Source organism: Mariniflexile ostreae (genome assembly GCF_042427585.1).
Taxonomy (GTDB): Bacteria; Bacteroidota; Bacteroidia; order Flavobacteriales; family Flavobacteriaceae; genus Pseudalgibacter; species Pseudalgibacter ostreae.
In genome coordinates, this window is record NZ_JBHMFC010000009.1 from 1 (window position 1) to 57,671 (window position 57,671).

Sequence of the window (57,671 nt, forward strand, 5' to 3'; positions counted from 1 at the left end):
CAAAAAAATTAGAGGAAAACCACAAGCTAAATTAGCTTTTAAAACAGACTTATTTTCTTGATAGAGTCAAAATAAATCCCTGTTAATAGGGCTTAACAAGTAGTCTTAGCTAATATTTAAAAACTTTCGGATGGGAGTGATATTATTTAAAAACACACCACTTATTCAAAGTATGATTTTAATCATGCTTATTGACGCTTAACTCCCTTAATTTTACAAAACATCTTTAAAGCTATTCTGGAATATTAAAATTTGAAAACTATGACATCCTATGATCCATTTAATGTTTCTCATTTTAACAACAACCGTTAGATATTGGTTTGCATAAAAAACACACCTGTATTTAATCCGATACAGAATAATTTAGCCGTTTTTAAATAAAAGACTATCAATACGAACTTTTAAATAAAAAAAAATGAAAGATTCAACAACAACACTTCACAATCCGGATTTCACAATCTACGGATTAAAAAACGAACATGTACATTGGAATTTATCGCCGGAGTCACTTCAAAAAATAACGGTAGATAAAAAAATGGGGAAAGAAACTGTTAATGGGACCCTTGCTGTAAACACTGGTAAATTTACAGGACGCTCACCTCAAGACCGCTTTATTGTAAAAGATGATTACACCAGCGATAAAGTTTGGTGGGGACAAGTAAATAAACCGATTTCATCCGATAACTTTAAAAAATTACATAAAAACGTGTTAGCATATCTTTCGGATAAAGACACGTATGCTAGAGACGCTTATGCGTGTGCAGAACCAAGGTACAGAACCAAGATAAGAGCCATTGTAGAGTTCCCTTGGTCGAGTTTATTTGTTTATAATATGTTTTTAAGACCAACGGAAAAAGAACTGAACGGTTTTAAAGAGGATTGGTTGGTTTTATGTGCTCCAGGGTATGTTTGTCCAAACCCAGAGGCTTATGGCATTAGACAGGGTAACTTTTCAATTATAGATTTTACAGAAAAAACGGTTTTAATTGGTGGCTCGGCTTATACTGGTGAAATAAAAAAGGGTATTTTTTCTGCACTCAATTTAATTTTACCTGTGGAAAAAGAAGTGCTACCCATGCACTGTTCGTCAAATGTTGGAAAAGATGGTGATACTGCTATTTTCTTTGGATTATCGGGAACAGGAAAAACCACTTTATCAGCAGACCCAAAACGAAAATTAATTGGTGATGACGAACACGGTTGGACCAAAGACAATACAGTTTTTAATTTTGAAGGGGGCTGTTATGCTAAGGTGATAGATTTATCTGAAGAGAAAGAGCCGGATATTTTTAGAGCCATAAGACCCGGTGCTTTACTTGAAAATGTTATTTTTAATACGCATAACGAAGTCGATTACATGGATAGCAGCATTACACAAAATACTCGCGTAAGTTACCCTATTTATCATATCGACAACATCCAAGAATCACTTTATGCAAATAACCCAAAAAACATCTTTTTTCTAACCTGTGATGCGTTTGGCGTATTGCCTCCTGTATCAAAACTAACGCCTGGCCAAGCGGCTTACCATTTTATTTCAGGATATACTGCTAAGGTTGCTGGCACAGAAGCAGGCATAACAGAACCCGTACCTTCTTTCTCTGCTTGCTTTGGAGCGCCATTTATGCCACTACATCCTACAGTTTATGGAGAAATGCTAAGCAAAAAAATGTCTGATGCCCATGTAAATGTGTGGTTAATCAATACAGGCTGGAGTGCAGGACCTTACGGTGTGGGGTCGCGTATAAAATTAAAATACACCAGGTCTATGATTACGGCCATCTTAAATGGCGAATTGGACAAAGTAGATTATGAGCAAAACCCAATCTTTGGCTTATTTATGCCTAAATATTGTCCAGGAGTACCGTCAGAAATTTTAGACCCTATGAATACGTGGTTGCAAAAAGGCGCCTATATTGGTAAAGCCATACAACTGGCACATTCCTTTCATTTAAACTTTGAAAAATTTGCAGAGCAGGCTTCTAATCAAATTATGCAGGGCGGCCCTTTAATCGATCAACACCATCACCTGTCGGAAAACATTTAAAGTTCTTATCGCGAATAAAAGGAGCTCAAAAAAAAGGGCTCCTTTTATATTACTTATTTTTTTAAAAAAATCAAACCTTAAAAAATGAATGTCAAGATTTCATTAAATAAAACTAAAATCATGAAGTATTTACTAACAACGCTACTGCTTGTTATTTCTGTATCACACTGCTATTCACAATCACCAGAAGATAAATTGGGCTCTTGGTATATGCTCGATGCCAATCATAGAATTTCAGATAAATTCGGTATTAAAACAGGTGGAGAATTCCGAACCTATGAAGTTTTTGATAACATCAATCTCTTGTTTTATTATGCAGGTGTAAATTATCACTTAAATACAAAAGCTTCTTTTTCGTTAGTTTATGGTTACTTGGATATTGACAAAAGTTATGCTACCTCTGGACAAAGCCATCTTTATGAAAACAGAATATACGAACAGTTCAGCTACAATCATAAAACATCCTTCTTACCCCTAAACCATAGACTAAGGTTGGAGCATCGCTTTATGCATTTTCACCATAACCATACCACCCAGCACAGACTAAGGTATCGTTTAGGCACCAAAATAAAGTTGGATAATTTGTTTTTTATTAACATTAGAAATGAAGTGTTTGCCAATCTTGAAGGGGAGGTTTTTACGGAAAATAGATTCTACACCGCCCTTGGCCTCAATGTATCAAAATCTAGTAATATCCAATTGGGTTACTTAAATCATGAGATAAGCAAATCAAATTTACACCGCTTACAAGTTGGCTTATTCATCAAAACAGATTTTAGAAAAGAAAAGTAAGGCCTTAATTAACTTTAAACATCATATTCATATCCCGAGGTCAGTATTAACTAAAATGACTGACCTTCTAATTTATAAATCTGTTTAAGTTTGCGTTTTTTGGAGCAGCAATCGTTGCTATTTTCAGCGTAAGCTTATTTTAAATCGGCATCTAGGCCCTGCATTTTTATCAAAACAAGAAAAACACCTTTTTTATATTATTATCCAAAAGTTTGAAATGTCCATGCTATAATACGCGACTTTTTATTCCCTTGTTCCATATCTATGGTTTTTATTTTTGTAGCCCCAAGTTTTTCTAAAGAAGCGTAAATTCCTTTTATCAAATCTTTTTTAGAAATCAACGTTGTAAACCAAACGCAGTGGTTTTTATATAGCGAACTTTCAAAAATGTAATTGTGGACAAAAGCTTTTTCACCTCCTTTATACCAGAGTTCATGATGGGTTCCTGAAAAATTCCGAACCACGCTATCGTCTTGCTTATGTAATCCTTTAGTTTTTTTTATGGTTGTTTCCAAAGCTTCGTTTTCAGATTTATAAAATGGCGGATTACAAATGGAAACCGCAAACTTATCCTCTTCCTTTATAATATCTTTGAGTATATGGGAGGAATTTTTTTGATATCTTAAGGTAATAACGTCTTGCAGTAAGTTTTTATTAATAATGTTTTGGGCCTGTTTTAAAGACCCATTATTAATATCTGTTCCCACAAAACTCCAATGATACACGGCATGTCCCAAAAGTGGATAAATACAGCTAGCACCTGTGCCAATATCTAAAACGCTTATGTTCTCCTCTATTTTGGATGATTTAAGCAAATCTGCGATATAGTGGATATATTCCACGCGACCGGGAATAGGAGGACACAGGTTTACATCTGAAAAATCCCAATACTTAATATTATACTCTTTTTTTATCAAGGCCGTATTAAGTGCTTTTACCGCTTTTGGGTCTGCAAAATCAATAGTTTTTTTAAGATAATTATTCTCAAATACATATGCGGACAAACTGGGATGGGCGATGCATAGCACATCTAAATCGTAGCCAGATCTATGTTTATTGTTGGGATGAACATTTGGACTTTTTTTTAAAGTGTTTTTTTTAGCCATCAACTATTTTTTATTTATAACGGTTATTATAATACATTAACATTGAAGTGTTCTACGTATTGTTTTTCTTTTTTCTATTTATCGAAACAAGCTTATTTAAAGCAATGTAACACAAAATAAAATTTGATTCCATAAATATTTAGATTATAAACAGAAACCTAGCTCATAAAGAGATTCTCGGTTTACTTAAAATAGAAATAGACGCCTTTATAAAAGCATAAAAACCAAAAACCTAATCCTAAAAAAACCTAGGTTATTTCGCTTCTAAAACATTTAGGTCTCCTAAATTTTACCATATATAAACGCTTACCATGAGTTAATATGGTTTTTGGAGATTAACCTACACATTGTATATAACGATAAGATAAGGCTAGGAGTTTCATATTATACAAAATCATAACCTTCTAAAACAAACCCATAAAAAAGCCCGAAAACAAATATTCTCGGGCTTACACTTTACTATTTCACTTGTTTATTTCAATCTAAACTCTGCTGTTGCAACCAAATCCTTTTCATTAAAAACATTTACAATATACCGACCTTCAATAAAATCAGCATCATTTTTATTGGACACAAACTCACAAATATTCAAGTTTTTGTTTTCGTAATTAAACTTACTTATAATACTATAATTAAGCGTCATATCATCAAACTGTACTTGAGCATTAGCACCTACAATATTATTCTGAGGATTTATAACCTGAACATACAGTTCTTGATCACCTGCCTGAACCAGTCTGTTTTTGGGCACTGTAAAACATACTCTAATCTTGTCTACGCGTCTGCCTCGTTCGGTAGGGATCAGTTTTCCAGACGTTCTTTCTATAACGCCAAATCCTTTTAGATCAACAGCACCTAAAACGGCGGCATTTTTAACCACTTCTGCCAAAGCTGTATTTTGCACCAATAAAGAATCTGTAAAGATGGAGCGCTCTTCCAAACGAATACGGGTGCTATCTAAAGAAGTGGACAAGTATGTGTTCTCTACCCTTAATGAATCGTTAAGCTTTAGCAACGCATCCATTTCCAGTTTTAAGGAATTATATCTTTGTTTATATTTCCATAAGCTTTTAACATTGGTATCTGATATTTTTAAAGAGTCTATTAGTTGTTGAATACGGGCTCTAGATTCTATTAAATCTGTATTTGCTACCTTATTTTCGCTAATAGCTACATCATATTGCTTTGCCATTGCGTTTAAATCATTCATAACCAATTGTTTCTCTTCACTTAAATCTTTTTCTACTTTCTGAGAGTTAGTGTACAAATTCATGGTATAGAAACCGGTTGCTAAAAAAAGAACCAAAGCGATGCCCAAAGCCACTTTTAATCCTGTGTTACTTTTATTATTATCCATAATTGTTGTTTTTTTATTGGTTTAAGTGAGTTATTAATATTTTAAGGCCATAAAGATATACTATTCTGGCAATTGATATATATACGATTCATTTATTAAATTAGATCTTCATTTATTTGAAATAGATTAAAAAAATCTATTCAAATAAAACAAAATCTTAAATACATTAAAAAGCACGTTTACAGCATAATTACAAACCTCATATTTATAAGAACACGTGTGTTTTATAGATGTCATTAAAAGTCTAATCAGTATGGTTCCTGACTGCTAATTTACAAAACTTCTTTATTTTAGTAAATTATGGAGCTGTGCATATTGCAACAATATAATGGTTCTCACATCATTTATTTTTCCAGAATCTAACAGCGTTACCGCCTCTGTAAAGGGAAGCTCCAACACTTCAATGTCTTCGTGTTCGGTAGCTACTCCACCCCCATCGTTCACTTTCATATCATCTGTGTATTCTCCAATAAAAAAATACATTTTTTCCGTCATAACTCCTGGTGAGGTATAGGCTTCAAACACTTTTTTCACTTCTTTTAATCGATACCCCACTTCTTCTTCAGTTTCTCTAATAATACACGCTTCTGGGTTATCCTTATCAAGCATTCCTGCACAGATTTCAATTAAAAAGCCATCCCCATTACCATTCATAAAAGTGGGCATTCTAAACTGTTTTGTCAAAATAACGGTTTGTTTTCTTTTGTTATACAACAATATCCCTGCACCATCGCCCCTATCATAAACCTCTCTCATTTGACGAACCCATTCCTCATTATGCATTTGATAATCAAACGTCATTTTTTTTAGCACATAATAATGGTCTGAAAGGATTTTCTCTTCAATGTTTTTAATATGTTTATATACCATACATAATGTTTTTTTTGTGATATTATTTTATCAAGTCGGGCCTTGTTTAATGCTTTGTTCTAAAAGACTTATATTTCTAAAAAGGGGGACTTCTTTTATAGGCGCTGAAAGTAATATCTTTATCTTACTTCATTATCTTTTAAATGTAATAAAAAGCAGCACAGGCACAATATTACCAAATAATAGCCTCTTTATGAAAGATAAAGAATACAAAATCGATACTTTTTTGTTATTTAATATTATTTTTTAATTCAATTAAAGTATCTTTGATAGGCTACACCTCTGATTATAACTATTTTAAATGCGACATAGCCACTTTATAACAAGCGATACATACTTAGTTACACAATACCAACTGGTAACAGGATTGTTTATCGTGGTATGTCTATGTTTCATTCTTTTAATTTTAGGAATCCGGAAACATTATTTACTAAAAAAAGAAAATCGCCGCTTAAACGAACTCCACAAACCTCATAATGAAGACGCTATATCAACCTATAAAAAACAGCTTAAACAAATAGAGAAATAAAAAAATCCCAAACAAAAGCTCGGGATTTTATATTTTTTAATGACTTGCTTGCTGGACAACTAGCCCTCTGGATGCATAAAGCGCTGTTTTGCAAGAAGCTCCTCTTCTGTTTCTACAACATCGTCATCTGGAACACAACAGTCTACGGGGCATACTGCAGCACACTGCGGTTCATCATGAAAACCTTTACATTCGGTACATTTATCTGGAACAATATAGTAAATCTCGTCACTTATTGGTTCTTGGGCTTCGTCTGCATCCACTTCGTCACCGTTGGTCAACACCACTTTCCCACTCAGGCTCGTACCATCTTTATAGCGCCAATCATCTGCGCCTTCATAAATTGCGGTATTTGGACATTCAGGTTCGCAGGCCCCACAATTTATACATTCGTCTGTTATTATAATTGCCATCGCGTATTTTTAGTTTTAATTTATAAGTTTTTTAAACTTTTAATAAAAACAAGTTAATAAAAACTGCATTCATTACATTTTTATAACTTTGCTTTCGCAAAAATAACGCCAAAACCTTTCATAACCAAATTCCGAATGGATTTACAACAAAGAATTACCGCATTCTCAAATTTAGGAACTTTTTTAGGGCAATTTTCCAACCAAATTATTGAGAAAAAAGAAAATATTCTTCATAATGATTTTTTCTTTGATGGATTTAAACATCAACTAAAGCTCGCTCAAGAAAACAATAATTGGTTTACACAGGAAAATATATTGTTTGCTATTGAAGGCTGGCACAAACTGCTTACATATGAAAACATTTCGACTTGGCTGGCTCGGTACCAAATGCCTGAGCCCAACCCTAAAAAAATCGCCATTATTATGGCAGGGAACATTCCTTTAGTAGGATTTCACGATTTTTTATCGGTATTGATCAGTGGACATTATGTTATTGTAAAACAAGCTTCCAGCGACAAACACTTATTGCCTTTTTTAGCAAAATATCTAGAGTATGTTGCTCCAGAACTTAAAGGGCGTATCACCTTTACCGAAGACAAACTAGAGACTTTTGATGCGGTTATAGCTACGGGAAGCAATAATACAGCAAGGTATTTTGAGTACTATTTTAAAAATAAACCATCCATTATCAGACATAACAGAAACTCTGTTGCTGTTTTAACAGGACATGAAACCCATGAGGAACTTCAGGGCTTAGCTGAAGATGTTTTTAGATATTACGGTTTAGGATGCCGAAATGTATCTAAGCTTTATGTTCCTAGAGACTATAATTTCAATGCTTTTTTCGAGGCCATGTACCACTGGCACCCTATTATTGATACTGCTAAATATGCTAATAATTATGACTATAATAAAGCCGTATACTTAATGAGCGAATATGATATGCTGGAAAACGGATTTTTAATGATAAAAGAGGACCGAAGTTTTTCCTCGCCTATTGCAACCGTGTTTTATGAATATTATAATTCTGAAAACGAATTAAAAGAAGTCCTTGCCGCAGAAAAACATAACATCCAATGCGTAGTGGCTAAAGGTTTTGACGATAACGAAATCACTTTTGGAAACACTCAAAAACCAGAACTATGGGATTATGCTGATGGAATAGATTCTATTTCTTTTTTAATAAAACTTTAGTAAAAAAAATATGGATTTTATACCCATAATTATACAATAAATTAGCAACTTTGCATCCTTAATTAACAAATTTGCGTATTTTTTAGCAATTTTGAACCTTATTAATTCTATAATAAAACATGAAAAAACATAACTTTAGTGCAGGACCTAGTATTTTACCACAAGAGGTATTAAATAAAGCTTCAGAAGCTGTTCTTGATTATAACGGTAGCGGCTTATCTTTAATCGAAATATCACACAGAAGTAAAGATTTTGTTGATATTATGGATAGAGCGAGAGCTTTAGTTTTAGAATTATTGGGCTTAGAAGGCAAAGGATACCAAGCATTATTTTTACAAGGTGGTGCAAGCACACAGTTTCTAATGGTTGCCATGAACCTTTTAGAAAAAAAAGCAGGTTATTTAAATACAGGTGCTTGGAGTGAAAAAGCGATAAAAGAAGCAAAGGTTATCGGTGATATTTATGAGGTTGCTTCTTCAAAAGATGCTAATTTCAATTATATTCCTAAAGGCTTTGAAATCCCTTCAGGATTAGATTACCTTCATTGTACCTCCAATAATACTATTTTTGGAACGCAAATGAAATCTTTTCCAAAAACAGACAGCCCTTTAGTGTGCGATATGAGTAGTGATATTTTTTCTCGCCAATTAGATTTTAGCCAATTTGGTTTAATTTATGCTGGTGCTCAAAAAAACATGGGACCTGCTGGTACAACCCTTGTAGTAGTAAGAGAAGATATTTTAGGAAAAGTATCTCGTACCATCCCTTCTATTTTAGATTACAAAAAACATATTGCTAGTGACAGTATGCTAAATACTCCTCCTGTTTTTCCTGTTTACACATCTTTATTGACATTAGAATGGCTAAAAAGCGTTGGTGGTATCGCGGGCATCGAACAAGAGAATGAGAAAAAAGCGCGATTGATGTATTCTGAAATTGATTTGAACCCTTTATTTAAAGGATTCGCAACTAAAGAGGATCGTTCTTTTATGAATGCAACATTCACTTTAGAAAAAGAAAGCTTAAAAGAAACTTTTGCAAGCATGCTTAAAGAGGCTGGTATTAGCGGTGTTAATGGCCATAGAAGTGTTGGAGGTTATAGAGCATCTATGTACAATGCTTTACCTATAGAGAGCGTAAAAGCACTTGTAGAGGTTATGAGCGAGTTAGAAAGCAAAGCTTAAAATAATATAAAAAAAATTTCCTCCTTTGAGGAAATAACTAAATTTTTTTTCAATGAAAGTATTAGCAAACGATGGTATTTCAAATAGCGGTATTGAAGCTCTTGAAAAAGGCGGATATGAAGTATTCACAGTAACCGTAGCACAAGAACAACTTAAGGACTATATCAATAAAAACAACATTGATGTTTTATTGGTGCGCAGTGCCACACAGGTACGCAAAGATATTATTGATGGTTGTCCAGATTTAAAAATTATAGGACGTGGTGGCGTTGGTATGGATAATATCGATGTCGAGTACGCCAAGGAAAAAGGACTTCACGTTATAAATACACCAGCATCCTCTTCCCATTCTGTTGCAGAATTAGTTTTTGGCCATTTTTATGGTTTAGCTCGTTTTTTACATAATTCCAATAGAGATATGCCTTTAGAAGGTGATGCCAATTTTGGAAAGTTAAAGAAAGCCTATGCTAAAGGTACAGAGCTTAAAGGAAAAACTTTGGGGGTTTTAGGTTTTGGACGTATTGGTCAAGCCACCGCAAAAGTAGCTTTAGGCGCCGGAATGAAGGTTATCGCTTTTGATCCATTTTTAGAAAATGCAAATTTAGAATTAGATTTCTTTGATGGGCAAAAAGTAAGCTTCAACATTAAAACCATTTCTAAAGAAGAGGTTTTAAAACAGTCTGATTTTATCACGTTACACGTTCCTGCACAAAAAGATTACGTTATTGGTGAAGCCGAATTCAATATGATGAAAGATGGTGTTATTATAGCGAATGCTGCAAGAGGTGGTGTTATTGATGAAATGGCTCTTGTTAAAGCAATCGAAAATGGTAAAGTTGCCCGTGCTGCTTTAGATGTTTTTGAAAAAGAACCAAAACCAGAAATCCAATTATTAATGAATCCTGCTTTATCTTTAACACCTCATACAGGTGCTGCAACTAACGAAGCTCAAGATAGAATTGGTACAGAACTAGCAGAACAGATTATCAGTATTTTAGGATAAAAAAACTTAAGCGCAATAAGAAAGCCCCTCCCCAAATGGAGGGGCTTTCTTATTTTCAGAAAATTAGAGTTTTCAATAAAATACAGTTAAAATAATATATTTAAGCTTCTAAATATATAAAAAGAAAGGTTTTTTTTGTAAATTGAACGGATGTTCCATTTTTAAACAAATTATTAAAAACATAAAAGCATGTCAGGAATTTTAGATTTATTAAATAGTGATATGGGCAAAGCTCTCATCAGCGGTGTGTCCAATCAAACCAATCAGCCTCAGAATAAAACACAAGATGTTTTAACCATGGCCTTACCCGTATTAATGCAAGCCATGAAACGCAACGCTTCAACCCCTCAAGGCGCAGAGGGTTTATTAAATGCTATAAACAGTAGCAAACATGATGGTGGCATTTTAAATAGTCTTGGTGGTTTGTTCTCCGGAGGTGTAGACGCTAAGGTTATGGACGACGGCAGTAAAATATTAGGACATGTTTTGGGCGGAAAACAACAGCATGTAGAAAATGCTTTAAGTCAAAAATCAGGAATAGACGCTAGTTCTATTTCCCAAATACTAAAAGTTGCTGCACCTATTTTAATGGGCGTTTTAGGCAACCAGGCCAAGCAACAAAAGGTAGATAGCCCAAGCGGATTAGAAGGTTTACTAGGAGGCTTACTACAAGGCAACTCTGCCGGACAGGAGCAAAGTTTCTTAGAATCTATTTTGGATGCAGATGGCGACGGAAGCGTTATTGATGATGTGGCGGGTATGGTACTTGGTGGCGATAAAAAGAAAGGCGGACTTGGTGGTATGCTAGGCGGTCTTTTTGGAAAGTAAAATGTTTTTTAAAAACCAAAAACATATAGCATCAAGCAAAAAAGTTTGATGCTATTTTTGTTAAAAACATTAGTATTCTATCCCCTTTAAAATCATTTTTGTAACTTTAAATAACAATATGATGATGCGCTTATAGGCTTTGTTCTTTTTCCACAACCATCGAAGCAATTAGCAAATTGATAGTATTAGTTTTAACACAACACCCTACATTCTGTTTTTTTATCAGCTACACCCTTTAAAACTAAAAATGCTTATGAAAACATTTCTTTATATCGTATTGGTTTTTAGCGTTGTGATGGGCTGTCATACTTCAAAAAAAACAAGTACAGATGAACGTTTAGGAAACACAAAACAGAAAGACACTGTTAAAATTGTAAATGAAGATTTAGAGTATGAAATCATTATTATTGATCCTGGTTTTAGTACTTGGTTATTAAGTCAGGCAAAGCCGGAAGGCTTTTATTCGCAATCCTATTTAGAAAACAGAAATAAAGTTTATGTAACCGAATGGAATCAACGTGTACAACAACCACAGCGCTACGACCCTAATTTATATGAATTAAGCATTGATTACAAGTCAAGCATAGATTATGGCTACGAAGTTAATTATAAGCTTTATAATTACTTTATTTACTTTCAAATAAGCCACAACCAAAGATTAGGGCCATTTGATCCAAGAATTTGAAACACTTTAACTATTTTTGCATCCAAATTAGAATTTTGAAGACATTTAAAGATAATTGGGACATTAAAAAGAACTGGCAACTAGTCTTTCCTTTTCTAGGCATAGTGGCTTTAGGATATTCTGCTTACAGATTGTCCTATGTGTTCTTAAGAGACTCCCCTATTGCTTATACGTTACTTTTAACAACCGTTCTGTTTTTCGTATTCCTAAAATTAGTGCTTTTTATTTTCAAAAAGTTAGAAAAAAAATGGCCTGTTACATACCGATGGGAACTGATTAGCATATTCTTGGTTTTTGCCATAACAGGCTCTTCTTCCGTTTTTATAGGAAAACCATTAATAAAATTAGCGGGTATTAATAAAGAAAATCTTCATATTGTAGCCTACTGGGTTCTTTATACCCTTATCGGTTTTATTTTTTATCAGGTTTTATTGGTTTTAATTGGTTGGCTTTTTGGGCAATACAGGTTTTTCTGGGATTTTGAAAAGAAAATGCTCCGTAGAATCGGTTTAAAACGATTTATAGATTAGTGGAAAACCTCAAAACCCATAGCATTTTTAGAGCCATAGCCTTCTGCCTAGCGATAGCTATTTTGATACCTGTTGTTGTTAAATCTGCTCATATTTTTACACATCAAGACCATAAAGTCTGTCTTGATAACTCCACCACACATTTTCATGAATTTGATATCGATTGTGACTTTTATAAATTCAAAATAAGCAACAATGCTACCTTTACTTTTATAAGTTATAACTTTTTTAGTCCACAACTGGTAAGCTCAAAGATCATATCACATTACATCTTTTTAAGCAAATACCAACGCTTACACTTCTCTTTACGGGGTCCTCCTACACAAGTTTAATTTTTTCAAAATACGCCGAATATTCATATCGGCTTTTCTTAAATCATTAAACTAAAGTCTGCTTTACAAGAAGGTATTTTAAGCCTATCTATATAAGTGGAAACACAAACACATATACAATGAAATTATTATTTAAAATTTTGCTTTTATTAGCAATCACTCCTATATATTCGCAAAATTCAATACACGGTGTCATTACAGATAGTAATACAAAAGCACCTATTGTTTATGCAAACATCTATATCCCAGCTGTTGAAAAAGGAACAATGTCTCATGAAAAAGGAGATTTTACAATCGACAACCTTCCTCCTGGCAAATATGAAGTTCTTTTTTCTATTATAGGCTATCAAACCAAATCCATTACTATTAAAATTCCTTTTGAAGAGCATCTACATCTTAGCTTATCGCCATCATTTATTGAAATGAAAGACATTATCATTTCTACACCCTTTCATAAATTACAACGCGATAATGTTATGAAGGTCGAACAGGAAAATATTAAAAATTTAAAAGCCGGCGGCGCAGTTACTTTAGCAGAAGGTATTGCCAATATTCCTGGAGTAGAAAGCCTTACTACAGGCCTAGGTATTGGAAAACCCGTTATTAGAGGCCTAAGTTCCAATCGTGTTTTGGTATATGCTCAAGGTGTCCGATTGGAAAATCAACAATTTGGTGCCGAACATGGCTTGGGGATCAATGATGCTGGAGTAGAAAGTATTGAAGTTATTAAAGGTCCTGCCTCCCTACTTTACGGAAGTGATGCTCTTGGCGGCGTGCTATACGTTAATCCAGAGCGTTTTTCGCAAAGCAATAGTACCACTGGAGATGTTGCCGCCAATTACTTTAGTAACACGGAGGGGGTTACTACAAGTGCAGGGGTTAAATCATCTACAGAAACGTTTAAATTTTTATTTAGAGGAAGTACAGCGTCCCATTCAGATTATAAAACCGATGCCTACCGCGTTACAAATACCCGTTTTAATGAACAGGATTTTAAAGCAGGAATAGGGTATCAAAATAAAGGCTTCACTACAGAATTTCGATATAATGTAAATGTTTCTGACTTAGGAATACCTATAACTACAGGAATCGGGCAAGGTGGTGAACAATCTAAAAATAGAACACCATTATTACCCTTTCAAAATATTACAAATCATGTACTAAGTTCAAAATCGACCATATTTTTTAACAAATCCCGGTTGGATATTAACTTAGGGTATATTTACAATGACCGCAAAGAATTTGAAACCCCTCACGACCATGATGACCACGACCATGATGACCACCATGATCATGAAGAACATGAAGAGGAGCATGAACATGAGGCATATGGCACCTTAGACCCTGCCTTACACATGAAGCTAAAAACAGCCAATTACGATATTAAATATAATTTGCCAAAGTTAGGAAAATTAGAAACTATTTTTGGTGTTCAAGGCATGAACCAAATAAACACCAATTATGGTGACGAACAATTAATTCCTAATGCCAGAACGAATGATATTGGCATTTTAGCGACCTCCCATATTCATTTTGAAAAAGCCGATATGCAATTGGGTATCCGTTTTGATAATAGAACCATTGATGTAAATTCAGACTTCAACAAAAGCTTCAACAGCTTTAATGCCGCAGCTGGTGTAAAAACCAATATTGCAAAATATATTACCGCACGAGTAAATTTAGCCAGTGGTTTTCGAGCACCAAATTTAGCCGAACTCAAATCCTATGGAACGCACGAAGGCACCAACCGCTTTGAAATAGGAAATGAAACATTAAAAAGTGAACAAAATTTACAAGCTGATGTCGCATTAGAATACACGAACGAGCATCTGGAAGTTTTCGCAAACGTATTTTACAACACGATTAAAAACTACATTTACCTATCTCCAAATGGCGAGATTATAAAAAATGTTCCTGTTTATGAGTATTTTCAAAACAATGCTCACTTATACGGAGGAGAATTTGGTATTCATGTTCACCCCCACCCTATGGATTGGCTTCATGTCGAGTCAAACTTTGAAATGGTTACAGGAAAACAAAACAACGATGATTATCTGCCGCTAATTCCTGCACACACTTTAAGCAATATGATTCGTGTAGAATTTAATAAAAAATGGTTAGAAAAAAGCTATGCTTTTGTAAAGCTAAAAACCACTTTCCAACAAAATAAACTAGGTGCATTTGAGACCAGCACAAAAGATTATAGTTTATTAAGCGCGGGTTTTGGTAGTACTCTCAGGCTTTTTAAAAAGGATTTATTACTTAGTATCTCAGGAAACAATTTAACGAACAAAACATATGTTAATCATTTATCGAGGTTAAAATCTGATGGCATTTTTAATATAGGACGGAATATTAGTATAGGATTTACATATACGCTATGATAAACAAGCGCCTTACTTTTTATGAGTAAGCTAGAATACGCTTATTTAATGGGTTATTTAACAAACATAAACACGTTGTTGAGTAACCCATTTTTAGATGCCTAACTTAGAATTATACTCCGTTTTAAACATGGTTAGATTTGAAGTTTTAAAAAACAATAAAAAAAGGATAGCACCTGAAGCTAGAGAAGCATAACACAATACAATTTCAATAATGTTATCTAAATACCGAAGTAAATTAGCCTATAAAACCTCTATTGCTTCTTAAAGACATAGGTGTAAAGCCACATCAGCGTAAAAGAAGGAATCACATCAAAACCAGGAAGCGCTTCTTCAACAAACGCGATAACACCTGCTATTTTTCCCGCTTTCCCTTTGTAAAGCCTTGTCATTAACCAACCCGAAATGGGTGCCCAAACGATATCGGTAAATTCGCCAATACCCGGTATAATATAAGAGAGATATCCAATGGCATCAAATAAAATCCCGAATCCTAATTTTGTGTATTTATTCATTCGTTACAAAACCATTCGTTAAAACATGTCATCTTATTTAGATTTTTAAAATATTCTATTTTTTCAGAATCCGTATTAACAGACCAAGCCTTTTTAATATTCTGGATTTGAAGACTATCCGTTTTATCAACTATCGCAATGAAACTTTCATCCAAACTATTTTTAACGCTACAATAACCAATAGTGACAAACTCGTTTTTATTCCTTTTAGGTAGTATTAAGGTGTCCAAAATTTTATAAATCCTATTTAAAAGACCATCGTAAGAAATACGATTAAATAGTATTAGGTTATTTATAGTATCCCTTAAATGTAAAATACCATATTTTGCTTCGGTATCAGCTTCGTCAATAACGGTATCACTGACTTTAAAGTAATTAGAAAATTTATCAATCTGATCTATATCCACAAACTCCATTCCAATCATAGAGTTATAATCGTATGTTGTTTTATTGGCGCAATTAACTAAAAAAACAGATGTTAAAGCAAAAATAAAATTTCTCATATAAAAAGTTTCTAATTATTAGAATAACAAGAAATGTACCAAAATCATTTTCCAATAAGTTTCAAAAACTCATTTCTGGTCTCGATTTTTTCAAATTGTCCTCTAAAACCAGAAGTAGTCGTTAACGAATTTTGTTTCTGTACCCCACGCATCATCATGCACATATGCGATGCTTCAATAACCACCGCAACGCCTTGTGGCTGTAAGGTATCGTTAATACAGTCTAAAATTTGTTCTGTTAAACGCTCTTGTACTTGCAAGCGTCTGGCAAAAACATCAACAATTCGAGCTAATTTACTCAAGCCCACAATCTGTCCGTTAGGGATATAGGCCATATGGGCTTTACCAAAAAAAGGTAAAACATGGTGTTCGCAAAGGGAATATAATTCAATATCCTTTACAATTACCATTTCGTTATAAGACTCCTTAAACATAGCACTTTTAAGAATTTCTACAGGATCTTGATCATAGCCTTGCGTTAAGAATTGCATGGCCTTGGCGGCACGTTCAGGTGTTTTTATAAGGCCATCCCGCTCTGTATCTTCACCCAAATCCTCAATAATACTTTTATAGCTATTTTTAATATCCTCAGTCACCTGTAAATCGTACTCTTCAAACTGTTTATATAACATGCTGTATGGTGTTTTTTAAAAGAATTAAAGCTTATTAGTAACAGAAAACAGTTAACCCTTATGTTTTATGCAAAGTTATTTTAAAACATATTAATTAGGCTATATTTTAACTAAAAAACAAATAGCATAAGCACTTTAATCCACTAAAATAAAGTTACTTATAAAACACAAGCAAAAAAATATAATGCTAAAGAAATTACAAAGATAAAACAGGTCTAAATACTATGCATTTTTAAGTAAATAGAGAAAGTCAAGATCAGTTGCTTGTATAGTAATTTACAAAGTATTAATTTCAGCCTTTCTAGCACATTTAATCCTTATTAAATTGATGATAAAAGCACAAAACATACATAAATATTACAGCGAACTTCACGTTTTAAAAGGTGTGGAACTTCAAATTAACAAAGGAGAGGTGGTCTCTATTGTTGGAGCTTCGGGCGCAGGAAAAACCACTTTGCTACAGATATTAGGCACTTTAGATCGTGCTTCTGCAAAAGACCGTTATAACTTAACTATTAACGGTGTAAATGTGGGCACATTAAATGATAAGGCATTGGCAAAATTCAGAAATGAAAACATTGGTTTTATTTTTCAGTTCCACCAATTGTTACCAGAATTTACGGCCATTGAAAACGTATGCTTACCCGCTTTTATTAAAGGAACAAAAAAAGCAGATGCCGAAAAGCGCGCCAAAGAACTTCTTGATTTTCTAGGACTCTCCCACCGTTACCAGCACAAGCCCAGTGAGCTATCGGGAGGGGAACAGCAGCGCGTCGCCGTAGCGAGGGCCCTTATTAACAATCCCGATTTAATTTTTGCTGATGAACCCTCTGGCAATTTAGATACCGCGTCTGCCGAGAATCTACATAGTCTGTTTTTTAAATTACGTGATGAATTTGGCCAGACTTTTGTAATCGTAACCCATAATGAAGAATTAGCCAATTTAGCGGATAGAAAGCTGGTTATGGTTGATGGGAAAATTGTTAATCAATAATTTTGAAAACATCAGAGCTTAAAGAATTTTTAGAGGCCAAAACCTATCAATATAACAATCCAGATTTTATTGAGAGCGACCCTATTCAAATTCCCCATCAATTCCATATAAAAGAAGACATTGAAATATCGGGGTTTCTTTCGGCTACCATCGCTTGGGGCAATAGAAAAAGCATCATCAACAATGCCAAACGCATGATGGATCTACTTGATAATGCCCCTTATGATTTTATAAAAAACCATACAGAAACCGATTTAGAAAAACTGCATCCCTTTGTTCATCGCACATTTAATGGAGATGATTTTATTCAGTTTATAAAATCATTACACCATATTTATAAAAACCACAATGGTTTAGAGGCTGTTTTTCTAAAGCATGCTGAAAAGGATTCGCTCCAGAAGTCTATTTCAAACTTTAAAAGCACTTTTTTTGAAATAGAGCATTTGCCCAGAACACAAAAACACGTTAGCGATCCTTTAAAAAATTCTGCCGCAAAACGTATTAACATGTTTTTACGCTGGATGGTTCGACATGACAATGCAGGCGTAGACTTTGGCATTTGGACTCGTTTAGATCCTAAACAATTGTCTTGCCCTTTAGATGTACACTCTGGAAATGTAGCCCGTAAATTAGGTTTGCTTAATCGTAAACAAAATGATGGTAAAGCCCTTTTAGAATTAGATACGGCTTTAAGAAAATTAGATGCCAAAGATCCAGTAAAATACGATTTTGCCTTATTTGGTTTAGGTGTGTTTGAAGGGTTTTGAAAAAACAAGGCACAAAAAAACCTGATAATTAATATCAGGTTTTTTATTTTACTTTATGAATTAGCATTAACTTGCTTGTGCAATAACCTCAAATTCTAAATCAACCACTACATCTCTGTGTAAACGTATTACGGCGTTGTATTTGCCTAAACGTTTAACAACAGTAACTGTAATGTATTTCTTATCAATTGATTGCCCTTCTTTAGCTAAAGCTTCAGCAACATCGCTATTGTTTATAGATCCAAATAATTTGTCTCCAGAACCTACTTTAGCAGGTATCTTAATATCTAAAGCTTTTATGGCTTCAGCCACTTTATTAGCATCGTCAACTACTTTCTTTTCTTTAAAAGCTCTTTGCTTTAAGTTTTCGGCCAATACTTTTTTAGCAGATACTGTTGCTAAAATAGCACTTCCTTGAGGAATTAAAAAATTTCTACCATAACCGTTCTTAACTGTTACAACATCGTCTTTAAATCCTAAGTTTTCAACGTCTTGTTTTAATATAAGTTCCATTGTTATCGGTATTTTATTTTAATAAATCTGCCACATAAGGCATTAATGCTAAGTGACGTGCTCTTTTTACAGCAACAGATACTTTTCTTTGGTACTTTAAAGAAGTTCCTGTTAAGCGTCTTGGTAAAATTTTACCTTGTTCGTTTACAAAACCTAATAACCAGTCTGCATCTTTATAATCTACATACTTAATTCCAGATTTTTTGAAACGACAATATTTCTTTTGCTTATTGGTATCGATATTTAACGGTGTTAAATATCTGATTTCGCCGTCTTTTTTACTTTTCGATTGTTGTTCTATAGATGACATAATTACGCTTTTGCTTTAAGTTTAACTCTTCTTCTCTCTGCCCAAGACACAGCATGCTTGTCTAAAGCGACCGTTAGGTAACGCATAAAACGCTCATCACGTCTAAATTCTACTTCTAAAAGATCGATGACCTCTCCTGTAACTTGATACTCAAACAAGTGATAAAAACCACTTTTTTTGTTTTGGATTGGATAAGCTAATTTTTTTAGCCCCCAATCTTCTTTGGATACCATCTTTGCTCCTTTAGAAACAAGAAAATCTTCGTATTTCTGTACTGTTTCCTTTATCTGTTCTTCAGATAAAACGGGATTCAAGATGAAAACAGTTTCATAATGATTCATAAAAATCTATTTTAATGTTAAAATGGGTGCAAAACTAGCGAATTAAACCATATAAAACAACTATAAGATATTCAATATTTTAAAGTATATTTGTAGGGCTATGTCAAAACATTAAAAAAAAGCTAAAAAAACACTGTTTGTCGATGTTTTTTGGTTTTTATCCGAATTTTTTGTACTGTTGTCGATATCTTAACCGAAATATTAGTAATGTTATGACTTTAAACTGCGTAGTAGTAGACGACTCAGCGATACAGAGACTCTCCATTGTTAAGTTAGTAGAGAATCACCCCGCTCTTAATTTAATAGCAGAGTACAGTAGTGCGCTTGAGACTAAAAATGGTTTAAATTCTCATCAAGTGGATTTAATCTTTCTAGACATAGAGATGCCTGTTTTAAACGGATTTGAGCTTTTAGACGTATTAAACAATAAGCCTCAAATTATTTTTGTTACCGGAAAAACCGAATATGCTTTTAAAGCGTTTAACTACGATGCTACCGATTATTTACATAAACCTATATCTAGAGAACGTTTTAACACTTCAGTTGAAAAAGCACTAGAACAGCATAAGCTTAAACTGGACTTTAGTGAAGAAGATGGTGAACACATTTTTGTAAAGAGCAATCTTAAAAAACGTAAAGTCTATATTAAGGACATCAAATGGATTGAAGCTCTTGGAGATTATGTAAAACTGGTTACCGAAGAAAATAGTTTAGTGGTGCTATCAACCATGAAATCTTTTGAAGCCGAGCTTCCTGAAGGCAAGTTTTTAAGAATCCACAAATCTTATATTGTGAATCTTGACAAAATTGATAGATTTAACAGTAAGAATGTTGAGGTTGGCGCCTACGAGATACCTCTAAGTAGAAATAAAAAGACCCAATTGGTAGACGCTTTAAATAATATTTAAAACGCCTCCTAATAATTTTTTAGGACAACCTTCAATTTACGATTCACCTACAAACCTCTAAGCAACTAGAAGTTATCAACATTTAATATTACTCTAACAGATCTAAAATCTTTCACGCTCGAGAAGCTGTTATTTATTTTAATAATAGCTTCTTTAGTTTTGGATAAGGATTGTTTTTTAGGAATCTTTACTAAAATATTCTTATGGAATTGATTTCTAATCCGAGCTACTGGTGGGGCTTCTGGCCCTAACACATTATCACCAAAAACATGCCTTAACGCCTTTGCAAACCAAGTAGCGGCTGCCTCTACTTTGTTGTAATCTTTGTGTTTCAAAATAATTTTCACTTGTTTATAAACAGGTGGATATTTATAATTATAACGATCGTTCATTTGCTCATTATACATCGCCACATAGTTGTTTGTAGAAACCTGTTGTAATATATTATGATATGGATTATAGGTCTGGATAAGCACCCTGCCCCGTTCATCGGTACGTCCTGCCCTACCCGATACTTGAAGCATCAATTGAAAGCTTCGTTCATGCGCTCTAAAGTCGGGGAAGTTCAACATATTATCGGCATTCATAATGCCTACCAGCTTTACGTTTCTAAAATCCAAGCCTTTGGTTAACATTTGTGTCCCCACTAAAATATCAATTTCCTGTTGCTCTAATGCTGTAATTATTTTTTCATAGCCATACTTTCCACGTGTAGTGTCTAAGTCCATTCGTGCCACCTTATAATCGGGAAACAAAAGCTTCACTTCAGATTCAATTTGTTCTGTACCAAAACCTTTACTATCCAAATCTTGGGCACCGCAAGCCATACAGCTTATCTGCATGGCCGTAGTATAACCACAATAATGGCAGCGCAACTGACTTCTATATTGGTGATACGTTAAGCTTACATCGCAGTTAGGGCATTGTGGTGCATGCCCACAAGTATTGCATTCTACAATAGGTGAAAACCCACGCCGATTTTGAAATAGGATAATTTGATAGCCTTCCTTCAAGGTTTCCGTCATTTCTTCGATAAGTCTATCGCTAAAATGCCCTTTCATTAGCTTACGTTTATGCTTATCCTTAATATCTACCAACTCTATTTCAGGCATTAACACCTCATTATAACGCGTTGTTATCTCCACAAAACCATATTTGTTTTGTTTTGCATTAAAATAACTTTCCAAACTTGGAGTTGCAGAACCCAAAAGTGTTTTTGCTCCATGCATATGAGCAAGTACTACAGCCGTATCTCGTGCATGATACCGTGGCGCAGGATCAAACTGTTTAAAAGATTGCTCGTGCTCTTCATCCACAATAATCAAACCTAAGTTATCAAACGGTAAAAAAATAGAAGAACGTGCCCCAAGTACTATTTGTGCTTTTACACTTTTATTTAAAACGTGATTCCAAACCTCAACTCGTTCATGAGAAGAATATTTAGAATGGTATACCGCTACTTGCTCTCCAAAGTAATTTTGAAGTCGGGATACCAATTGTGTCGTAAGTGCTATTTCTGGCAACAGATACAACACTTGTTTTCCTTGCTTAACAACCTCTTCAATAAGCTTTACATATACTTCGGTTTTCCCAGAAGATGTAACACCATGGAGCAATGTGATGTTTTGCGTTTCAAAAGATGTATTTATATGCTCCAATGCTGTACTTTGGTAGTCGTTCAGGGTTTTAGTCGCTTCATTTTCACCTCCAGAATACTGAATCCGATCCGTTTGGATATAGTACTCCTCTAGAACATCTTTTTCAATCAATGCCTTAATAATCGCTGCTGAAGCATCACTTTCAGAAGATAATTCTGAAACCTTTACAGGTTTTCTTGTTTTTGCAGAAATAGAAAACAGTGTCATAATCACCTGTCTTTGCTTTGGAGCTCTGCTCAATTCTTCCAACAAACCATGTAGTGCTTTTTCTGAAGTGAAATGAGTATGAAGCTTTACATAGCGAACCAATTTCGGTTTGTATTTTTCATAAATTTCTTCTTCAACAGAAATCACTTCTTTTTCAATGAGCCTCTTAATAACAGGAAGCACATTTTTCTTATCTAAAATACTAGAAATATCTTGTATTTTTAAAGATGATTGGTGATTGAGCGCATCATACACCAAAAACTCATCATCTTTTAACGTAGACTCGTCTATGGTTTTTATCGTATTTTTAAGTACTACGGTTTCACTCTCCAAAACAAAAGCATTGGGCAGAGCAGCTCGCATTACATCGCCTAATGTACACATATAATAACTCGCTATCCATTGCCATAACTGAAACTGCTTTTGGTTTACTATGGGCGTATCATCTAGAATTTGATGAATCTCTTTAGCATCATAAGCTGTTGGTGCGTTTGTATGAATTTTAAAAACCAGTGCGGTATATATTTTTGATTTGCCAAAAGGAACAGACACCCGCATGCCCGTTTTTAAAAATCCAGATTCTGCGTCCGTTATACTATAAGTAAACAACTTAGGAAGCGGTATAGGCAATATAACGTCTATAAAGTATGCCATAATCAATAACCTTTTCTTAATTTATTTAAAGTTACGTTTAATTCGTAGCCCAATAATAAAATATTGGAATTGAGCCATAAATAGAACATCAAAATTAGCAAAGCGCCAATAGAGCCATATAACTTATTATATTGACCGAAATTTTCTATGTATATCCCAAATAAATAAGAAGATAATATAATCAATATGGTTGTAAACAAGGCTCCAGTAGAAAAAAACTTAGACTGTTTTCCTTCTGGTGTCCCGAAATAATACAGAGTGGCGGTTGCTATGTAAATAATCATCACGAAAAAAGCATATTGTGCCATTTTTGCCCAAAACACACTTTGTAAATCCACTTTATAGCCCCTATATTCTAACGCTTGAAAGAGCTCCTGCACTACATAAATTTGAAAATAACCCAAAACCGCAATAGTGAAAATGAGTAAAAAAGCAAGTATTAACGCAATGCCCAATGCATAAAAATATTGTTTAAAAACATTTCGAGACATTTGCTGGTGATACGAATTCTGAAAGCTTGAAAACACGGCATTTACACCATTTGTCATTAAAAAAAGTGACAGTACAAACACAGAAGACAACAAGCCGCCACGTTGGGGCTGATCTATGTTTTCAAAAATATTTTTAAAAAAAAACTCAGATGTATTAGGCGGCAAAAAAGATTCTAAAAACCTAAGAAACTCTATTTTAAAATCGTCAATGGGCACATAGGGGATAATAATGAGTACGAACAATAAAAAAGGAAACAGTGCCATAAAGAAACTAAAAGCAATGGCACTTGCCCTAGCCGATAATGCTCCTTTTACAAGACCGGTTATATAAAGCTCTAAAAGATCATAAAATGACAAGCCCTCTAATCCTAATATTTTAATGTTCTTAAAAAACCTCACCAGTATACTTACTACTGGGATTTTTTCTAATTTGTCTTCAATGGGTTTGGTCATTAATTTTTAAGAATGGTAATTCCACACAAAGTTATTAAATAAGATTTTATAACAGCTATAGATTGCTTGCCAATACCCCTTAAAGAGACAGACGCTAGTTTACGGCCTTTAAACTTAAGTCCATATTATGCACCGAGTGTGTGATAGCACCGCAGGAAATATAGTTTACACCACATTCTGCATAGTGCCGTATTGTGTTCTCATTAATATTTCCTGAAGATTCTGTCAAACACTTATTACCGATAAGCTTCACAGCTTTTTTAGTGTCTTCATAATCAAAATTATCTATTAAGATTCTATACACACCAGTATTTCTCAATATTTCTTCAACTTCCGTTAAATCTCTAGCCTCAACCATAATTTTCAAATCCTTACCAGATTCCTGTAGATACTGTTTGGTCATTTCAATAGCTTTAGTAATACCACCAGCAAAATCTATATGGTTATCTTTAAGCATAATCATATCATACAACGCAAATCGGTGATTTTCGCCTCCGCCAATCCTTACCGCCCATTTTTCTAAAGCGCGTATACCAGGGGTTGTTTTTCTAGTATCTAAAACCGATGTTTTAGTGCCTTTTAACAAATTAACAAACATACGGGTTTTGGTTGCCACAGCACTCATGCGCTGCATGGCGTTTAAAACAGTACGTTCACATTTAAGAATGGATTGAGACGACCCTTCTACCGTTAACACAATATCTCCATAAGAAACCTCTGTGCCATCTTCTATAAGGATATCCACTCTTAAACTTTTATCGACATAAGCAAATACTTTTTTTGCAAATGCCACACCTGCAATAACCCCTTTGTCCTTTACCAACAGTTTGGCTTTCCCTCTGGCATTATCAGGAATACAGGCTAATGAACTGTGGTCGCCATCTCCAACATCTTCTCTTATAGCGTTAGCGATTATAATATCTATTTCGTTAGAAAATTGCTCTTTGGTTATCATGTTCAAAAGTTAATTTATTACAAAAATAAGGAATTGATTTGCGAATTTTAAAAAATTTATCAATTTTAATGTACTATCGATAAATAGAAATCGATAATTTTGACCTATGAATATAAAACTCATTGCGATAGGCAAAACAGATAGTAAAACTCTTGAGCTTTTAATAAAAACTTACCAGACTCGGCTTGGCTTTTACATAAACTTTTCCATGGAAATTATACCAGACATAAAACATTCTAAAAACTTAAGCGAAACCCAACAAAAACAAAAAGAAGGCGAACTTATTTTATCGAAAACAACCTCAACAGACGCCGTTATCCTTTTAGATGAGAATGGGAAGCAAATGGATTCTATTGGATTTTCTAACGATCTTCAAAAACACATGAATTCTGGGGTAAAACAACTGGTATTTGTAATTGGTGGCCCTTATGGCTTTTCTAAAGATGTATACGAAAAAGCAGATGGGAAACTGTCTTTATCAAAAATGACATTTTCCCATCAAATGATTCGTTTGTTTTTTATAGAACAACTTTACAGAGGCTTTACTATTTTAAGGAATGAACCTTACCACCATCGATAAGTTAAGAGCCTAAAAAACACCTTAGTGCATGTTATAAACTTCTTTACGCTTTTTAAGCTGGCGCTCTAAATCACTAACCGTTTCTCTTACCGCCACCTCAAAATTAGCCTCACTCGACGTTGCAAAAATTCTTGGCCCTGGTAAACTTAACTCAATATTACATATTTTGCCGGAATCGTGTTGATTATCGTCTTGTTTAAAATGTACGGTAGCACTTATTAAAAATTCATATCTATCAAATAGTTTTTTTAATTTATCTTCTGTAAAGGCTGAAAGCGTTTCACTTACATCTAAATCAACATATTGGAAGTTAACTGTCATAATCGGTCTTTTTTAAGGTTTATATGAATTACTAATATAACTCATTTTTAAGTGGTTTTGAAAATTGACACTCATAAAATAGTCATAAAATTCATTTTTCATCAGCATATCCGTTTTTCCCGTTTTAAGTTCATTTTTATTTGAATCAATATAATGGTATTTTTGGAGAATTAAAATTATCAAAACAGCCTATGCAAATCGTTTTCGCTACAAACAACCAAAATAAAATTAAAGAAGTACAGGCCTTACTTCCAAAAGAAATTAAGCTCTTAAGCTTGGAGGATATTGGCTGTGTGGAAGAAATTCCTGAAACCCAAGACACTATAGAGGGGAATGCCATCCAAAAAGCGGCCTATATTAAAACAAAATATGGCCATGATTGCTTTGCCGATGACACAGGTTTAGAGGTTGAAGCACTACAAAAAGCACCAGGTGTGTATTCGGCTAGATATGCAGGCGCCTCGTGTAATGCCACGAACAATATGGCGTTACTATTAGAGAACTTAAGTAACCATCCAAACCGAAAAGCCCAATTTAAAACTGTTATCGCTTTACAGTACAATAATAAGCAACATATTTTTACGGGCATTTGCGAGGGCACGATTACGCATACCAAACACGGTGAGAAAGGATTTGGTTATGATCCTATTTTTAAACCTAAGGGGCACCAACACACTTTTGCCGAAATGGATTTGGATTTAAAAAACACTATCGGGCACCGCGGAAAAGCCATTGCCCAATTGATTAGATTTTTAAATTCTTAATTTTCCTTAATAAATTTTAAAAAGCCATAGGCTATTACATTTGTTTATCCTACTTTTAAGTGATGACTGCAGAAGAAATTGAAAAAGAAAATATCGCCATTGCTAAAGCCTATAAAGAGCTTTTAAAAGTCAGCTACAGAACCCTTACCGATGAGGACAAAAAACTTATCCGGCATGCGTTCGATGTGGCACTAGATGGCCATAAAGATCAGAGAAGAAAATCTGGTGAAGCGTATATATTCCACCCCATTGCAGTAGCTAAAATTGTTGCACAAGAAATAGGTATGGATGCCACATCGATTGCATCCGCCTTATTACATGATGTGGTTGAAGATAGCGAGCGCTATACCATTACAGATATCGAGCAGCTTTTTGGAGAAACTGTTGCCAGAATTGTAGACGGCCTTACTAAAATCTCGTCTTTAAGCAAGGAAAAGGATATGGACGTGTCTTTGCAGGCAGAAAATTTCAGGAAAATGCTGCTTACCCTCAATGATGATGTTCGTGTTATCATTATAAAAATTGCAGACCGTCTCCATAACATGCAAACCATGGACGCCATGCGTTCGGACAAGCAGGTTAAAATAGCTTCGGAAACCCTTTATATCTATGCGCCTTTAGCACACAGAATTGGTCTTTATAATATCAAGAACGAACTCGAAGACTTAGCCTTAAAGTATACCGAACCAGACGTTTATTACGACATTCTACACAAAATAAAAGAAAGTAAAGAAGAGCAAGATCTTTATATTAAAGAGTTTAGTGAAGTGATCAAGAACGCTTTAGACAAAGAGCTATTGGAGTATACGATTAAAGGGCGTCCTAAATCCATTTATTCTATTAGAAAAAAAATGGTAAAACAAGGCGTATCTTTTGATGAAGTTTACGACAAATTTGCTTTAAGGATTATATATAAAAGTGACGAAGCCAACGAGAAATTTTTGGCTTGGAAAATATACTCTATTGTTACCGATCACTTTAGGCCCAACCCCATGCGGCTTAGAGATTGGATTACATCCCCAAAAACCACAGGCTACGAAGCACTTCACATTACAGTTATGGGACCCAAAGGAAGGTGGGTAGAGGTACAAGTGCGCAGCCAACGTATGAACGAGGTGGCAGAAAAAGGCTATGCTGCCCATTACAAATACAAGCAGAACAAAGAGAAAGAAGACAATCTAGACAGCTGGATCAATAAGCTACAAGAAGCCCTAGAAAACCCTGATATTAACGCCGTTGATTTTGTTGAACAGTTCAAACTCAATCTATATTCGCAAGAAATATTTGTATTTACACCCAACGGCGATTTAAAATCGCTTCCTAAAGGCGCTACTGCATTAGATTTTGCTTTTAGCATCCATACCGAAATCGGCATGAAAACCAGAGGTGCAAAAGTGAACGGAAAATTAGTTCCGCTAAGTCACGTGCTCCGTACCGGCGACCAAGTAGATATTTTAACCTCAGAAAGTGCTAAGCCTAATGCCAACTGGTTGGATTACACTACTACTGCTAGAGCTAGAAGTAAAATAAAATCGGCATTAAAGGAAGACAGGAAACTGATAGCCGAAGATGGCAAGGAAATACTAAGACGAAAGTTAAAGCAACTTAAAATTACGCTTAATGAAAAAAGCGTAAATGAACTGGCAAACCATTTTAAGCTCAAAACAAGTTTAGATTTGTTTTATCGTGTGGGCGTAGGCTCCATAGATAATATTATGCTTAAAAATTTCGCCGCGTCTAGAAGCAATGCCTTAATGAGTTATATTAAGAGCAAAATAACAAGAAAACCAAATCTTTCAAAAGAAGAACTTGACCAAAACGAGATCACCTCTAATTTTGACGCTCTTGTTTTTGGTAAAGAAGAAGAAAAGCTAGATTATAAAATAGCCAATTGCTGTAACCCTATTCCTGGCGATGATGTGTTTGGTTTTTTAACCGTTTCTGAAGGTATAAAAGTGCATAAAAAAAATTGTCCAAATGCTTTAAGTTTACATTCCAATTATGCTTATAGAATCATCTCTGCAAAATGGATTGATTCTTCACAACAAGAGTTTTTAGCTAAAATCATAATATCTGGAATAGATAATATAGGTTTAGTAAACGATGTTACGAGAATTATCTCTTCGGATATGCATGTTAATATGAAAAGCATAAGTTTTGAAAGTAATGACGGATTATTTACTGGAAAAGTAAATCTTATTGTAAAAAACAACAACATGCTTAAAAAGCTCATAGATAAACTTAAAAAAATTAATGGGATAGATAAAGTCTCTAGAGTGTAAAAAAAGTGTAAATTTGCGACGAAATTATGAATGCAAAAGTAGATAATAAAAATCAAGAAATAGTTAAAAGCGTATTCACCAGCTTTTTAGAAACGAAAGGGCACCGAAAAACACCGGAGCGTTACGCTATATTACAAGAAATTTATAACAATACTGAACATTTTGATATTGAATCATTATACCTCAGTATGAAAAATAAAAAATATCGTGTGTCGCGTGCCACACTTTATAATACTATAGAATTACTTCTTGATTGTAAATTGGTAAGAAAACACCAATTTGGCCAAAATCAAGCACAATATGAGAAATCGTATTTTGATAGACAGCACGACCATGTGATTTTAACAGATACTGGGGAGGTGATAGAATTTTGCGACCCGAGAATACAATCTATAAAAAAAACCATTGAGGAGGTTTTTGATATCGAAATCAATAACCACTCTCTTTACTTTTACGGAACTAAAAAGTCTCCAAAAACTCCTGAAGAAAATCAGGAAGGAGACAATTAACTAATTTAATTTTTACAATGGCAGTAGATTTACTACTTGGACTACAATGGGGAGATGAAGGCAAAGGAAAAATTGTTGATGTACTTACCTCAAATTACGACATTATTGCACGTTTTCAAGGAGGCCCCAATGCTGGGCACACCTTGGTCTTTAACGGAAGAAAACATGTGTTGCACACTATTCCTTCAGGGATTTTTCACGAAAACACCACCAATTTAGTTGGAAATGGTGTGGTGATAGATCCTGTTATATTTAAAGGAGAACTAGACAAACTTGCAGAGCAAAATGTTGATTATAAAAAATCTTTAGTCATATCGCGTAAAGCGCATATTATTTTACCAACGCACCGTTTATTAGATGCCGCTAGTGAAGCCTCAAAAGGAAAGGCCAAAATAGGGTCTACCCTAAAAGGTATTGGTCCTACTTATATGGACAAAACGGGAAGAAATGGTATCCGTATTGGTGATTTAGAACTAAGCGATTGGAAAGAGCGCTATAGAGCTTTGGCAGATAAGCACGAATCTATGATTGCCTACTATAATGTGGACATCGAATACAATTTACAAGAGCTTGAAAAAGAGTTTTTTGATGCTATAGAGGTTTTAAAAACCCTGAAATTTATTGATTCTGAAGAATTTATTTATCAGGCACAAAAATCAGGAAAAACCATTTTAGCCGAAGGTGCTCAAGGATCCTTATTGGATATCGATTTTGGTACCTACCCTTTTGTAACCTCTAGCAATACAACTGCCGCAGGTGCTTGTACCGGCTTAGGCGTTTCTCCAAATAAAATAGCTGAGGTTTTTGGAATTTTCAAAGCTTACACTACACGTGTTGGTTCTGGCCCTTTTCCAACCGAACTGTTTGATAAGGATGGGGAAACAATGAGTAAGGTAGGAAACGAATTTGGAGCGACTACAGGAAGAGCAAGACGTTGTGGCTGGTTAGATTTAGTTGCCTTGAGATATGCCTGTCAAGTAAATGGCGTAACACAACTTATCATGATGAAAGGCGATGTCCTTTCTGGCTTTAAAACCTTAAAAGTATGTACCGCATATAAATATAAAGGAGAAACCATTTATCATTTCCCTTACAATATCGATGCAGAAAACATAGAACCTATTTATACTGAGGTTGAAGGTTGGGCTGAAGATTTAACAGGATTATCTGAAGCGTCTCAAATGCCTAAAGCTCTTAATGATTATATCGCGTTTCTAGAAAAAGAACTCGAAATTCCAATCACAATTGTGTCTGTAGGACCAGATAGAAAACAAACTATTTTTAGAAATAAATAGAACCCATATTTTTTAATATTTAAAGACCACTTGATCAAGTGGTCTTTTTTTTTATCAATTCTTAACCATAGCTTAAACTCACCAGCCCTCTTCAAACCCATATTACATATACATTTGCTAGTATTTTGTACATATGAAAAAATCTCTCAAAACACTATCCAACCAACACCTTCAAACCCTTTTAAAAGAAGGAAGCGAAGGTGCTTTTAATGAAATTTATAATCGATATTGGAGTATTTTATACGCTTATGCATTCCGTATTTATACCGAAGAAAAAATTTGTGAAGACATTATCCAGGAAGTTTTTATTCGGCTTTGGGAAAAAGGAAAAACCACAGATATCATAAACATTGAAGGCTACCTATTTAAGGCTATTAAAAATAAAATAGCAACCCACATACGCGATTTAAAATTCACACCAGCACATGATCATGTTCTTCAAAACATAGCAATCTCTGATACATCAGAAAGAAACTTAGAATATGAAGAATTTGAAAACCACGTGCTTTTTGAAATTGACAAATTAACGCCCAAATGCAAAAAGGTGTTTATATTAAGTCGATTTGATCAGCTATCCAACACCGAGATTTCTAAAAAACTAAATATCTCTATCCGTACTGTTGAGAAGCATATTAGTGACGCTCTAAAAGAACTCAAGTCAAGTTTAAAAATCAGCTATATTATCGGGTTTGTTATGCTAATGTTTTTTTAAAGTAAACTAAAAAGCGCTTGCTTTAAGAAACCGTTAAAGCCTCCTTTTCTTCTACGTGTTAGGCTTCAAAATTGCGACTTGTAATTAAACAAGAACATTTTGCAAAACCAATATTTTATATACTTAGCAGAAAAATACGCCAACCACACAGCTACTAAGGCAGAAATACAACAGGTTGAAGCTTTTTATGCAGCTATGCAAAAACAGCACAAATCGCTACCTATTAATTTAAGCTCTTATAAAAAAAATAAAATCAAAAACACCATTGATGCAACTTTACACAAAAGAGTTGATTTTTTAAATTTCAGAAACCTTTCAATTGCTGCATCTTTCTTATTACTTCTTGGCATAGGCTTAGCTTACCCGCTTCTAAACAAAACAACAATTACCACATTGAAAGCCGAGCGGAAAGAGATCCTACTAGACGATGGTAGTAAGGTGTTCTTAAATGCAAATAGCAGCATTAGTTATGCTAGCAATTTTACTAAAAAGCGAAACATTACATTAAAAGGAGAAGCTTTTTTTAACGTAGCAAGAAACACTAAAAATCCTTTTACTGTAACCGTAAACCATATAGAAACGAAAGTATTGGGCACTTCTTTTAATATCAAATCTACTCCCAATAATAAAACTATTGTAAGTGTAAACACAGGTAAAGTAGTGGTTTACTCCAAAATCGATTCTAAAAACAAGGTGTTTTTAACCAAGAATGAGCAGGTTACATTTTTTAACCATGCACCATTAAAAATAAGCCGGAACCCTAGTGATGATTTGATGGCTTGGACAGAAAACAGGATTGTTTTAAACAACGAAACATTAGAAAGCACCACTAAAATTCTTGAAAACTGGTATAACGTTTCTATAGAATTCATGGATGAAGACCTAAAGCATGAGACCATTTCTGGTAAGTTCAATAATGAAACCTTAAAGAACGTCATGACAAGCATAGCACTACTCAAGAATTTAAAAATAGAATATTTAACCCCTAACCATATTACTATAAGAAAAGACCAATAGCAAAAACCTTTAAAGGCCATTTCCGCTACAGCGAAAAAGAACATGGCAGCCCCATAAATAATATTAAATCAATTCACGATAATCATTTAAAATGAAGATTACATTACACTTTTTAAAGAATTTCTCATCCTTTAGGTCTTTTTGTTTAACAGGGATGCTATTATCCATAAGCATAGCCTCTGCGAAAACAAATAACAATCAAATAAGTCTAAATATTAAAAATGCTTCTGTAACGGATGTCTTTTCTGCTATTGAAAGCCAAACGGCTTACACCTTTATTTTTGACAATTTTATTACTAAAGCCCCTAAAAAAATATCTATTCGTGCAACAAATGAAAATTTAAATACTGTTTTAACAAAACTGACCCAACAAAGCAATTTTCATTTTAAGGTGTTAAACCACACCATTACTGTTTTAAATTCTGAAAAACAAAAAATAGTTAAAGGAAAAGTTGTAGATGAAAGTGGCTTACCGCTGCCTGGCGCAAGTGTTATAGAAAAAGGAACCAAAAACGGAACCTCAACAAATTTTGATGGTATTTTTAATTTAGCATTAACGACAGAACATGCAGAAATAGAAGTTTCTTTTATAGGGTATATCACAAAAACCTTAAAAGCAACGCCTGGTACGCTATTAGAAATCATACTAGAAGAGAACGTTAACAGCTTAAATGAAGTGGTTGTTACTGCTTTAGGCATCAAACGTGAAGAAAAAAAACTAGGCTTCTCTCAAGCTACTGTAGAAAGTGAAAGCTTAGCACAAACGGCACCAAACAACTGGTCGTCTGGTCTAAAAGGAAAAGTTGCAGGTTTAAATATTGTATCATCAGGTTCTGGCCCGATGAATTCGCAACAAATAACACTTAGAGGCAACAACTCCTTAAATGCTAATGGAAACAACGCGCTTATCGTTGTGGACGGGGTTCCTGTTAATAGTGAAATGACAGCTTCGGGATCATCAAACGCTTACATAGGTGAGGATTCCCCAATAGATTACGGCAATGGTATTTCAGACCTTAATTTGGATGACATTAAAAGTGTAACCGTACTGAAAGGTTCTGGGGCAACAGCTCTTTATGGCAGCCGCGCTGCAAATGGCGCTTTAATTATAACCACAAAATCTGGCACAAAGTCCAAAGGCCTTGGTGTTACTTATAATTCAAGTGTTAGTTTAGACGTTATCCAGCGTTGGCCCGATTGGCAATACAAATATGGGCAAGGCACTGGCAAAAGTTTTGATATTGAAGGGAACCCTTATTATTCGTATGGCTCCTCTGAAGATGGCAACAGTACTGGTGGCACAAGTAGCGCTTGGGGACCTGAGTTTAATGGGCAATATTACTACCAATACGACACTGCGCTAGAAGGACAATCTGCAGAACGCACACTATGGCAACCATACAAAGACAATCGTAAGGATTTTTGGCGCACAGGAGTTACAACAACTAACAATGTTTCTATTCAAGGCGGAAATAAGGAAGGCTCTATGCGACTTTCAGTTGGGCATTCTAAAAACGAATGGATCATGCCGAACACAGGGTTTGAAAGACTAACCGCATCTTTAAATGCAAATTACCAAGTTTCAGATCATGTAAAAATAGGTTCTGTTGTAAACTACAACAATAGAACCAGTGATAATTTACCCAGTACAGGCTACAACAATGGTTCTATCGCTTACTTCATGATTTTTCAAAATCCAAATGTCAATTTAGACTCGTATCGTAATATTTGGCAGAAAAATCAGAATCAAATTCAGCAAATTCAACCTTTCAGCTCCTATATAGACAATCCCTATTTAATAGCATATGAAGCAACAAATGCTTTGGCTAGTAATCAAATTGTTGGAAATATTTTTAGTGATATCCAATTAGCCCCACAATTAAAGTTGATGTTAAGAACCTCTTTAAACACCTATTACCAAGAAAGAGAGCAAAAAAGACCTTACAGCATAAATCGCTATAAGCAAGGATATTATGAAACCCAAGATATTTGGAAACAAGAAGTAAATACCGATTTTTTATTAAGCTACAACCATGATCTTAGCACTAATTTTTCATTCTCTGCCTCTGTAGGAGGAAATTCTATGGATTACAAATACCGCAGAACAGACGCTTCTATCGATGGTTTGGTGGTGCCTGGAATTTACAAATTAGCGAATGGTGTAAACAATCCATTAATTCAAACTTATGATAAAAACAAAAAGGTAAACAGTTTATACGGTTTGTTTTCGGTTGCATTTAACAACAAAATATTTTTAGATCTAACAGGGCGAAATGACTGGTCTAGCACCTTACCACTAAAAAACAATTCCTTCTTCTACCCCTCTGCCAATGCCAGCTTTATCATGTCGGAAATATTTAATTTACCTAACGCTGTGGAGTATTTAAAGTATCGTTTTTCATATGCTCAAGTTGGTAATGATACCGACCCATACAAAACAAGTAAGTACTATAGCCAAAGTGCATTTGCGAGTTCGGCATCTGTTTCAACTAACTTATTCAATGCCCACTTCAAGCCAGAAATTACAACAAGCTATGAAACAGGTATTGAAGCCCGTTTATTAAACAACAGCATAAACCTAGATGCCACTGCTTACGAAACCACTACTAAAAATCAAATCATTTCGGTGCCTTTAGATATTACTACGGGCTATAGTTCTGGTGTTTTAAATTCTGGTGAAGTAAGAAATCGAGGTCTTGAACTTACACTTAGCGGAAAGATTATAAGCCGTAAGAAATTCAATTGGAAAACTACATTTACATGGTCTAAAAACTGGAATAAGGTTATGAAGCTTGCCGATGGCATCGATGGCCAACAAGAAATAGGTGCTGGTGGCAATGCAACCTTATTAGCAAAAGTAGGTGGTACAACAACAGCTATTTACGGATTTGGATTTGAACGCTCCCCAGAGGGTGCTATTGTTTATGACGCTGCAGGACTTCCTGCATACCCAGATGAAATTCAATATATAGGAGATGCTAATGCAGACTGGAAGGCTGGTTTAAACAACAGCTTCCGTTTTGGAAACATCACCTTTAATGTGATGCTAGACGGTCAATATGGTGGAATCATTTATTCCCAAACCCATCACAAAAGCATTCAACAAGGAAAATTGACTTCGACTTATGAAGGACGAGAAACAGGTTTTATAACCGGAGATGGTGTGGTATTAAATAATGATGGTACATATTCTCCAAATACCACCGCTGCAATAACTCCAGATTGGTACAATCGGTATTACCGCCGAGCTAATGTAGAGTCTAACGCTTTCGATGCGTCCTTTTTAAAATTAAGAGAAGTGAGCTTACAATACAGTTTCCCTAAAAAATCTTTAAAAAACACAGGAATCATAGGCTTAAATGTGTCTGTTTTTGGAAGAAACTTAGCAACTGTTTCCGATTTCCCTATTTACGATCCAGAGACAGCTGCTTTAAATGGCGACACTATTTTACCTGGAATTGAAATGGGACAAATGCCCTCGCCTGCTACCTATGGCTTTAATTTAAAAGTAAACTTATAATATATAAAAACATGACAACATTAAAATACTTATTTGGTACACTACTCTGCTTTATGGCTATAGTATCCTGTACAAATGATTTTGCTGAGATTAATGAAGATCCTAATCGTATTAACGAGATTAGTCCCGGTACATTAATAAATCCTATTATCTATGGCCTGGCTAATCATAACGCTGGTAGAAGCGCCAGTGTTACCTTCGATTTAATGCAGGTGTCTGTACCATTTCCAAGCGTTTCTGGTGGATTACATAGGTATGACGTAAGCCAAGGGGCGGGCAATTCATCTTGGAACAATTATTACAGGTGGCTTAATAACATTAAAGAAATGCATACAGCAGCAGTGTTATTAGAAGACAAAAACTACGAAGCTATTGCCCTAACACTTAATGCTATGGTTTATGCCAATCTTACAGATATATTTGGCCCCATACCCATGACTGAAGCAGTAAAGGGTGATGAAGGCAACTTCTACCCCGCGTTCGATTCGCAAGAACATATATACGAAACGATTCTAGCTGATCTTGAAAAAGCTAACAGTATTTATGATGCTAGCAAGGGCATGGCATACGCAGACGATATTCTGTTCTTTAATGATGTGGAAAAATGGCAAAAATTCACAAACTCATTGCATTTGAGATTATTGCTTAGAATTTCAAACAGAACCGAAACACAAGCATTTCAAAAGATGACCGCCATAGTTAATAATCCTACAACTTACCCTGTATTTGAAAACAATGGAGAATCAGCCATTTTACAAGTAACAGGGGTTACTCCAAATGTTTCGCCTTGGGGCAGGCCTCAGGATTTTAATTTGTTCACTAAAATAGGTGCTTTTTTTATTGATAACTTAAATGACTTTGAAGACCCTAGACGTGCTTACATATCCACAATAGCAAGAGATTTAAATAGTATAGACATAGGGTATAAAGGAATTCCAAGCGCTTATGATGGACCGGAATCTCAGTTTACATATAACGCTTCATCGCTCAATACAAGCCAAGTAAACAATCCCATGCAAATTTTCATATTAACCTATGCCGAAGTAGCATTTATTAAGGCGGAATTAGCACAGCGTGGTTACATCCCGAACGCAGAAACACATTATAATAATGGCGTTACCGCTGCAATTGAACAGTTTAATATTGAAATGCCTTCAACGTATTTTGATAATATACATACAAAATATGATGGCACCTTAGCTAAAATCATGCTTCAAAAATACTATGCACTTTACTTTGTCGATTATCAACAATGGTTCGAATACAGACGTACAGGATTACCCGTTTTACCTACTACCGAGGCCATGTTAAACGACAAAATAATGCCTGCTCGCTTTTACTACCCAGTCGATGTACAAATTAATAACGCATCCCATTATGAAAAAGCAGTAGAGATGTTAGGTGGCCCAGATGATATAAATACACCTGTTTGGTGGGATAATTAAATAAAAAACAATCATGAAAACAACTTTCATTCTAATATGTGCAACCCTATTAACATTGGGCGTAACAGCGCAAAACAAGGTAACGGGTTATGTATACAACGACCTCAACCAGAACAATAAAAAAGAAACTAAAGAACAAGGTATTAGTCGTGTAGCTGTTACCAACGGAGAACAAGTGGTATTAACCGATGGAAACGGGAAATATGTACTTCCTATTAGTTCCGACCAAATCATTTCAGTAATAAAACCGTCTGGATATAAGGTAGGCACAGACGCTAATAATTTACCGCAATTCTTTTATAATCACAAACCTCAAGGTTCTCCAGATTTAAAATTTAAAGGAGTGGCACCTACAGGTAAACTTCCAAAATATGTGAATTTCGGACTAATCGAAACAGAGGAAGCCAACACATTTACAGCTCTTGTTTTTGGCGACCCACAAGTGTATACTTTAGAAGAAATAGAATACTTTAGAAGCGGTATTGTTTCTGAAGTGAAGGCGATAAAAAACGTTCCTTTTGGGATAAGTTTAGGAGATTTAGTAGGCGACGATTTAAGTTTGTTCAATCCCTACATTGATGCTGTAAAGGAAATTGGCATACCTTGGTATAACCTAATGGGCAACCATGATATGAATTTTGATGCAGAAACAGATGCTTTAAGCGACGAAACCTACGAGGCTCACTTCGGGCCAGCAAACTATGCCTTCAACCATGGTAAAGTCCACTTTATTGTTTTAGATAATATACTTTATCCAGACCCAAGAGATGGTAAAGGCTATTGGGGAGGGTTTCGAAAAGATCAATTAAATTTTATAGCGAACGATTTAAAATTTGTTCCAAAAGACCACCTCATTGTTTTAGCCTTTCATATCCCTTTAAGTGAGCCACATGGAGACTCTTTTAAAGATGAAGATCGCGAAAAATTATTTAGTTTACTCAAAGACTTTCCCAATACGCTATCGCTTTCAGCCCATACACATATTCAAAAGCAAACGTTTTTTAACGCCTCTCAAGGTTGGCTAAGAGAGAAACCGCATCACGAATATAATGTTGGCACCACTTCTGGCGATTGGTATTCTGGTAAATTAAACGAAGCAGGCATCCCCATTTCAACTATGAGAGATGGTACCCCTAAAGGCTATGCTTTTTTACATTTTAAGGACAATCAATACAATATAGAATACAAGGCTGCAGGAAAACCGAAAGATTTTCAAATAAAAATCTTTGCTCCAAAAGTCGTTGCCCAAGGAAAAAGAACAAAAGCAGGAATTTATGCCAACTTCTTTATGGGTAGTGAAAAAGACACCGTTTTATATCGTATCGATAATGGTGAATGGCAATCGATGACCCATGTAGAAGATTACGACCCATCTTACGTGGCGTTGGTTTATGAATGGGATACCAAAACCGAATTAATGGCAGGGCGACGCTCTTCAAACCCAATTACTAGCACTCATTTATGGCGTGGCTCCATACCTACTAAATTAGACGTTGGAATCCATAAAATTGACATTAAAGCGACCGATATGTTTGGAAACGAATATACCAAGTCGAGTTCCTACAGAGTAGAAGCCGCAAAATAATAAATCTAAAGCTTGTTTATCCCTAAAAAAGATAAGCAAGCTTTTTAATGATAAATAGATGAAAATATTTAAAACTGTAATGCTTATTTTGCTCACATTTATAGTGAGCTGTAAATTAGAAACTAAGCATAAAATTGAAGTTCAAGGCCATCGGGGCGAACGTGGCCATTTACCAGAAAACTCTATTGAAGGGTTTTTAGGAGCACTACATAAAGGTGTTGATGTTATCGAACTAGATGTCATTATATCCAAAGACCACCAAGTTGTGGTGTCGCACGAACCCTATATGTCGTCATTGTACATCACCAAACCATCAGGAGATCCTATTTTAAAATCTGAAGAAAAAAGTTATAATTTATACCAAATGACTTATGATAGCATTAAAAAATTTGATGGAGGCTCTAGAGGACATCAAAATTTCCCTAATCAAAAACAAATGAAAACATACAAACCCCTGTTAAGCGAAGTGTTTGATGTTATTGAAAAAGAAATTAAGACACAAAAGTTGCCTTCTGTAAAATACAATATTGAAATAAAATCCAACGAAGGTGCTTATGATATCTATCAACCCCAACCAGATGTATTTGTTAACTTAGTGATGCAGGTTATTCAAGAAAAACAAATGGTAGCTAAAGTGAATATTCAGTCTTTCGACCCCACTGTTCTTAATATTTTACATGAAAAACATCCTGAAATTGAAATTGCCTTTTTAGTTTCTAAAGGAAGTATTCAAAATAATTTAAAATTACTGGCCTTTAAACCCCAAATTTACAGTCCGAATTTCAAATTAATTAAAAACAAAACCATGGTCGATTCTCTAAAAGTAATTCATATAAAGGTAATTCCTTGGACAGTTAATACCGAAGAAGATATCAAAACCATGATCGACTTACAGGTAGATGCTATCATTAGCGATTATCCAGAACGGGCCTTAGAGCTATTAGATTAAAGTTACACATTTCTAGTGTTAAAAACCCAGTAATATTTTTTAGAGCGTTTTTCATTTCAATATACTTAAACCGTATATTTATCGTTATTTTTGCTTTAAATATATTCATATTGAAAACATTAAATTTTACATATTTTTTACTTTTTATTAGCTTCTTAACGGCTTTTTCGTTGGATGCACAAGAAAAAAAGAAAATCCAAATTGAATATTCTGGTTTTTTAACCTTTGATGAAGTTAATTTTCCTGGTGCAAAAATACTAACGCGAGATGAATCGCAACAAGTACACATCATCCATGAAAACACCAACATGTGGTGCGACAAAGCTTATTTTTATGGGCAAGACAATTTTATTGAAGCCTATGGCAATGTTAGAATGATTGATAGCGATACCATTACCATGAGCTCCAAATATATTGAGTATAGTGGATTAACAAAACTCGCTTTTGCTAGTGGCAATGTGGAACTTAAAGACCCAAGCTCTACAATAACCTCAGACACCTTGCATTTTGATAGAGAGAGGCAACAAGCTTATTACAGAAATGGTGGCACCGTAGTAAAAGACACCTCTGGCACCATTACCAGTAAAATTGGCCGGTATTATATGCCCATTAAGAAATATCAATTTGTGGAAGATGTGGTACTTGTAAATCCCGATGCCACCATCAAATCTAATTTTTTTGACTTTTATTCAGACACAGGCCATGCTTATTTATTTGGGCCTTCAACTATAACAACAGAAGAAAGCGAAACGTATTGTGAAAAAGGGTTTTATGACACCAAAACCAAAATAGGCTACGCCATGAAAAATGCCAAAATAAATTATGATAATAGAATCATTGAAGGCGATAGCTTATATTTTGATAACACGAAAAGCTTTGCATCGGCAACCAATAATATAAAAGTAACCGATACCCTAAACAATAGTGTTGCTAAGGGGCACTATGCCGAACTTTATAAAGTAAAAGACTCCCTCTTTATTACCAAACGCGCTTTAGCTATTACGGTTCAAGAAAAAGATTCCATCTATATTCATGCCGATACGCTTTTGGTAACAGGAAAACCAGAGAAACGCATAACAAGAGCTTATAGGAACATGAAATTGTTTAAGTCTGATATGAGCGCTAAAGCAGATTCTGTACATGTTAACCAAGCTACAGGTTTAACACAACTAATCAATATAGCAAAACTAGGTACGGGAGCTCAATTTTCTGCTAAACGAAAACCCATTCTTTGGAATGAAGAAAACCAAATGACAGGCGATACTATTCACATGATTTCTAACACTGTTTCAGAAAAACTCGACTCGCTTGTAGTATTCAATAATGCTTTTTTAATAAGTAAAGACTCTCTCGGAACGGGTTACAATCAAATTTCGGGGCAACGGCTTATTGGCTTGTTTAATGACCAAAACCAATTAGACCAAGTAAATATTATAAAAAATGCCGAATCTATTTTTTATGCTAGAGATGAAGAAGGCGAACTAAACGCCATAGATAGAGCGCAATCAGGATATATTGAAATCTATTTTGAGGAAGGCGAAATTGTAGAGTTTAAGCGTTTAAACCAAGTAGATGGCAAAGCTTACCCCGAATCTAAATTTCCTGAAAAAGATAAAATACTAAAAGGATTTGATTGGCGCGACGATGAGCGCCCTAAAAGTGTTGAAGACTTATTTAAAGACGACCCACCGTTGGTGCTACCTAAAATTAAAGGCATGGACGACTATGTGCCGCAAGAAGATTTTTTTAACAATAATTTATTAGAACGCGTTGACGACGCTAGCAAACAAGAAAACAAAAAAAACTCTAATAATCAACCTGCAAAAGCATCCCGAAATATACCACAACATATAAAGGACCAAAGCAGTCCTTCAGACACTCTAAAAGTTAAATAATATTATAATATGTCCTCCGATTTTTACACATATCAAGCTCAAACCTCTCCACACCCTTTAGGCGTTGAAGTGTCACACGCCCGTGGATGCTTTATCTATGACACCCAAAACAATGCATATTTAGATTTTGTGGCTGGCGTATCTGCAACGCCATTAGGCCATAATCATCCTAAAATAGTAAATGCCATAAAAGCACAATTGGATAAGCATTTACATGTTATGGTGTATGGAGAATATATTCAAAAATCAGCTGTAGATTTATGTAAACTATTGGCTAAGAACCTTCCAGCTCCTTTAGAGAAAACCTATTTAACCAATTCCGGTACCGAAGCTACAGAAGGCGCTTTAAAACTAGCAAAAAGAGTTACAGGACGTAGTGAAATAATAGCAGCCGTAAATGCATATCACGGAAACACCATGGGCTCCATGAGCGTTATGGGCTATGAAGAACGCAAGCAAGCTTTTAGACCCTTATTACCCAACACCAATTTTATAAGCTTCAATCATGAAGACGATCTAAAACACATCACTTCCAAAACAGCTTGTGTTATTTTAGAAACCATACAAGGAGGCGCAGGATTTATAGAGCCTAAAAATGAATACTTAAAAAAAGTAAGCCAACGTTGTAAAGAGGTAGGCGCTTTATTAATTTTAGATGAAATCCAAACGGGAATAGGCCGCACGGGGACACTATTCGGGTTTGAAAACTACAACTGCATTCCTGATATTATCGTTTCTGGAAAAGCTTTAGGTGGCGGACTCCCCATTGGGGCTTTTACAGCATCAAGTGCTCATATGGACCTATTAATGGACAAACCCAAACTAGGACATATTACTACATTTGGAGGCCATCCGTTAATTGCTGCTTCTGCATTGGCAACGCTAAAAGAAGTGCTAGAAAGTGATGTCATGCCTCAAGCACTAGAAAAAGAAATCTTAATTCGAAAGACCTTGGTTCACCCCCTAATTAAAGAAATTAGAGGAAAAGGCCTCATGCTTGCGTTGATGATGGTTTCAGAAAGCGTTGCAAATGCCTTAATATTAAAATGCCATGAAGAAAAATTAATCTTGTTCTGGTTGCTCTTTGAGCCTACCGCCGTAAGAATTACCCCGCCCTTAACAATTACTAATGCTGAGATACTGAAGGGTTGTAAGCTTATTTTGAATATTTTAGACACTTTAGAAGCTTAACCTAAGCCCTCAACATACTGAGCATCAAAGCAAAGAACACGAAGCCCTTGTAAAAAGCGGGATGTTCATTACTTTGTTAAAAACATTTGTACCAAAACCCCATTAAACACAAAGGATTGCCTTAAATTTATTCATGTAGAACCTTACAAATTTGCCTATGGAGTTTAGTCACGATGATAATTATAGTTTACCGCTAACTAAATTTGAGTCTATGTTGAAAACGAACAATGTGTTGTTCTTTGATTCAGAAGAGTTCGAAAACATCATCCATCACTATCTCAATCAAGGAAAAATGACCTTAGCCAAAAAAGCTATTAAATTAGGGCTTCAACAACATCCTACTTCTGTAAATTTAAGACTCTTTAAGGTTGAGATATATGTATTTGAAGACAAGTTGGTTGAAGCAGACACTTTATTGAGCGAACTCTATACCATAGACCCAAGTAACGAAGAAATCTATATCCAAAAAGCCAACATACTGTCTAAAAAAGACGAACATCAACAAGCTATAAATGTATTAAAACAAGCGCTAGAGCTTACAGATGATGTTATCGATCTATATTCCCTTATTGGTATGGAACATTTATTCCTAGATCAATATGAAGAAGCTAAATCCTTTTTCATGAAATGCATGGAAGAAGATGATGCAGATTATTCTGCCCTATATAACATCATGTATTGTTTTGATTATTTAGAGCAAAACGACCAAGCTATTGCCTATTTAAACACTTTTTTAGATAATAATCCCTATTCCGAAGTAGCATGGCACCAATTAGGCATACAATACACCACTCAAAAGAAAAATAAAAAAGCATTAGCGGCTTTTGATTTTGCAATCATTTCCGATGATACCTTTGTAGGCGCTTATCTTGAAAAAGGTAAAGTTCTAGAAAAGCTAAAACGCTATGAAGATGCTATTGAGAGCTACACCCATACATTAAAGTTAGAAGATCCCACATCGTTTGCATTATTGCGCATCGGGTACTGTTATGAGAAATTAGAACGGGACGATTTAGCCGTTCATTATTACTTTAAAACAGTTCATGAAGATCCGCTTTTAGACAAAGGCTGGATAGCCATTACCAAATTCTATAATAAAAAAAACAATTTCCAAAAAGCACTTTATTACATCAATAAAGCTATAAATATTGATTCTGAAAATGTAAAATACTGGAAACTATACTCCCAAATAAATGTAAGGCTAAGCCTTTTTGAAGAAGCAGAACGTGGGTTTAAAAAGACATTAGAACTTGGTAATTATGAGCTAAACACCTGGATTACACGTGGCGACCTATTAATAAAACTCGGAGAACCACAGGCGGCCATATTTAATTTTGAACAAGCTGCCGAGTTTCATCCTGAAAACGCCGAAATAGAATACCGCCTTGCTGGTCTATATTTTTCATTGAATGAAATAGACAAAGGTACCTTCCATCTTAAAAATGGCCTCAATTTTAATGAAGACTATACATTTATAATTGACGAATTATTCCCTGAGGTTATAAGTAAAGCACAAGTTAAAAGTCTACTAAAAACAAAACTATAGTAAGCAATCTGCTAAAATTGTATATTTTTGGTACAAAACAAAAAACTGCAAATGCAAAGACGTCTTATCGATTATTTAGTTATAAGCCTAAAAGGAGTTGCCATGGGAGCTGCAGACGCAGTTCCAGGAGTTTCTGGCGGCACAATTGCTTTTATTTCTGGAATATACGAAGAGCTTATTGCGACTATTAGCAATATTAATCTCCATTTATTCAAGACGCTCTTTAAAGAAGGGATTTCATCCTTTTGGAAACAATTAAACGGTAATTTCATCTTATCCCTTTTATTGGGCATCGTTGTTAGTTTTGTGTCTTTTATGCGTCTTGCCAAATACTTATTGGAGTACCATCCCGTTTTGATATGGTCGTTCTTTTTCGGCCTCATCATTGCCAGTATCTATTTTGTGGGCAAGCAAATAACCAAATGGCACCTACCTACCATTTTGGCTGCCCTACTGGGTGCTGCCATTGCTTATTACATTTCAACATTACCAGCATTAGGCAACAATGAGAACACTTATTTTCTGTTTTTTGCCGGAGCAATAGCCATTTGCGCCATGATATTACCTGGTATTTCCGGCTCGTTCATACTCGTCATCCTTGGTGCCTACAAAACGCTAAGTGATGCCTTGCATGACTTCGATTTTAAAAAAATAATCATATTCGCAGGTGGGGCATTGGTTGGTCTTCTTAGTTTTAGCCATCTTTTAAAATGGCTTTTTAAACATTATCACAATATTACATTGGCCGTGCTTACTGGTTTTATTTTTGGATCTTTAAATAAAGTATGGCCATGGAAAGAAACCTTAACTTGGCACACCAATTCTAAAGGGTTAAAAACACCACTTCTAGAAGAAAGTGTATCCCCTTTTTCCTTTAATGGAGATAATCAACTCATTTTGGCCATAATCTTAATGTTTCTAGGTTTTTTTACTATTTTTATACTGGAAAGAATAGGCTCGAAAAAACAGTAATGGAAAGCACAAGAACCCTTAGCGATAAAATTTTTCTCATACTTAAAGGCTTGGGGATGGGTGCTGCTAACAAAGTGCCTGGCGTTTCTGGCGGTGTAGTAGCTTTTGTTGCTGGGTTTTACGAAGAATTTATATATTCGCTTAGGAAAGTAAATGCAAAAGCTTTTAAATTACTTATTTCTGGCCGTTTTAAAAGCTTTTATAATTATATAAATGGTCGGTTTTTAAGCCTATTGTTCTTCGGCATGATTGTTAGCTACTTTAGCGTTTCAAAGATTTTAGACTATTTAATAAAACATTATGAACTTTATGTTTGGAGCGTTTTTTTCGGAATGATTATCGGTTCCATTTACTACATTCATAAAGGCTTTAAGGAATGGAACTATAAAACGCTATTATCCTTAATTATTGGGATTGTTTTAGGAGTAAGCATCAGTTTTTTAAATCCCGCCAAGGAAAACGACAACCTCTGGTTCGTATTCTTTTGTGGTATTATTAGTGTCTCTGGCATGACCCTTCCTGGGTTTTCAGGCTCTTTTGTCTTAATGCTTTTAGGAAATTATGTATTGCTATTAGTCGATTCTGTTAATGCACTTTCAACAACAGTCTATGAGATTTTTAGCGGGAACTTCGCATTTATCAATAACCCACAACGCTTAAGGATGCTACAGGTGCTGGTTGTATTCACCTTGGGCTCTGTAACAGGTCTGGTTACATTTTCACATTTGCTCAGTTATATTTTAAAACATTATAAAAGCATCACCCTATCTGCTATTATTGGTTTTATTGTAGGATCTCTGGGCGTCGTTTGGCCATGGAAAGAAACCATTTATAAAATTGGAAAAAAAGGACATTATTTATTAGATTCTACTGGAGAAAAAATAGTCGCGAATTACTCGCGTTTTATTCCAGAATTAAATACAGAAACTTATTACGCCATTGCATTTATCATTTTAGGCATTGCTTTGGTGTTGGGTTTAGAATTTTATGGACAAAAAACAAGAAAAACACATGCATAAGTTAGGCCTTTTAGGCAAAAACATATCCTATTCATTTTCAAGATCTTATTTCAAAAAAAAATTTGAAAAGGAGAATATAAAACACATTACATACGGGAACTTTGATGTTGAAGACATTTCTCTTTTTCCTGATATCATAATGAACACACCCGGTTTAAAAGGTATGAATGTTACCATTCCTTACAAAGAAGCCGTTATACCATATTTAGACAAAGTCAATAAAAAAGCAAAAAAAATAGGAGCGGTAAATACCATAAGAGTTACGAAAAAAGCAAAATTGATAGGTTACAATACCGATTGTTATGGTTTTAAAAAATCTATAAAACCCCATTTAAAACCCCGCCATAGAAAAGCGCTTATCTTAGGCACTGGAGGTGCAAGTAAAGCTATTGCCTATACCCTAAAAAAATTAAAAATAAAATACAGATATGTATCCAGAAGCTCTGTAAAAGGCGTAAACCTAACCTACGATATGCTTACTGAAGAAATTATTAAAGATTATCAAGTTATTATAAACTGCTCTCCAGTGGGCACTTTTCCTAATGTGGAAGCGTGTCCAGACATTCCCTACTCTGGGATTACTGAGCATCATATATTATTCGACCTGATTTACAATCCAGAAGAAACAAAATTTTTAAGATTGGGAAAACAACAAAATGCTACCATTATCAATGGTTTAAAAATGTTGGAATTTCAGGCAGAAAAATCTTGGGCCATCTGGAAATTGCGTTAATTCGTATTTCGCTTATTAAATAAGCATCACTTTTTTGTAATTACTTTAGTTGTTAGTATCTTTAATGACTCAAGTAATTTAATGAACCTAAACATTTTAAAAAATGTCAGAGCTAGATAACCTGCAAAAAGCAGATGGAAAAGAAGAAATCAAAAAAAGCAATAGCGACCAAGATATTGCCGCCAATCCAGAGTCTATAGACCTAAAGGAGGACGCCCCCACTACAGACACGCTTATAGCAGACCATAGCGATAAGCCGATTTCTAAAATTACAGCCTCAGAAGAAAAAACCACTGAAGCGGAACATCCTACTGAAAACGAAACAGAAGCTCCAAAAGGGGATGCCTCTATTGCCGAAGGTCAGGAAAACCAGCCTCAAAAAAACGAGGATGATGATTTAATTAATGAAATTGATGAATCCAATGCAGAAGACGCGGAAGATGAAGGCAATAAAGACAGGCATAAAATAGAGGTTAAAGAATACGATAAGATGTCTTTAGAAGCGCTTGCTAACGAGTTGGAAAAACTTGTTAAAAGTGAAAAAATACAAGCCATTAAAAAACATGTCGATACGATTAATGCTGAATTTAAAACAAAATTCAATGCGCTAATTGAAGAAAAAAAGGAAGATTTCCTTAATGATGGCGGTAATGAAATTGATTTTTTCTATTCTAGTCCTGTTCAAAGCAGATTTAAAACAGCTTATAAAGAATATCGAAATAAAATACACGACCATTACAAAAATTTAGAAAATAACTTTAAGCAAAATTTAGCCGACAAACTAGAAATTATTGAAGAATTAAAGGGGCTAATTAACGTTGAAGAAAACATAAACACTACTTACAAGCACTTTAAGGAACTACAAGAACGCTGGCGTAAAACTGGCCCTATTCCAAGAGACAAGTATAATAATGCGTGGAACAGCTATCACCATCATGTAGAAATTTTTTATGATTTCTTACATTTAAACCGCGACTTGCGAGATCTGGATTTCAAGCATAATCTAGAGAAAAAACTATTAATTATCGAACGTGCCGAAGAATTGGCAAAAGACGATGATATTATGCGCGCGTTTAGGGAGCTACAAGAACTCCACAAAATGTGGAAAGAAGAACTGGGCCCCGTAGGAAAGGAACATCGCGAAACCATTTGGGCTCGTTTTAAAAACGCCACAAAAATAATCAATGATAAACGTCAAGTTTACTACCAGCACATTGATAAAATTCATGAAAACAATTTAGAAAAAAAGCTTCAAATTATAGCTGCTATCGAAGCTATCAATAATGAAAAAATAGTGTCTCATAGCCTTTGGCAGAAAAAAATAAAGGAAATAGAAGCACTACGTGAAGCCTTCTTTAATGCTGGAAAAGTGCCGATTAAAGTAAATGAAGAAACCTGGTCTAAATTTAAAACAGCAGTTAGGATTTTTAACAAACATAAAAATGCATTCTATAAAAATCTTAAAAAAGAACAATATGATAACCTTCAGAAAAAATTAGAACTTATTAAAATTGCTGAAGACAATAAAGATAATGAAGACAAGGAGGCCACAACAGCCTTGATGAAAAAAATCCAAAACGATTGGAAAAAAATAGGCCATGTACCACGTAAAGACAGCGATAAAATTTGGAAACAATTTAAAGCTGCTTGTAACCATTATTTTGATAATATGCACGCCTCAAAAAATGCTGCCAATAAGGTTGTTTTAGATGCGTTTAATAAAAAATATGAGCTTTTAGATTCTTTAAAAACTTTAAAAATTTCTGACGATAAAGATAAAAATCTGGCTACAATAACAGATATTATCGCGCAATGGAACAGTTTTGGAAGAGTACCAAATGACAAGCGCTACATAGAAGGCAAGTTTAACAAAATACTGGATGAGCTTTTCTCAAGCACCAAAGTTGATAAAAATGAAATCGAACTCATTAAGTTTGAAAACAAATTAGAAGATCTTAATAGCGAAGACAACACACGTAACTTAGATAACGAGCGCAGCTTTATCCGTAAAAAAATAGATGAGCTTAAGGGCCAAATCAATCAGTTGGAAAATAATTTACAATTTTTCACCAATGTAAAAGAGGATAACCCACTTGTTAAAGAAGTGCACAACAACATTAAAGAGCATAAAAACAATTTAGACCTCTGGAAAACTAAACTTAGTAAAATAAAAGAACTTTACTAACAGAAAAACAAATACCTCACAGATTCTTCTGTGGGGTATTATTATAGCACTATGACTTTTAAAGTAACCCAAATGTTTAGGGTTATTTTTTTTAACACATATAATCCCCTATGCCCTACCAATTAATTTGTAGCGATATTGATGGCACGCTTTTAAATAAAGACCGCGTATTGTCTCAAAGCACTATTAATGAAGTACAACGTATTTCCCCTATCCCCTTTATATTGATATCCTCGCGAATGCCTAAAGCGATGCGGCATTTACAGGAAAACTTTGGTAACACGTCAACCCCTTTAATTGCATACAATGGTGGATTAATTCTTAAAGGGCATACCGTTTTAGACTCTACCTTTATTGATAACGCTATTTTAAGCATCATTATTACCAAATGCATACAAACAAGCATCCATTTAAGTCTTTATCATGCAGACGAATGGTATGTACCAGCTATGGACTATTGGGCTAAAAGAGAGCTTAACAACACCAAGGTGTCCCCCACTGTAAAATCAAACGCATCTGTTTTAAATACGTGGATCAAAGAAAAGAAAGGCGCTCATAAAGTTATGTGTATGGGAGACGAGCACGAGATAGATATGCTCTATAAAAGCTTAGAACAAGAATGCAGTGATCACATTATGCTTTACCGTTCTAAACCAACCTATATAGAGATTTCACATAAGTCCATATCTAAAAAAACGGCTATTGAGGTCTTGCTTAAAACTTGTTATCCCCATATTGCCTTAGAGCAAGTAATAGCATTTGGCGATAATTACAATGATGTGGACATGCTCAAGTCTGTTGGCTTAGGCATTGCTGTAGCCAATGCAAATGAAGCCGTTATGCAAGTCGCAAAAAAAGTTACAGATACCAATAAAAATGATGGTGTGGCTAAAGCCATTCAAGAGCTGTTTAAATAAAACCTATATTATTTTTGCTTAATTACACCTTTTCAACTATTTTAGAGCTAAATCATATCAATATAGCGTTTTATGAAACTTCATTTATTAGATAGAAGCAGCCTTAATGACAGTTCGTTCACTACTAAAATAAATGAATATCCTTATTTCTTAAAAATTTGGCACTATCATCCGGAACTAGAATTAGTAGTAATCCTAAAAAGCGAAGGCACTTGTTTTGTTGGCGATAGCATTGAAAAATTCGACGTGGGAGACATCGTTTTAATAGGCAAAGATTTACCGCATATGTGGTTAAATGATGAAGATTATTTTAAACAAGGCTCCAAACAATCTGTTAAAGCCATCGCCATTCATTTTAAACAAGATTATTTAGGAGCTGCTTTTTTTGAAACCCCTGAAATGATGCATATTTTAGAGTTATTTAATAGAGCACGTTTCGGACTTAAATTTCTTAATCTTGATAAAAATCTCCTTCTAGACATTCAAAACATGCTTGATTTAAAAGGATTTGATAAAACCATGTCTTTTTTAAATATCCTTAATAAATTAGCAAAACATAAACACACAAAACAGCTGTCTAGCCAAGGTTTTATAAATGCTTTTAAAACTTCAAAAGGAGACACACAAGATAAAGTACAGGCCTTTATCTTTAAAAATTTTAATACATCGATTACGCTTGAAGAGGTTGCCCAAATAGCACATATGAACACCTCGGCTTTTAGCCGTTATTTTAAAAGAGTAAACCGTAAGACCTTTTCTCGTTATTTATCTGAAATACGCATAGGATATGCCTGTAAGCTCTTAATGGAAAACAAGTCTAATATTGCTGCTATTTGTTATGAATCTGGATTTAACAACATTTCTAATTTTAACCGACAATTTAAACTTATCATGAATTGTTCTCCTTCCGCATATATAAAGGAATACCAAAATAAAACCTCCGCACTATAATCTTTAAAAAAAACTGCTTTTTTTCATAATTTAACTCTGTTTTTAGGTTAAAAAATTGCTGTATAAAACAATATTAGCTAAACTACAGCAAAAAAAGTATCATTTTTTATCAAATTTTAGGAAGATTCTATTTTATATTACTTGTATCATTGTAATAGAAAGAAACTATTATATTTTAAAATTAATATTTAATCTGAACTCCATGAAAGTAGGCTTGTTCATCCCCTGTTATATCAATCAACTGTACCCACAAGTAGGTATTGCCACTATTGAGCTTTTAGAAAAACTTAAAGTGGAAGTTGCGTATCCTTCTGGTCAAACCTGTTGTGGCCAACCGATGGCAAATTCTGGTTATGAGTACGAGTCTGTGGGGGCTTGCAATCATTTTGTGGAGAATTTTAAAGACTTTGATTACATTGTTACCCCTTCTGGAAGCTGTGCTTATCATGTAAAAAAACATTATGATATCATCCCACAAACCCCAGAGGTTATCCAAGTACGCCAAAACGTTTACGAACTCTGCGATTTCATTTTAAATGTTTTAAAAATAAAAAATGTAGGCGCATCTTTTCCATACAAAGTAGGGGCTCATAAAAGCTGCCATGGCTTAAGAGGCTTACGTTTAGGCTCTTGCTCGGAACTGGTTACAGCGCCCTATTCCTATTTGGAATCTTTATTAGAAGAAGTGTCGGGCATCCAGCTAATGCCACTAAACAGAGAAGATGAGTGCTGTGGCTTTGGCGGTACTTTTGCTGTTTCAGAAGAAGCAGTATCTGTAAAAATGGGGAAAGATAAAGTTCAAGATCATTTAGATAGTGGTGTAGAAGTTATCACCGCTACCGACACCTCCTGCTTAATGCATTTAGAAGGACTGATTACTCGAAACAACCAACCTTTAAAGGTTTTGCATATTGCAGAAATTTTAAATAGCACACTTTAATATTAAACCTTTTCATCCAAAATATTTATGGGCCATCCAGAATTAGCTAAGATCTTTAATAAAGATGAGAAAAAAGTCAATTGGCACGACAAATCCCTATGGTTTGTACGGCACAAGAGAGACTTATCTGTACACCAGGTAAAAGGTTGGGAAACCTTAAGAGACCTAGGCCACGGTATTAAAGCACACATGCTATCGAATATCGATTCTTATTTACTTCAATTTGAAAAAAACGCCTTAAACAATGGCGTTCAAGTTCACTGGGCTGCTAATGGAGAGGAACATAACCAAATAGTCCATACTATCCTTAAAGAAGCACACGCTAAAAAGGTTGTAAAAAGCAAATCCATGCTAACCGAAGAGTGTCACCTAAATCCATTTTTAGAAAAAAACGGAATAGAAGTAATCGATACGGACTTAGGGGAGCGTATTGTACAGTTGGCAAAAGAACCACCAAGCCATATTGTTTTGCCCGCCATCCATAAAAACAGACATGAAGTAGACGAACTCTTCCAAGACCATTTAGGCACAGAACCCTGTGATGGAGACCCACAATACTTAACAGGAGAAGCTAGAAAACATTTACGTGAAAAATTTATAACAGCCGACGCAGCCATTACAGGAGTAAACTTTGCTATTGCAGACACAGGAGGCTTTGTGGTGTGCACCAATGAAGGAAATGCAGATATGGGCGCACATTTAGCGCCTGTACATATTGCCTGTATGGGTGTTGAAAAAATAATTCCAAAACAAGAACATTTGGGTGTTTTTTTAAGATTATTAGCCAGAAGTGCCACAGGACAGCCTATTACCACATATTCGTCGCATTTTAAAAAACCAAGAACTGGTGCGGCCATGCACATTATTATTGTAGACAATGGCCGTTCTGAGCAATTAAGCAGACCAGATTTTAGAGCCTCGTTACATTGTATACGATGTGGAGCGTGCATGAATACCTGCCCTATTTATAGGCGCAGTGGCGGACATAGTTACGACGCTACCATTCCGGGGCCTATAGGCTCTATTCTATCTCCTGGAAAGGATTTGAAAAAATACAGCACTCTACCTTTCGCCTCTACCTTATGTGGTTCTTGTTCTGATGTTTGTCCTGTAAAAATCGATATTCATGACCAATTGTATAAATGGCGACAGATTATTACGAAAGAAACACCTCAACCTTTTATTAAAAAGAAATCGATGGAGGTTATGGGTAGCGTATTTGCTAAACCATCGCAATTTGAAAAAATTGGAAAACTAGCACGATGGTCGTTACGCAACTTACCCCAATCCATAATCAACTCTAAACCTAACGCTTGGGGAAAGGCAAGGGATTTACCAGAAGGCCCTAAACAGAGTTTTGACGATTGGCATAAAGAACGAGAGAAAAACAACAAAAAAAACGAGCATTAAAATTTATAGACATGGGAAGCAGAGAACACATTTTAGCCAAACTAACGGCCAATAAACCCGAAGCTATAGCCTTACCGCAAATCGATATTAGTGCATTTGATAACTATTTAAATATAGTTGAAGAGTTTACCAAAAAAGTAGAAGTTGTTGGAGGCCAAATTATTGAAATAAACGACGATAAAGACGTTTTAAATTACATAACCAAAACATTTCCTGACACCAAAACCAACTTTTCAACATTAAAACATGATACCCTATTTAATACCATTGATATGGAAAAATTAAATAAGCCTCATGAATTAGAAGATCTTGATGTTTTAATTTTGGAAAGCAATCTGGGCATTGCAGAAAATGGAGCAATATGGTTAACAGATAGTCAGCTCCCAAATAGAGTACTTCCCTTTATAACAAAACATCTGGTAATTGTTATGTCTAAAAAAGATATTGTATCCAATATGCATAACGCTTATAGTAAAGTGAAGGATTTTGGATTTGGCGTTTTTATTTCCGGACCTTCGAAAACCGCCGATATAGAACAATCTTTGGTTATTGGTGCACATGGAGCCTTAAGTATGTCTGTTTTTCTAAAATCTTAAAACATGATCTTAAATCAAGTAGCATAGTATTTTTTTAAAACTTAAAAGCAAAAAAGGCTGCAAACATCTTTTCTTAAAATCCCAAACAATTAAATTATCTTTGCAGTATTAAAAACAAGCTATGCGCATCGATATCATTACGGTTCTACCCGAATTAATTAAAAGTCCTTTTGAAGCTTCTATTTTAAAACGCGCTATTGATGCCGGTTTGGTATCCGTACATTTTCATAATTTACGTGATTATACTACAGATAACTATAAGTCTATAGACGATACCCAATTTGGTGGTGGCGCGGGTATGGTTATGATGGTGGAGCCTATAGACAAATGTATTTCTGCTTTAAAGGAGCAACGCCCTTATGATGAGGTGATTTACATGACCCCTGATGGCGAAACCCTGAAACAAGGACTGGCCAATCAGCTTTCATTAAAAGAAAACATTATTATTCTGTGTGGACATTATAAAGGGGTCGATCAACGCGTGCGCGATCATTTTATTACTCGTGAAATTTCTATAGGAGACTATGTACTCTCTGGAGGGGAATTAGGAGCTGCCGTACTTTGCGATGCTATTATACGATTAATACCTGGGGTTTTAGGTAATGAAACCTCTGCTCTTACCGATTCTTTTCAAGATAATTTATTGGCACCTCCTATTTACACCAAGCCAAGAGAATATAAAGGGTGGAAAGTCCCAGAATTACTATTCAGCGGAAATTTTCCTAAAATTGAAAAGTGGCGGGAAGAGCAGGCATATCAGCATACAAAAAACCGACGACCAGATTTATTGGACGAATAAAAAAAATCACCACATCATTAAACACAACAATGCAATGGATTTAACCCTCTATGAATAAACACATTAGCTCTTATGTTTAAATTTTATATTTTTTAACTACAAAACCATCGCTATTTACTAATTAATAGTTATTTTTGCACCCAAATTCGGGTTAACCTCTGGCGAGAATCGTGAATGTTGTTCTGAATCAATCAATATTAAATATAAAGATATGGAATCTTTAATAAAATTTGTACAAGACGAATTTGTAACAAAAAAAGACTTCCCAGCTTTTGGTGCTGGAGACACAATTACAGTTTACTACGAAATTAGAGAGGGTGAAAAAGTTCGTACTCAGTTTTTTAGAGGTGTAGTAATTCAAAGAAGAGGATCAGGAACTACTGAAACTTTTACAATTAGAAAAATTTCAGGTACTATTGGTGTGGAACGTATTTTCCCTGTAAACCTACCTGCATTACAAAAAATAGAAGTTAATAAGCGTGGTAAAGTACGTAGAGCTCGTATTTTCTACTTTAGAGGACTTACTGGTAAAAAAGCTAGAATTAAAGAAAGAAGACATTAATTATAGTTTTATAACCATGTTTAAATTTAAAGCTCTGAATCTTCAGGGCTTTTTTATTAACAATTGTTAATAACCACGGTTGATAACAGGTTGATATCTAACACTCTATAAAGTCGTTTAGTTTGATGTAATATTGTACCTTAGCTATAAGGAATAAAACAACAACCTTTTGGTTGGTTTCTATTAACATGAATTTATGTTGTATTTCATAATAAGAAGTAACGTTCTTTAACTAATTGTTTTTTGAGGTTTAAAAGTTGCCGCTATTTAGCGTGCCAATCTAAAACCATGACGTTGTAAAAAGTGCCTTATAATTCTTTTAGATGGCAACTCGTACAACCGAAAGTTTTTAAAATGCGTGCAGGAACGAAAGTAAATGCCATATTAAAAACAGTGCCTGGGCCAACATATCTTAAAACGGTAAACACCTAGAGCATCAAAGAAAAACAATTAACAGGGTCTTTTTGGTAATAGGTCAATACATTTTGAAAATTACAACAAAATGATCCTCTTGAAATATCTGAACTTGAACCTAGACACTTAAGCAATGGCTTAAGCGAAAATAACTCCAAGTTAAACAGGTCACGGGAAGCTATTTCAAAGAAAGCCATATCAAAACAGATTCAATTCTGTAGTGATATGGCTTTTGTTTTTTGTTTTTTCTATACCATCGGTATATTCGGTATATTTAGACATCCACGCTTTCTTGTTATTTTATTAAAAATCCTATCTAAATAAAAATTCTATTTATTATCTTCATTTTCTATTTTTTAAACTCATTTAATGGCTATTAATAAAGAACTAGAATTGGCTTGGGAGTTTGTGAACCACACAAACCGGTCTATCTTCTTAACGGGTAAGGCAGGTACTGGTAAAACGACATTTCTACATCGATTAAAAAAGAATTCGTTAAAAGGTACCGTGGTGGTCGCCCCTACAGGAGTTGCAGCCATTAACGCTAAGGGCGTTACCATTCATTCTTTTTTCCAAATGCCCTTTGGCCCTATTTTACCAGAAACAGATTTAAACGCCTCCAAAGGGTTTAACAGGAAGTTTAGTAAGACCAAAATCAATATTATAAAATCAATGGATTTATTGGTTATTGATGAAATTAGTATGGTACGTGCCGATTTATTGGACGGTATCGATAGAACTTTACGCCGCTTTAGAAATAGAGATAAGGTTTTTGGTGGAGTTCAAGTGCTAATGATTGGAGACTTACAGCAATTATCACCGGTTATAAAAGAGCAAGAATGGGATATTTTAAAACATATTTATAAAAACGGTTTCTTTTTTAGCAGTATGGCTTTTCAAGAATGCGATGCAATAACCATTGAGTTGAAACATATTTACAGACAGGAAAACCCTAAATTTATAGAAATACTTAATGAAATTAGAAATAACACACTTTCTGATGCGGGCGCCAATGAATTAAATAAACGTTTTATTCCTGATTTTGAACCCGAACCAGATGCTGGTTATATTTCATTAACCACTCATAACCATAAAGCAGAAGCGACTAATATTGAGGAATTGAACAAACTAAAAGGCAAAAGCCATAGTTATACGGCTAAAGTAAGTGGTAAATTTCCAGAGTTTTCTTATCCGAATAAAGAAAAGTTAGAATTGAAAGTGGGCGCTCAAGTCATGTTCATTAAAAATGATAGCGATGCTGAAAAACGCTATTTTAATGGAAAAATTGGAAAAGTGATCCATTTAGATAAAGATGAAGTGGTAGTGCATTGCCCTGATGATGATTTTAACATCAACACCAAGCCCGAAGTATGGGAAAACATCAATTACACCGTGGATTCTGAAACA

At 34.7% G+C, this 57,671-nt stretch carries 52 protein-coding genes (1 of these 52 running past the window's edge); 38 read left to right on the forward strand and 14 right to left on the reverse strand.

Features of this window, described 5'->3' with window-relative positions; translation table 11 throughout:
• The first annotated feature begins 415 nt into the window (after nucleotides 1–415).
• Nucleotides 416–2,047 carry a phosphoenolpyruvate carboxykinase (ATP) gene (gene pckA / locus ACFFU9_RS02690; RefSeq protein ID WP_379859827.1) on the forward strand — a complete coding sequence of 544 codons (1,632 nt, stop codon included), beginning with the start codon at nucleotides 416–418 and terminating at the stop codon, nucleotides 2,045–2,047.
• 120 nt (nucleotides 2,048–2,167) lie between these two features.
• Complete coding sequence (locus tag ACFFU9_RS02695; RefSeq protein WP_379859828.1) at nucleotides 2,168–2,839, forward strand: DUF2490 domain-containing protein; 672 nt, start codon at nucleotides 2,168–2,170, stop codon at nucleotides 2,837–2,839.
• A gap of 200 nt (nucleotides 2,840–3,039) precedes the next feature.
• On the opposite strand, the gene rlmF is transcribed toward ACFFU9_RS02695, so the two are convergent.
• From rlmF to ACFFU9_RS02715, 4 genes are all read right to left on the reverse strand, one after another.
• Nucleotides 3,040–3,945 carry a 23S rRNA (adenine(1618)-N(6))-methyltransferase RlmF gene (rlmF, locus tag ACFFU9_RS02700; protein WP_379859829.1) on the reverse strand — a complete coding sequence of 302 codons (906 nt, stop codon included), beginning with the start codon at nucleotides 3,943–3,945 and terminating at the stop codon, nucleotides 3,040–3,042.
• A 472-nt stretch (nucleotides 3,946–4,417) separates the two neighbouring features.
• Entirely contained in the window at nucleotides 4,418–5,302 is an 885-nt protein-coding gene (locus ACFFU9_RS02705) for a DUF8428 domain-containing protein (protein WP_379859830.1), read from the reverse strand.
• 285 nt (nucleotides 5,303–5,587) lie between these two features.
• Nucleotides 5,588–6,172, reverse strand: coding sequence for a GDP-mannose pyrophosphatase NudK (gene nudK, locus ACFFU9_RS02710; RefSeq protein WP_379859831.1), 585 nt, complete (start codon nucleotides 6,170–6,172; stop codon nucleotides 5,588–5,590).
• Between the two features lie 588 nt (nucleotides 6,173–6,760).
• Nucleotides 6,761–7,114 (reverse strand): 4Fe-4S dicluster domain-containing protein, encoded by a 354-nt coding sequence (locus tag ACFFU9_RS02715; protein WP_379859832.1) that lies wholly within the window; start codon nucleotides 7,112–7,114, stop codon nucleotides 6,761–6,763.
• 135 nt (nucleotides 7,115–7,249) lie between these two features.
• On the opposite strand from ACFFU9_RS02715, the gene ACFFU9_RS02720 reads away from it, so the two are divergent.
• The 7 genes from ACFFU9_RS02720 to ACFFU9_RS02750 all read left to right on the forward strand — a co-directional run bounded on the left by ACFFU9_RS02720 (nucleotide 7,250) and on the right by ACFFU9_RS02750 (nucleotide 15,254).
• Nucleotides 7,250–8,308 carry an acyl-CoA reductase gene (locus ACFFU9_RS02720; protein WP_379859833.1) on the forward strand — a complete coding sequence of 353 codons (1,059 nt, stop codon included), beginning with the start codon at nucleotides 7,250–7,252 and terminating at the stop codon, nucleotides 8,306–8,308.
• 119 nt (nucleotides 8,309–8,427) lie between these two features.
• Nucleotides 8,428–9,492, forward strand: a complete 1,065-nt coding sequence (gene serC / locus ACFFU9_RS02725; RefSeq protein ID WP_379859834.1) for a 3-phosphoserine/phosphohydroxythreonine transaminase — start codon at nucleotides 8,428–8,430, stop codon at nucleotides 9,490–9,492.
• 52 nt (nucleotides 9,493–9,544) lie between these two features.
• Nucleotides 9,545–10,495, forward strand: coding sequence for a D-2-hydroxyacid dehydrogenase (locus ACFFU9_RS02730; protein WP_379859835.1), 951 nt, complete (start codon nucleotides 9,545–9,547; stop codon nucleotides 10,493–10,495).
• 189 nt (nucleotides 10,496–10,684) lie between these two features.
• Nucleotides 10,685–11,323, forward strand: coding sequence for a DUF937 domain-containing protein (locus ACFFU9_RS02735; protein ID WP_379859836.1), 639 nt, complete (start codon nucleotides 10,685–10,687; stop codon nucleotides 11,321–11,323).
• A 253-nt stretch (nucleotides 11,324–11,576) separates the two neighbouring features.
• The gene (locus ACFFU9_RS02740) at nucleotides 11,577–12,008 is read left to right on the forward strand and encodes a DUF6146 family protein (protein WP_379859837.1); all 432 of its coding nucleotides are present in this window, start codon (nucleotides 11,577–11,579) and stop codon (nucleotides 12,006–12,008) included.
• A gap of 35 nt (nucleotides 12,009–12,043) precedes the next feature.
• A complete protein-coding gene (locus tag ACFFU9_RS02745) occupies nucleotides 12,044–12,538 on the forward strand; it encodes a DUF6787 family protein (RefSeq protein WP_379859838.1) in 495 nt (164 codons plus the stop codon).
• A gap of 451 nt (nucleotides 12,539–12,989) precedes the next feature.
• Entirely contained in the window at nucleotides 12,990–15,254 is a 2,265-nt protein-coding gene (locus ACFFU9_RS02750; RefSeq protein ID WP_379859839.1) for a TonB-dependent receptor, read from the forward strand.
• 254 nt (nucleotides 15,255–15,508) lie between these two features.
• Here ACFFU9_RS02750 and ACFFU9_RS02755 read toward each other — a convergent pair whose 3' ends face one another.
• From ACFFU9_RS02755 to folE, 3 genes are read right to left on the reverse strand one after another with little or no spacing between them, the layout of a single operon-like run.
• Nucleotides 15,509–15,769 carry a hypothetical protein gene (locus ACFFU9_RS02755; protein WP_379859840.1) on the reverse strand — a complete coding sequence of 87 codons (261 nt, stop codon included), beginning with the start codon at nucleotides 15,767–15,769 and terminating at the stop codon, nucleotides 15,509–15,511.
• On the reverse strand, nucleotides 15,766–16,272 hold the full coding sequence (locus tag ACFFU9_RS02760) for a hypothetical protein (protein ID WP_379859841.1): 507 nt from the start codon (nucleotides 16,270–16,272) through the stop codon (nucleotides 15,766–15,768). Before ACFFU9_RS02760 ends, ACFFU9_RS02755 begins: the two co-directional genes overlap by 4 nt.
• A gap of 44 nt (nucleotides 16,273–16,316) precedes the next feature.
• Entirely contained in the window at nucleotides 16,317–16,904 is a 588-nt protein-coding gene (folE, locus tag ACFFU9_RS02765) for a GTP cyclohydrolase I FolE (RefSeq protein WP_379859842.1), read from the reverse strand.
• A 328-nt stretch (nucleotides 16,905–17,232) separates the two neighbouring features.
• On the opposite strand from folE, the gene ACFFU9_RS02770 reads away from it, so the two are divergent.
• A complete protein-coding gene (locus ACFFU9_RS02770; RefSeq protein WP_379859843.1) occupies nucleotides 17,233–17,898 on the forward strand; it encodes an ABC transporter ATP-binding protein in 666 nt (221 codons plus the stop codon).
• A 2-nt stretch (nucleotides 17,899–17,900) separates the two neighbouring features.
• Entirely contained in the window at nucleotides 17,901–18,665 is a 765-nt protein-coding gene (locus ACFFU9_RS02775; protein WP_379859844.1) for a TIGR02757 family protein, read from the forward strand.
• A 66-nt stretch (nucleotides 18,666–18,731) separates the two neighbouring features.
• On the opposite strand, the gene rplI is transcribed toward ACFFU9_RS02775, so the two are convergent.
• From rplI to rpsF, 3 genes are read right to left on the reverse strand one after another with little or no spacing between them, the layout of a single operon-like run.
• On the reverse strand, nucleotides 18,732–19,178 hold the full coding sequence (gene rplI / locus ACFFU9_RS02780) for a 50S ribosomal protein L9 (RefSeq protein WP_379859845.1): 447 nt from the start codon (nucleotides 19,176–19,178) through the stop codon (nucleotides 18,732–18,734).
• Nucleotides 19,179–19,191: 13 nt separating this feature from the next.
• Entirely contained in the window at nucleotides 19,192–19,488 is a 297-nt protein-coding gene (gene rpsR / locus ACFFU9_RS02785) for a 30S ribosomal protein S18 (protein WP_379859846.1), read from the reverse strand.
• Nucleotides 19,489–19,490: 2 nt separating this feature from the next.
• Nucleotides 19,491–19,829 carry a 30S ribosomal protein S6 gene (gene rpsF, locus ACFFU9_RS02790; protein ID WP_379859847.1) on the reverse strand — a complete coding sequence of 113 codons (339 nt, stop codon included), beginning with the start codon at nucleotides 19,827–19,829 and terminating at the stop codon, nucleotides 19,491–19,493.
• 212 nt (nucleotides 19,830–20,041) lie between these two features.
• Between rpsF and ACFFU9_RS02795 the strand changes: the two genes are divergently transcribed.
• Entirely contained in the window at nucleotides 20,042–20,737 is a 696-nt protein-coding gene (locus ACFFU9_RS02795; protein WP_379859848.1) for a LytR/AlgR family response regulator transcription factor, read from the forward strand.
• Between the two features lie 65 nt (nucleotides 20,738–20,802).
• Here ACFFU9_RS02795 and priA read toward each other — a convergent pair whose 3' ends face one another.
• The 3 genes from priA to nadC all read right to left on the reverse strand — a co-directional run bounded on the left by priA (nucleotide 20,803) and on the right by nadC (nucleotide 25,155).
• On the reverse strand, nucleotides 20,803–23,256 hold the full coding sequence (priA, locus tag ACFFU9_RS02800) for a replication restart helicase PriA (protein ID WP_379859849.1): 2,454 nt from the start codon (nucleotides 23,254–23,256) through the stop codon (nucleotides 20,803–20,805).
• Between the two features lie 2 nt (nucleotides 23,257–23,258).
• A complete protein-coding gene (locus tag ACFFU9_RS02805; protein WP_379859850.1) occupies nucleotides 23,259–24,200 on the reverse strand; it encodes a YihY/virulence factor BrkB family protein in 942 nt (313 codons plus the stop codon).
• Nucleotides 24,201–24,294: 94 nt separating this feature from the next.
• On the reverse strand, nucleotides 24,295–25,155 hold the full coding sequence (nadC, locus tag ACFFU9_RS02810) for a carboxylating nicotinate-nucleotide diphosphorylase (protein WP_379859851.1): 861 nt from the start codon (nucleotides 25,153–25,155) through the stop codon (nucleotides 24,295–24,297).
• A gap of 106 nt (nucleotides 25,156–25,261) precedes the next feature.
• Here nadC and rlmH point away from each other — a divergent pair, with 106 nt between their 5' ends.
• A complete protein-coding gene (gene rlmH, locus ACFFU9_RS02815) occupies nucleotides 25,262–25,735 on the forward strand; it encodes a 23S rRNA (pseudouridine(1915)-N(3))-methyltransferase RlmH (RefSeq protein ID WP_379859852.1) in 474 nt (157 codons plus the stop codon).
• Between the two features lie 21 nt (nucleotides 25,736–25,756).
• Here rlmH and hpf read toward each other — a convergent pair whose 3' ends face one another.
• Nucleotides 25,757–26,056, reverse strand: a complete 300-nt coding sequence (hpf, locus tag ACFFU9_RS02820; RefSeq protein WP_379859853.1) for a ribosome hibernation-promoting factor, HPF/YfiA family — start codon at nucleotides 26,054–26,056, stop codon at nucleotides 25,757–25,759.
• Between the two features lie 191 nt (nucleotides 26,057–26,247).
• Between hpf and ACFFU9_RS02825 the strand changes: the two genes are divergently transcribed.
• The 25 genes from ACFFU9_RS02825 to ACFFU9_RS02945 form a co-directional block, all read left to right on the forward strand.
• Nucleotides 26,248–26,820 (forward strand): non-canonical purine NTP diphosphatase, encoded by a 573-nt coding sequence (locus ACFFU9_RS02825; RefSeq protein WP_379859954.1) that lies wholly within the window; start codon nucleotides 26,248–26,250, stop codon nucleotides 26,818–26,820.
• 62 nt (nucleotides 26,821–26,882) lie between these two features.
• Nucleotides 26,883–29,102, forward strand: a complete 2,220-nt coding sequence (locus ACFFU9_RS02830) for a RelA/SpoT family protein (protein ID WP_379859854.1) — start codon at nucleotides 26,883–26,885, stop codon at nucleotides 29,100–29,102.
• 26 nt (nucleotides 29,103–29,128) lie between these two features.
• The gene (locus ACFFU9_RS02835) at nucleotides 29,129–29,611 is read left to right on the forward strand and encodes a Fur family transcriptional regulator (RefSeq protein ID WP_379859855.1); all 483 of its coding nucleotides are present in this window, start codon (nucleotides 29,129–29,131) and stop codon (nucleotides 29,609–29,611) included.
• Between the two features lie 17 nt (nucleotides 29,612–29,628).
• Complete coding sequence (locus tag ACFFU9_RS02840; protein WP_379859856.1) at nucleotides 29,629–30,906, forward strand: adenylosuccinate synthase; 1,278 nt, start codon at nucleotides 29,629–29,631, stop codon at nucleotides 30,904–30,906.
• Between the two features lie 133 nt (nucleotides 30,907–31,039).
• Nucleotides 31,040–31,618, forward strand: a complete 579-nt coding sequence (locus ACFFU9_RS02845; RefSeq protein WP_379859857.1) for an RNA polymerase sigma-70 factor — start codon at nucleotides 31,040–31,042, stop codon at nucleotides 31,616–31,618.
• Between the two features lie 99 nt (nucleotides 31,619–31,717).
• Nucleotides 31,718–32,635 (forward strand): FecR family protein, encoded by a 918-nt coding sequence (locus ACFFU9_RS02850; RefSeq protein ID WP_379859858.1) that lies wholly within the window; start codon nucleotides 31,718–31,720, stop codon nucleotides 32,633–32,635.
• Between the two features lie 91 nt (nucleotides 32,636–32,726).
• On the forward strand, nucleotides 32,727–36,155 hold the full coding sequence (locus ACFFU9_RS02855; RefSeq protein WP_379859859.1) for a SusC/RagA family TonB-linked outer membrane protein: 3,429 nt from the start codon (nucleotides 32,727–32,729) through the stop codon (nucleotides 36,153–36,155).
• An 11-nt stretch (nucleotides 36,156–36,166) separates the two neighbouring features.
• Nucleotides 36,167–37,600 (forward strand): SusD/RagB family nutrient-binding outer membrane lipoprotein, encoded by a 1,434-nt coding sequence (locus ACFFU9_RS02860; protein WP_379859860.1) that lies wholly within the window; start codon nucleotides 36,167–36,169, stop codon nucleotides 37,598–37,600.
• Nucleotides 37,601–37,613: 13 nt separating this feature from the next.
• Nucleotides 37,614–39,185, forward strand: coding sequence for a calcineurin-like phosphoesterase C-terminal domain-containing protein (locus ACFFU9_RS02865; protein ID WP_379859861.1), 1,572 nt, complete (start codon nucleotides 37,614–37,616; stop codon nucleotides 39,183–39,185).
• A gap of 58 nt (nucleotides 39,186–39,243) precedes the next feature.
• Nucleotides 39,244–40,134 carry a glycerophosphodiester phosphodiesterase family protein gene (locus tag ACFFU9_RS02870; RefSeq protein WP_379859862.1) on the forward strand — a complete coding sequence of 297 codons (891 nt, stop codon included), beginning with the start codon at nucleotides 39,244–39,246 and terminating at the stop codon, nucleotides 40,132–40,134.
• 110 nt (nucleotides 40,135–40,244) lie between these two features.
• Nucleotides 40,245–42,029: an OstA-like protein gene (locus ACFFU9_RS02875; protein ID WP_379859863.1), complete on the forward strand. Its 1,785-nt coding sequence runs from the start codon at nucleotides 40,245–40,247 to the stop codon at nucleotides 42,027–42,029.
• Between the two features lie 9 nt (nucleotides 42,030–42,038).
• The gene (locus ACFFU9_RS02880) at nucleotides 42,039–43,220 is read left to right on the forward strand and encodes an aspartate aminotransferase family protein (protein WP_379859864.1); all 1,182 of its coding nucleotides are present in this window, start codon (nucleotides 42,039–42,041) and stop codon (nucleotides 43,218–43,220) included.
• 157 nt (nucleotides 43,221–43,377) lie between these two features.
• Nucleotides 43,378–44,766 (forward strand): tetratricopeptide repeat protein, encoded by a 1,389-nt coding sequence (locus ACFFU9_RS02885; protein WP_379859865.1) that lies wholly within the window; start codon nucleotides 43,378–43,380, stop codon nucleotides 44,764–44,766.
• Between the two features lie 51 nt (nucleotides 44,767–44,817).
• Complete coding sequence (locus ACFFU9_RS02890; protein WP_379859866.1) at nucleotides 44,818–45,738, forward strand: polyprenyl-phosphate transporter; 921 nt, start codon at nucleotides 44,818–44,820, stop codon at nucleotides 45,736–45,738.
• A complete protein-coding gene (locus ACFFU9_RS02895; protein ID WP_379859867.1) occupies nucleotides 45,738–46,757 on the forward strand; it encodes a DUF368 domain-containing protein in 1,020 nt (339 codons plus the stop codon). The genes ACFFU9_RS02890 and ACFFU9_RS02895 overlap by 1 nt, the downstream gene beginning before the upstream one ends.
• On the forward strand, nucleotides 46,726–47,490 hold the full coding sequence (locus tag ACFFU9_RS02900) for a shikimate dehydrogenase family protein (RefSeq protein ID WP_379859868.1): 765 nt from the start codon (nucleotides 46,726–46,728) through the stop codon (nucleotides 47,488–47,490). Before ACFFU9_RS02895 ends, ACFFU9_RS02900 begins: the two co-directional genes overlap by 32 nt.
• 103 nt (nucleotides 47,491–47,593) lie before the next feature.
• Nucleotides 47,594–49,675, forward strand: coding sequence for a DUF349 domain-containing protein (locus ACFFU9_RS02905; protein WP_379859869.1), 2,082 nt, complete (start codon nucleotides 47,594–47,596; stop codon nucleotides 49,673–49,675).
• 110 nt (nucleotides 49,676–49,785) lie between these two features.
• Complete coding sequence (locus ACFFU9_RS02910; protein WP_379859870.1) at nucleotides 49,786–50,592, forward strand: Cof-type HAD-IIB family hydrolase; 807 nt, start codon at nucleotides 49,786–49,788, stop codon at nucleotides 50,590–50,592.
• A 72-nt stretch (nucleotides 50,593–50,664) separates the two neighbouring features.
• Nucleotides 50,665–51,543 carry an AraC family transcriptional regulator gene (locus tag ACFFU9_RS02915; protein ID WP_379859871.1) on the forward strand — a complete coding sequence of 293 codons (879 nt, stop codon included), beginning with the start codon at nucleotides 50,665–50,667 and terminating at the stop codon, nucleotides 51,541–51,543.
• 202 nt (nucleotides 51,544–51,745) lie between these two features.
• Nucleotides 51,746–52,483, forward strand: coding sequence for a (Fe-S)-binding protein (locus tag ACFFU9_RS02920; RefSeq protein WP_379859872.1), 738 nt, complete (start codon nucleotides 51,746–51,748; stop codon nucleotides 52,481–52,483).
• A gap of 27 nt (nucleotides 52,484–52,510) precedes the next feature.
• On the forward strand, nucleotides 52,511–53,893 hold the full coding sequence (locus ACFFU9_RS02925) for a lactate utilization protein B (RefSeq protein WP_379859873.1): 1,383 nt from the start codon (nucleotides 52,511–52,513) through the stop codon (nucleotides 53,891–53,893).
• Between the two features lie 11 nt (nucleotides 53,894–53,904).
• Nucleotides 53,905–54,489 (forward strand): LutC/YkgG family protein, encoded by a 585-nt coding sequence (locus ACFFU9_RS02930; protein WP_379859874.1) that lies wholly within the window; start codon nucleotides 53,905–53,907, stop codon nucleotides 54,487–54,489.
• Nucleotides 54,490–54,610: 121 nt separating this feature from the next.
• A complete protein-coding gene (trmD, locus tag ACFFU9_RS02935; RefSeq protein WP_379859875.1) occupies nucleotides 54,611–55,288 on the forward strand; it encodes a tRNA (guanosine(37)-N1)-methyltransferase TrmD in 678 nt (225 codons plus the stop codon).
• 211 nt (nucleotides 55,289–55,499) lie between these two features.
• Complete coding sequence (gene rplS / locus ACFFU9_RS02940) at nucleotides 55,500–55,850, forward strand: 50S ribosomal protein L19 (RefSeq protein ID WP_379859876.1); 351 nt, start codon at nucleotides 55,500–55,502, stop codon at nucleotides 55,848–55,850.
• 783 nt (nucleotides 55,851–56,633) lie between these two features.
• Nucleotides 56,634–57,671, forward strand: the 5' end (the start) of a protein-coding gene (locus ACFFU9_RS02945; protein WP_379859877.1) for a helix-turn-helix domain-containing protein. Its footprint extends 1,395 nt past the window's final position; the window shows 1,038 of its 2,433 coding nt (coding positions 1–1,038); it begins with the start codon at nucleotides 56,634–56,636; its stop codon lies off the right edge, out of view.

What these genes read in the sequence shown, in the direction of transcription:
- ACFFU9_RS02890 (WP_379859866.1), top strand. Translation starts at nt 44,818, where the DNA reads ATGCAAAGACGTCTTATCGATTATTTAGTTATAAGCCTAAAAGGAGTT.
- rplI (WP_379859845.1), bottom strand. Translation starts at nt 19,178, where the DNA reads ATGGAACTTATATTAAAACAAGACGTTGAAAACTTAGGATTTAAAGAC.
- ACFFU9_RS02715 (WP_379859832.1), bottom strand. Translation starts at nt 7,114, where the DNA reads ATGGCAATTATAATAACAGACGAATGTATAAATTGTGGGGCCTGCGAA.
- rplS (WP_379859876.1), top strand. Translation starts at nt 55,500, where the DNA reads ATGGAATCTTTAATAAAATTTGTACAAGACGAATTTGTAACAAAAAAA.
- ACFFU9_RS02805 (WP_379859850.1), bottom strand. Translation starts at nt 24,200, where the DNA reads ATGACCAAACCCATTGAAGACAAATTAGAAAAAATCCCAGTAGTAAGT.
- rpsF (WP_379859847.1), bottom strand. Translation starts at nt 19,829, where the DNA reads ATGAATCATTATGAAACTGTTTTCATCTTGAATCCCGTTTTATCTGAA.
- ACFFU9_RS02895 (WP_379859867.1), top strand. Translation starts at nt 45,738, where the DNA reads ATGGAAAGCACAAGAACCCTTAGCGATAAAATTTTTCTCATACTTAAA.
- ACFFU9_RS02870 (WP_379859862.1), top strand. Translation starts at nt 39,244, where the DNA reads ATGAAAATATTTAAAACTGTAATGCTTATTTTGCTCACATTTATAGTG.
- rlmF (WP_379859829.1), bottom strand. Translation starts at nt 3,945, where the DNA reads ATGGCTAAAAAAAACACTTTAAAAAAAAGTCCAAATGTTCATCCCAAC.
- ACFFU9_RS02920 (WP_379859872.1), top strand. Translation starts at nt 51,746, where the DNA reads ATGAAAGTAGGCTTGTTCATCCCCTGTTATATCAATCAACTGTACCCA.
- ACFFU9_RS02705 (WP_379859830.1), bottom strand. Translation starts at nt 5,302, where the DNA reads ATGGATAATAATAAAAGTAACACAGGATTAAAAGTGGCTTTGGGCATC.
- ACFFU9_RS02770 (WP_379859843.1), top strand. Translation starts at nt 17,233, where the DNA reads ATGATAAAAGCACAAAACATACATAAATATTACAGCGAACTTCACGTT.
- ACFFU9_RS02845 (WP_379859857.1), top strand. Translation starts at nt 31,040, where the DNA reads ATGAAAAAATCTCTCAAAACACTATCCAACCAACACCTTCAAACCCTT.
- ACFFU9_RS02740 (WP_379859837.1), top strand. Translation starts at nt 11,577, where the DNA reads ATGAAAACATTTCTTTATATCGTATTGGTTTTTAGCGTTGTGATGGGC.
- ACFFU9_RS02905 (WP_379859869.1), top strand. Translation starts at nt 47,594, where the DNA reads ATGTCAGAGCTAGATAACCTGCAAAAAGCAGATGGAAAAGAAGAAATC.
- ACFFU9_RS02910 (WP_379859870.1), top strand. Translation starts at nt 49,786, where the DNA reads ATGCCCTACCAATTAATTTGTAGCGATATTGATGGCACGCTTTTAAAT.
- ACFFU9_RS02860 (WP_379859860.1), top strand. Translation starts at nt 36,167, where the DNA reads ATGACAACATTAAAATACTTATTTGGTACACTACTCTGCTTTATGGCT.
- ACFFU9_RS02695 (WP_379859828.1), top strand. Translation starts at nt 2,168, where the DNA reads ATGAAGTATTTACTAACAACGCTACTGCTTGTTATTTCTGTATCACAC.
- nadC (WP_379859851.1), bottom strand. Translation starts at nt 25,155, where the DNA reads ATGATAACCAAAGAGCAATTTTCTAACGAAATAGATATTATAATCGCT.
- ACFFU9_RS02760 (WP_379859841.1), bottom strand. Translation starts at nt 16,272, where the DNA reads ATGAGAAATTTTATTTTTGCTTTAACATCTGTTTTTTTAGTTAATTGC.
- serC (WP_379859834.1), top strand. Translation starts at nt 8,428, where the DNA reads ATGAAAAAACATAACTTTAGTGCAGGACCTAGTATTTTACCACAAGAG.
- ACFFU9_RS02730 (WP_379859835.1), top strand. Translation starts at nt 9,545, where the DNA reads ATGAAAGTATTAGCAAACGATGGTATTTCAAATAGCGGTATTGAAGCT.
- rpsR (WP_379859846.1), bottom strand. Translation starts at nt 19,488, where the DNA reads ATGTCATCTATAGAACAACAATCGAAAAGTAAAAAAGACGGCGAAATC.
- ACFFU9_RS02735 (WP_379859836.1), top strand. Translation starts at nt 10,685, where the DNA reads ATGTCAGGAATTTTAGATTTATTAAATAGTGATATGGGCAAAGCTCTC.
- ACFFU9_RS02720 (WP_379859833.1), top strand. Translation starts at nt 7,250, where the DNA reads ATGGATTTACAACAAAGAATTACCGCATTCTCAAATTTAGGAACTTTT.
- ACFFU9_RS02880 (WP_379859864.1), top strand. Translation starts at nt 42,039, where the DNA reads ATGTCCTCCGATTTTTACACATATCAAGCTCAAACCTCTCCACACCCT.
- hpf (WP_379859853.1), bottom strand. Translation starts at nt 26,056, where the DNA reads ATGACAGTTAACTTCCAATATGTTGATTTAGATGTAAGTGAAACGCTT.
- ACFFU9_RS02840 (WP_379859856.1), top strand. Translation starts at nt 29,629, where the DNA reads ATGGCAGTAGATTTACTACTTGGACTACAATGGGGAGATGAAGGCAAA.
- ACFFU9_RS02835 (WP_379859855.1), top strand. Translation starts at nt 29,129, where the DNA reads ATGAATGCAAAAGTAGATAATAAAAATCAAGAAATAGTTAAAAGCGTA.
- folE (WP_379859842.1), bottom strand. Translation starts at nt 16,904, where the DNA reads ATGTTATATAAACAGTTTGAAGAGTACGATTTACAGGTGACTGAGGAT.
- nudK (WP_379859831.1), bottom strand. Translation starts at nt 6,172, where the DNA reads ATGGTATATAAACATATTAAAAACATTGAAGAGAAAATCCTTTCAGAC.
- ACFFU9_RS02795 (WP_379859848.1), top strand. Translation starts at nt 20,042, where the DNA reads ATGACTTTAAACTGCGTAGTAGTAGACGACTCAGCGATACAGAGACTC.
- ACFFU9_RS02830 (WP_379859854.1), top strand. Translation starts at nt 26,883, where the DNA reads ATGACTGCAGAAGAAATTGAAAAAGAAAATATCGCCATTGCTAAAGCC.
- ACFFU9_RS02755 (WP_379859840.1), bottom strand. Translation starts at nt 15,769, where the DNA reads ATGAATAAATACACAAAATTAGGATTCGGGATTTTATTTGATGCCATT.
- priA (WP_379859849.1), bottom strand. Translation starts at nt 23,256, where the DNA reads ATGGCATACTTTATAGACGTTATATTGCCTATACCGCTTCCTAAGTTG.
- ACFFU9_RS02925 (WP_379859873.1), top strand. Translation starts at nt 52,511, where the DNA reads ATGGGCCATCCAGAATTAGCTAAGATCTTTAATAAAGATGAGAAAAAA.
- ACFFU9_RS02930 (WP_379859874.1), top strand. Translation starts at nt 53,905, where the DNA reads ATGGGAAGCAGAGAACACATTTTAGCCAAACTAACGGCCAATAAACCC.
- ACFFU9_RS02885 (WP_379859865.1), top strand. Translation starts at nt 43,378, where the DNA reads ATGGAGTTTAGTCACGATGATAATTATAGTTTACCGCTAACTAAATTT.
- pckA (WP_379859827.1), top strand. Translation starts at nt 416, where the DNA reads ATGAAAGATTCAACAACAACACTTCACAATCCGGATTTCACAATCTAC.
- ACFFU9_RS02865 (WP_379859861.1), top strand. Translation starts at nt 37,614, where the DNA reads ATGAAAACAACTTTCATTCTAATATGTGCAACCCTATTAACATTGGGC.
- ACFFU9_RS02900 (WP_379859868.1), top strand. Translation starts at nt 46,726, where the DNA reads ATGGACAAAAAACAAGAAAAACACATGCATAAGTTAGGCCTTTTAGGC.
- ACFFU9_RS02915 (WP_379859871.1), top strand. Translation starts at nt 50,665, where the DNA reads ATGAAACTTCATTTATTAGATAGAAGCAGCCTTAATGACAGTTCGTTC.
- ACFFU9_RS02855 (WP_379859859.1), top strand. Translation starts at nt 32,727, where the DNA reads ATGAAGATTACATTACACTTTTTAAAGAATTTCTCATCCTTTAGGTCT.
- rlmH (WP_379859852.1), top strand. Translation starts at nt 25,262, where the DNA reads ATGAATATAAAACTCATTGCGATAGGCAAAACAGATAGTAAAACTCTT.
- trmD (WP_379859875.1), top strand. Translation starts at nt 54,611, where the DNA reads ATGCGCATCGATATCATTACGGTTCTACCCGAATTAATTAAAAGTCCT.
- ACFFU9_RS02825 (WP_379859954.1), top strand. Translation starts at nt 26,248, where the DNA reads ATGCAAATCGTTTTCGCTACAAACAACCAAAATAAAATTAAAGAAGTA.
- ACFFU9_RS02750 (WP_379859839.1), top strand. Translation starts at nt 12,990, where the DNA reads ATGAAATTATTATTTAAAATTTTGCTTTTATTAGCAATCACTCCTATA.